This is a genomic window from Acidovorax sp. FG42 (assembly GCF_057809195.1).
Map to the genome: position 1 here is coordinate 334,291 of NZ_JBMDJM010000001.1, position 55,307 is coordinate 389,597.

The window sequence follows — 55,307 nt, forward strand, 5'->3', positions numbered from 1 at the left end:
TGCAGCTGCCCACCGTGCCGCAGGCCGCGCTCACCGTCGCCCTGGGCACCGACACCGCCAAGACCACGCCCGACAAGCTGCAGCGCCATGGCGTGGCGTTCTTTGAAGCACCGGGCCAGCCCGCTCAGACCACGCCCCCTCTGGTGCAAGGCTGCGCCGCCTGGCTGCTGTGCCGCGTGGTCCCCGAGCCGCACAACCAGAAGGCCTACGACCTTTTCATCGGCGAAGTGGTGGCCGCCTGGGCCGACGACCGTGTGTTCCGTAACGGGCACTGGGAGTTCGACACCGCGTCGGATGAGCTTCGCACGCTGCACTACGTGGCGGGTGGGCAGTTTTATGCGACGGGGGCGTCGGTGCGGGTGTGAGGTCCGGCGTCCTCTGCTTGTTCCAGGCCCGGCCGGGTGCCCGGCAACCCGTGGGGTCGGCGCAGAACGGTGCCCGTGTGCACAAGCTTGTGTCGTGCCAAGGCGGACACGGGTTCGGGTAAATTGCTTCGATGCCCCACCCCTCCTCAGCCATAACCGCCGCCGCTAGCGCAGCGGCACCTGCCTCCCTCATCGACTCCCGCCAGGCCGCCTGGCGCCTGCTGACCACGCTCGGCCTGGTGGTGCTGGGCAACAGCAGCATGTATGTGGTGTCGGTGGTGCTGCCCGCCGTGCAGGCCGAGTTTGGCGTGGGCCGTGCGGATGCGTCGCTGCCCTACACGCTGATGATGGTGTGCCTGGGGCTGGGCGGCATCTGGACCGGGCGCATGGCCGACCGGCATGGGCTGATGCCGGTGCTGTGCGTGGGCGCGGTGGCCGTGTGTGGCGGGTTTGTGTGGGCTGGGCTGTCGGGCAGCATCTGGGGGTTTGGGCTGGCGCACGGACTGATGGGGCTGATTGGTAGCTCGGCCACGTTTGCGCCGCTGATGGCCGACACCGCGCTGTGGTGGAACAAGCGGCGCGGCATTGCGGTGGCGATCTGCGCCAGCGGCAACTACATTGCGGGCGCGCTGTGGCCGCCCATCGTGCAGCACGGCATCGAGCTGATCGGCTGGCGCCACACCTATGTGCTGCTGGGCATCGTGTGTGGTGTGGGCATGCTGCTGCTGGCACTGCGCATGCGCCAGCACGCGCCCATGGTGCAGATGGATGCAGCCCCTGCACCGGCCGCATCGGCGCAAGGTGCGGCAGCCGGTGTGGCGCCTACAGCGCTGTCGCTTGACCGCAGCCGCCCGTTTGGCCTGCGCCCATTGCATGCGCAGCTGTTGCTGTGTGTGGCGGGTGTGGCCTGCTGCGTGGCCATGGCGATGCCACAGGTGCACATCGTGGCGTACTGCACCGACCTGGGCTTTGGCGCGGCGCGTGGGGCCGAGATGCTGTCCCTGATGCTGGCGTGCGGCATCGTCAGCCGCCTGGTGTCGGGCGTGATCTGCGACCGCATTGGCGGCGTGCGCACGCTGCTGCTGGGCTCGGCATTGCAGGGCGTGGGGCTGGCGCTGTTTCTGCCGTTTGACGGGCTGGTGCCGCTGTATGTCATCTCGGCCATGTTCGGGCTGTTCCAAGGCGGCATCGTGCCCGCCTACGCCATCATCATTCGCGAGTACTTTGCCCCGCAGGAGGCCGGTGCGCGCGTGGGCGCAGTGATCATGGCCACGCTGATCGGTATGGCGCTGGGGGGATGGATGTCGGGCTGGATCTTCGACCTGACGGGCAGCTACCGCGCAGCGTTTTTGAACGGCATGGCGTGGAACCTGCTGAACTTGTCGATCGTGGGCTGGCTGTTTTGGCGCGTGCGCCAACAGCGCGCTGTGACAGTGCGGCCGCAGCACAGCGCGGGGTAAGCCGGGCAGGCGCCGCCAGCGGGCACCATCAGCGATTTAGGCCGTCTGCAGGTACCGCCCTGCCAGTTCTTTCTGCGCGGCAGCGTCCACGCCCAGCACGTCCACCAGATACGCCTGCAGCCCGCCAAAGTCGTTGTCCACCATGTGCAGGGCGGCGTCCAGAAACTCTTCTTGCACGCGCCACAGCACGCGCAGCACTTCTTCCGGCGCGTGGCTGCCCATGCCGGGCGGGCGCTGGTACAGCGCGTTGGTGAGCAGGTAGTCGTGCATGACCACATCGCGCGGTACGCCCAGCGTCAGCAGGATGAGGGCAGCGGCAAAGCCGGTGCGGTCCTTGCCCGCCGTGCAGTGGAAAACGGTGGGCGTATCGCTGGCCAGCAGCAGGCGGAAAAGTTCGGCAAAACGCCGGGCGTTGTCGTGCACAAAGCCCCGGTAGGTGTCCTGCATCAGGCCCACGGCGTCTTGGGCGGTGAGCTGGCGGCCGGTGCGTTGCAGTTCCAGCGCGCGCTGTACCACCGTGGGCTCAATGTGCAGCGGGTGGTAGGCCACGCCGGGCAGCGAGTAGGCATACGCGGCACTTTCGGCCTGGCCCCGAAAGTCCACCGCGCGGGCCACACCCAGGTTGGCCAGCAGGGCCTGGTCTTCGGGCGTCAGGCCCGCCAGGTGGTCGGAGCGGAAGATGCGACGCCATTTCACGGCCTGCCCACCATGCCCCACATAGCCGCCGAGGTCACGGAAGTTGGTGGCGCCTGCGAGAGGGAGGGATCGGGTGGGAGTGTGCGCTTGCTGCATGGTGCGTGGTACGGAGATGCGATGGGTGGGTGGGGTGCTGAGCCACCAAGGATAGACCGGCGGTGCGTCAGGCACATGTCGCACGGGTGGCTGGTTCGGCCACTGGCTGTCGCAGTGTGCAGAATCTGGCCATGCAGCGTTTCGTGCCCGTTCCCCCTGATCTGCAACCGTGGCTGATGGCTGCGGTGGTGGTTGATACCCCTGCGACGCTGGCGCAGTCGCATTTCCCGGCGATGGTGTCGAGCATGCTGGTGGTGCGGTTGGCGGGGCAGGTGCATTGCCGGGGCGCGCTGGTGCCACCTTCGGCATGGATCAGCGCCAGCACCACGCCCACCGTGTACGAGCACGGCGGGCCTGTGCAAGCAGTGGGGCTGGTGCTGCAACCCGGGGCCGCGGCGGCGCTGTTTGCCGCCGCGCTCGGGCAGGTCAACACTATGCGCCCCATGGCGGAGTTGGCAGGCCCGAGGTGGGCCGAAGTCGAATGCGCTGTGAGGGGCGCGGCGGATGATGGCGCGCGGCTGGAGGTGCTGTGCCAGTTTGTCCGGCAAAACTTTGCACCGCCGTCGCCCTGTGAATCGCGACGGCTGCAGGGGCTGGCCTTGCTGGCTGCGATGGGCCATCGCATGGGCCTGGGCCAGCGGCAATTCGAACGGCGCTTTGTGGCGCACTGGGGCATGGCGCCCAAGCAATTTGAGGTGATTGCGCGCATGAACAGCGCGCTGGGGCATGCGCTTGACACGCCAGGCAGTGCTGTTTCAGTGGCAGAGCTAGCGGCCGACGAAGGCTATTACGACCAGTCGCACATGGGGCGCGATGTGCGCAGGCTGGCGGGCCATCCGTTGCAGGCTTTGGTGCAAGGAGCGCGCACCCCTGTCAGTGCGCAATGGCCCTTGAAGGTGGGTGTGCAGGCGCAGCAGGCGCTGGCACACCCCCAAAGCGATCAGGAATCTGCCCGCAGGCGCTGAGCCAAGTACAGCGGCATGGCGAACGCCAGGCCCAGGCCCCAGCAGGCGGCGATGCAGGCCCAGCGCCACGCGCCCAGGGCTCGGTCTGCGGCAACCCAGGCGGTGAAGGCCCCAGCCGCCAGGTACACATCCAGGGTGATGGCCGTGGTCAGCGGGTTGGCAAAGGCATCGCGCCAGAAAACGCCTGGCATCACGCTGCCCCCCGCCAGGAAATACACCGCATTGAAATACCAGGGGACGGCGAGGCCGACAAGAGCCAGCAGAAGAAAAAAGGTGCGAAGGTACCGGTGGTCGTGCATCGTTGCGGTCGACCTCTCACAGAGAAAGGCCTTGGAAGGTGATCAATGCACTGATTGAATCCCAGCGCCCTGTGGAGAGCTAGGAAAAAAGCGACATGCCCGCAGGCGCCCGCCGTGAAACTATTGCGCGCTGGGGAGCGAGGTCACCGCGCCATCCACCGGCAGCTCTTGCGTGCCCTTGGGGCAGGGCTGGTCGGTGTAGGTCGTGCGGCCGTCTTTCACACACTTGCGCGGTTGCGGCGCAGCGGGTGTGGAGGCGCCGTTGCGTGCGGTCTGCGCCTGGGCGGGCCGCTTGTCAGGCGGCAGGGTTTCGGGGCCCGGGCGGGTGATCTTTTTCCACACCTGTTCGGACCATGGCCCTGCCTGCGGCAGCCAGGCATCGCGCGTCCACCACGCAGCGGCGGCGGCCGCAATCACCACGACCGCGATGGCGGTGAGGACGGTGCGTTCAGTGCGGCTGCGCATACGGATGCGGTGAGAGCGCCTGCGAAGGCTTGTCAGCGTGTGCGCTCGCGCGTCACGTTCACGTCGATGTCGCCAAACACGGTCACGCCGCTCGCGCCCTGGGGCTGCTGCTGGCTGGCCGGGTCGCTGGAGCGTGCGGAGCCTGTGGTGGTGCACCCGCCCAGCGCAGCGGCAACCGCGAGGGCCACCAGCGCGCTGCGGCAGACGCTGCCCGCCATCGACGCGGTAGGTGCCCTGTTCAGCGCCTGCATCATTCGCCGCCCAGGTGGTTGCCCAGAATGCCGGCCAGCTCGAACATGCCTGCGCTGTCCTTGCCGAACACGGCGCGCAGCTTGTCGTCGGCAACGATGGTGCGCTTGTCCTTGGGGTCCTGCAGGTTGTGGGCCTTGATGTATTCCCACATCTTCTTGACGGCCTCGGGGCGGGCCACCGGCTCGTTGCCAATCACGGCGGCCAGGGCGGCGCTGGGGGCCTTGCCTGCGGCGGCCTTGCGCGGCGCTTTGGCGGCGGTGGTTTTGGCTGCGGCCTTCTTTGCAGGAGCTTTTTTGGCTGCAGTGCTTGCCCTGCCTGCGGTAGCAGCTCCTGTTTTGGTAGCGGCGCCGGCGGCAGGTTTACGGGGCGGGAACTTGCTGGGCGCAAATTCAAAGTTGACCTTGCCCGCCTCCTTGTCCCACGCCAGGTGGGCCTTGAAGTTGCGGCGCGTGCGCATGCTCACGAACTTGTCAAGCAGGTCGGTCTTGCCGGTCTCCAGCAGCTTGTGCATCTGCTCGCGTTCCACGGGCTGCTGCAGGATGATCTTGCCGCTCTTGAAGGTGCAGCTGGGCGTGGGCTGCGCGGCAGTGGGCACGGCCTTGCTGCACACATAGTTGCTGCCATGCTCGTGCACTTCCGATCCGCAGATGGGGCAGGCACCCAGCGAGGCGTCTTCAAACTCCACCAGCTCGCCGGATTCCTCGGCGTTCTTGTCATCGCCAAAGTCGAATTCGAGCTTGTAGTTGTGCGCCTCGTCGTCGTACTTGATGACGATTTCGGACGTGAACGGCCAGCCCGCCTTGGAGCGGAAGCCCTCCAGCGGGCCGATCTTCTTGTCGCGCAGTAGCTGCTCGGCCTCGGCCGTTTCAAAGGTGCGGCCGGCGGGCGACTTGCCAAAGCTGAACCCGCAGCCTTCACCGCCCGCCTTGCCCACGCAGGCGTACCTGCGGTAGTTCTCCTTCACCACGCCGCCGCAGTTGGGGCAGGGAGATTGCAGCGTGGCGTAGTCGCCGGGGATGGTGTCGCGGTCGTATTCCTTGGCCTTCTTCACCATGCGCTCGGTCATGGCGGCAATCTCTTGCATGAAGGCTTCGCGGCTGAGCTGGCCCTTTTCCATCTGCGAGAGCTTGTACTCCCACTCGCCCGTGAGTTCGGCGCGGCAGAGTTCTTCCACCTCCAGCCCGCGCAGCAGCGTCATCAACTGGAACGCCTTGGCCGTGGGGATGATCTCGCGGCCTTCGCGCAGCATGTACTTTTCAGTCAGCAAGCCTTCGATGATGGCCGCGCGGGTGGCCGGCGTGCCCAGGCCCTTTTCCTGCATGGCTTCGCGCAGCTCATCGTCGTCAATCTGCTTGCCCGCGCTTTCCATGGCACCGAGCAGCGTGGCTTCGGAGTAGCGGGCTGGGGGCTTGGTCTTGAGGCCCTTGGGGTCCACGGCCAGCGTGTTGACGCTTTCGCCGGGCTTCACCGGCACCAGGTTCTGGCCCTTGTCGCCGTCCTTGCCGCCTTCCACTTCGTCGGCCGCTTCCTTGCCATAGATGGCCAGCCAGCCCGGCTTGACCAGCACCTTGCCTTCGGTCTTGAAGCTGTGGGGGGGCACGGTGCTGATGCGGGTGGTGACGGTGTATTCAGCGCTGGGGAAGAACACGGCCATGAAGCGGCGCACGACCAGGTCGTACAGCTTTTGCTCGGCCTCGCTCAGGCCCGATGGGGCTTGCGTGGTGGGGATGATCGCAAAGTGATCGCTGACCTTGCTGTTGTCAAAGATGCGCTTAGACGGGCGGATGTAGTTGTTGTTCAGCGCAGTGAGCGCGTGGGGCGCGAGATGCCGCATGCCGCTGTCGGCCAGCATCTCGAAAGTCTGCTTGGCGACTGGCAAATAGTCTTCCGGCAGCGCCCGCGAGTCGGTACGTGGGTAGGTCAGGGCCTTGTGACGCTCGTACAGGCTTTGCGCCAGCGCCAGCGTGGTCTTGGCACTGAAGCCGAACTTGCCGTTGGCCTCGCGCTGCAGGCTGGTCAGGTCGAACAGCAGGGGCGATGCCTGGGTGGTGGGCTTGCTCTCTTCGGTGACGGTGGCCTGCTTGCCGCGCACGGCGTTGGCAATGGCTTGGGCTTCGGCGGCCGACCATACGCGGTCGGCGCGGGCTTCGACGTCCTCGCCTTTTTTCCACTTGGGGTCGAACCACTTGGCGGGGTATTCACCGGCCTGGGCGCCGAAGGTGGCGTGGATTTCCCAGTAGTCGCGGCTGATGAACTTGCGGATCTTTTCTTCGCGCTCCACCACCAGCGACAGCGTGGGCGTCTGCACCCGGCCCACGGTGGTCAAGAAAAAACCACCGTCGCGCGAGTTGAACGCCGTCATGGCGCGCGTGCCGTTGATGCCGACCAGCCAGTCGGCCTCGGAGCGGCTGCGGGCCGCACTGGCGAGGCCTGCCATCTGCTGCTCGCTGCGCAGCGCATCAAAGCCGTCGCGGATGGCCTGGGGCGTCATGGACTGCAACCACAGGCGCTTGACGGGTTTGCCCAGCGGTTTGCTGCCCCCGGCGTACTGCTCGATCAGGCGGAAGATCAGCTCCCCCTCACGGCCCGCGTCACAGGCGTTGATGAGTTCGGTCACGTCCTTGCGCTTGGCCTGCTTGACCACCGCGTTCAGGCGGCTCTTGGTCTTGTCCACGGGCTTGAGGTCAAAGTACGGCGGGATCACGGGCAGGTGCGCAAAGCTCCACTTGCCGCGTTTCACATCGAATTGCTCGGGGGCCTGGATCTCCACCAGGTGGCCCACGGCGCTGGTGACGACATAGCGGTCGTTCTCGAAGTGGTCTTCGTGCTTCTCGAACTTGCCCGCCACGGGGGTCAGTGCGCGCACGATGTCTTGCGCCACCGAGGGTTTTTCTGCAATTACCAGGGTCTTGGTCATTTTTTGGTTTCTCGCCAGTCTGGCTGTCCGGCATCCGGCCGGTCGCTTCTACAATCCGTTGCCTCACGCGTACACGCGCACGCGCATGTGTGCATATTCAAGTTAACAGAGTTTTTGCCATGCCCCGCACCGCACCGCCTGCAACCCCGACCCCTGCGCAGGGGCGTCGCATCCAGACCCGGCGTTCGGGCGTGCACGGCAAGGGCGTTTTTGCCGTGCAGGATATTGCAGAGGGCGAAGTCCTTGTCGAATACACGGGTGAAGTGATCGGCTGGCAGGAAGCGCAGGACCGGCACCCGCACGACCCCTTGCAGCCCAACCACACGTTCTACTTCCATGTGGATGAAGACCATGTGATCGATGCAAAGTTCGGCGGCAATTCGTCGCGCTGGATCAACCACAGCTGCAACCCCAACTGCTATGCCGACGAGCGGGACGGCCGCATTTTCATCACCGCGCTGCGCAACATCAAGGCGGGCGAAGAGCTGAACTACGACTACGGCCTGATCATCGAAGAGCGCTACACCCCCAAGCTCAAGGCCGAATACCCCTGCTGGTGCGGCAGCCCCAACTGCCGGGGCACGCTGCTCGCGCCCAAGCGCGGCTGGGCACCACCGGTGCCGCTGCCACCGTCCAAGCCGTCTTCTGCCAAGCCCAAGAAGGCCGCCAAGGCTCCCCGGACAGCCAAGCCGCGAGGCCGCAGCCAGTGAGCGCCACATCCCCGATCCGCTGGCCCGCCGAGGCCATCTGGGAGGCGGTGTCCCCGCTGCTGCCGGGCTTTACGGTGGAGGTGCTGCCCACCATCGACTCCACCAACACCGAGCTGATGCGCCGTGCGCGCAACGGCCAGTGCGAGCCCACCCTGTTGGTGGCTGAGCAGCAGACCGCAGGGCGTGGGCGACTGGGGCGGGTATGGCAAAGCGATGTGGGGGCTTCTCTGATGATGTCCTTGGGCTTGCCGCTGGCACCCAAGGATTGGTCTGGCCTGTCGCTCGCCGTGGGGGTGAGTGTGGCCGAGAGCCTGCAGCCCGTGCTGCCGCCGCTGGGTGCGAACCAGCCCGCTCGCGTGGGACTCAAGTGGCCCAACGACCTCTGGCTGGGCGGTGCGGCGGGCGACCGCAAGCTGGGCGGCATTCTGGTGGAGACCGCGAGTTTTGTGGCGCCCCAGGTGGCGGCGACGCAAGCCCCGGCCAGCACCGCGCGCTATGTGGTGGTGGGCATCGGCATCAACGTGCTGCCCCGCAGCCCCGAGGGCATGAGCATGCCCCCCGGCAGCCTGCAGGAGGTGGAGCCGGGCCTGGACGCGCCCACCGCGCTGCAACGCATCGTGCCGCCGCTGGTGGCCATGCTGCAGTCGTTTGCGGGCTATGGCTTTGCGCCCATGCAGCCCCGCTTTGCGGCGCGCGATGTGCTGCAGGGCCGCGCCGTGACGCTGAGCGACGGCCACACGGGCACCGCGCATGGCGTGGGTGATGACGGGGCGCTGCTGGTGCACACGGCGGGTGGAATGCAGGCCATCACCAGCTCCGAAATCAGCGTGCGGCCGACAGCGGTGCCACCGGTGTGAGCCCGCTTTTCCTTCCGATGCGAGTGTTCTTGAAAGGCCGTGCCCCATGCTCCGTCTTGCCGTGATCGTGCTGCTCCTGGCCAACGCGGGCTATTACGCGTGGTCACAGGGCCTGCTGCGCCCGTTGGGCTACGCGCCGCAGGAGCAGTCGGAACCCCAGCGCATGAACCAGCAGATCCGGCCCGAAACGCTGCAGATCCTGAAGGTCAACCCCAGCAAGACCTCCTCCGCTGCCCCTCCTGGTTCCACGTCCACCCCCACTTCCCCCTCCCAGGCCACCGCCGCCAACGACTCCCCCACCACACCGGCCGCCTCGGCCCCCGCAGACTCTGCGGAGTGCCTGCAGGCCGGCGTGTTTGACGACCGCCAGGCCGAGGCGCTGCGCACAGCGGCTGCCGGGTTGCCCGCCGGCAGCTGGACGCTGGAGCCCACGCCCATCCCAGGCCGCTGGATGGTCTACATGGGGCGGTTTGACGACATCGAAACCCTGGACCGCAAACGCGCCGAGCTGCGCGCCCGCAAGGTGGACCATGACCGCGCCGGGGGCACGCTCGAGCTGGGCCTGTCGCTGGGCCGCTTTGCCTCCAAGGAGGCGGCCGAGCGCGAGCTGACCAACCTGGGCACCAAGGGCGTGCGCACCGCCCGCGTGATCCAGGAGCGTGCCGAAGCCCCCGGCTTCACGCTGCGCCTGCCTGCCGTGAACGACGCCTTGCGTGCCCAGCTGGATGTGCTGCGCACGGCCATGGCGGGCAAGACGCTGCGTGCCTGCGGCTGACGTCCCCTTTTGCACATTGCCACCATGGATGAAGAGCCAACGTCCATCCAGTGCGGCGAGCACGGCGACGCCGCACCCACCTTCGTGTGCGGCCACCTGTGCCGCCACCCGGTGCAGCGCTGGTTTTGCGATGCACCCTCGCCAGACACCCCCTACCCGGACGCATGGTGCGCCAGCTGCAACGCCGAGCTGATGCGGCATGGGGGTGAGTGGACCGAGCACAACACGCAATGCCTGGACCTTCAGATCCTGTGCCACCACTGCTACCAGGACGCCATGGCGCGCAGTGTGGAGGCGCTGGACGGCGACACCCAAGCCGCCTGGATCGAGGCGGTGACGCAGGGCCACCACGCGCTGCGGGACAAGCAGCGCGCGCTGGAGCAGGACTACGGCATCGCCAGCTTTGAGCGCTGGGATTACGACCAGTCCGCCGGCACTTTGACCTTTTCGGCCGGTGGCGTGCCCCGGGTGGTGGCCGACATCGAGTTCATCGGATCGGTGTCGGAGGTCAGTGGCACCTGGTTGTGGGCCTGGGCCAATTTCCACAACGAAGCCCCGGTGGTGTCGCGCATCGCGGCCGTGCGGGAGTTTGGCGAGGCCCAGGGCTTTCTGCACCTCACGGTGCCGCTGTGGAAGGGCGATGCCATCGATGGCTGGGAGCTGTCGGGCGTGGCCGCGCAGGTGCTGGGCGCCCAGGGGGTGTACCGCGTGCCGATGGAGCGGGGCTTTTTGTACATGGCCCTGATGTCGGTGCAGCGCGTGGCGTGAGCACGGTTGCTGTGCCCACCCGGGTGCAGCGTTATGGCAACGGGATGGCGCGCGTCTCGCCCTGCCGCAGGAGCCAGACGCGGTCCAGCGGCAGGCCCCGCTGCGCCAGTGCGGTGGCCAGGTCGCGCGGCGGGTGGTCGAAGGCCTCCTGCGTCAGCATGAACGTGCCCCAGTGCACGCCCATGGCTTGCCTGGCCTCCACATCCAGCATCAGCTGCACGGCGTCTTCCGGGTTCACGTGCATGGGCTTCATGAAGTCGCGGGGCAGGTAGGCACCGATGGGCAGGGCCAGAAAATCCACCGGCCCCAGGCGCTGGCGGATGGCCTTGAAGTTGTCGCTGTAGCCCGTGTCGCCCGGGAACAGAAAACGCCAGGGCGCCGCCGCCTGCGGGCGCGCCCATTCCAGCAGGTACCCACCCCACAGCGAGGCATTCGTATCCCACGGGGTGCGGCGGCTCCAGTGCTGCGACGGCGTGAACACCACGCGCACGCCGGGGGCGATGTCGGCGTGCTCCCACCAGTTCAGCGCGGTGACGGGGCCCATGCCCCGCTGCGTGAACCAGTCGGCAAGCCCCAGCGGCACCACAAAGCGGGGCGACTGGCCCGCGTCGCGCAGGCGGCGCAAGGTGCCGTAGCACAGGTGGTCGTAGTGGTTGTGCGAGATCAGGACCACGTCGATGTGCGGCAGGTCCTCGGGCGCCAGGGGCGCGGGCACACGGCGCGGGGCGCCAAAGCGGCCCAGGGGGCCCGCAAAATCGCACAGCGTGGGGTCAATCAGCACGTTGAGCCCCGCCACCTGCAGCAGCATGGAGACATGGCCCAGCCAGGTGATCACGGGTGCCTGCTGGCGCTGCGCCAGGCGCGCAGGGTCCACCGGCTGCGTCCATTGCCGGGCAAAGGCCTCGTAGCCACCCGCCGGTTCGTTGCGCGGCTTGAAATCGCCGCGCAGCGAGCGCCAGACCATTTCGTACCAGGGGAAGTTGCCGATCACCACGGCAGGGTGCGTGTTGGCAAAGCGGCGGGGCGGTGAGGTCATGGTGGGGGGGCTGCGTCCGTGCAAAAAGATCGGGCCAAGCGACGAGGCCGCATGATGCCGGATGCCCGGTGCTGTGGCGGGCTGCCGGCGCATCAACCCTGCGGCGTGGTGGCCTTGTCTTCTGCCACAGGGTCAGCTGCCCGCCACCACGTCCCGCGCCGCAAACCGCACGCTGAAGCGTGCACCGGGCGGGGTCTGGCCAGGACGCGCGTCTTCGAGCGTGACCTCGGCATCGTGCTTGCTGGCGATCTCCAGCACGATGGGCAGGCCCAGGCCGGAGCCGTCGGCCTCGCTGCCCAGGGCGCGGTAGAACGGCTGGAACACCAGCTCGCGCTCGGCCTCGGGCACGCCGGGGCCGGAGTCCTCGACCTGCAGCAGCAGCACATGGCCGAAGGTGTCGGCCAGCACGCGGGCGGTGACCACGCCGGGCTTGTCGGGCGTGGAGGGGGTGTAGTTGATGGCGTTGTCCACCAGGTTGCGCACCAGCTCCTTGAGCAGCGTGGGGTTGCCGTCGATCAGCACGCCCGGCGATCCCGGCTCGGCGCCGTCGTAGCCCAGGTCGATGTGCTTGTCGAGCGCGCGGGGCACCGAGTCGCGCACCACCTCGATCACCAGGCGTGCCAGGTCGCAGGGCTGGCGGGCAATGCCCACACCGCTGCCTTCGGCCCGCGCCAGGGCCAGCAGCTGGTTGACGGTGTGCGTGGCGCGGATGCTGGAGCGCCCGATCTGCTGCAGCGAGCGCTTGAGTTCTTCGGTGCTGGTGCCTTCGCGCTGGGCCAGGTCGGCCTGCATGCGCAGGCCCGCCAGCGGGGTCTTGAGCTGGTGCGCGGCATCGGCCAGAAAGCGCTTTTGCGTGGCCAGCGAATCGTTCAGGCGGGTGAGCAGGTCGTTGACGGACGACACCAGTGGCGCCACTTCGAGCGGCACGGTGCGGTCGTCCAGCGGCGAGAGGTCGTCGGGGTTGCGCGCGCGGATGCGCTGCTCCAGCTGGTTGAGCGGCTGGATGCCCCGCGCCAGCGCCAGCCAGACCAGCAGCACCGCCAGCGGCAGGATGACGAACTGCGGCAGCATCACGCCCTTGATGATTTCGGTGGCCAGCACGCTGCGTTTTTCGCGCGTCTCGGCCACCTGGACCAGCGCCACCGGTGTGTCTTTGAGCGGCAGGCGCACCCAGATGTAGGCCACGCGGATGTCGATGCCGCGCATCTCGGCATCGCGCAGCCGCACCTCGCCGGACAGGGGCACTTCGTCGCTCGGGGGCTCGGGCAGCTCGCGCTCGCCCGAGAGGAACTCGCCGCCCGGGCCGATGACCTGGTAGTACACGATGTCGGAGTCGTCGGCCCGCAGGATCTCGCTGGCGGGCTGGGGCAGGTTGAACTGGGCCTTGTCGCCCACCACGCTCACCAGTTGGGCGAGTGCGTGGGCGTTGTACTCCAGCGCGCGGTCAAACGGCTTGTTGGCCAGGCCCTGCGCCACCAGCCACGTCAGCGCCAGGCTCACGGGCCACAGCAGCAGCAGCGGCGTGAGCATCCAGTCGAGGATTTCGCCGAACAGGGAGCGCTGCTCGCGCTGGAAGATCTTCACAGCGCCCGCCGAGGCAGTTTAGAAGCCAAAACACCCGATAGCGCTGGATTCATATGCACGAGCAGCTATCGTTTTGATAGTTAACTGGGGATCTTCTCAAGGCAGTAGCCCAGGCCGCGCACGGTGGCGATGCGGATGGGCCCGCCCTCGATCTTCTTGCGCAGGCGGTGGATGTAGACCTCGATGGCGTTGTTGCTCACTTCTTCGCCCCACTCGCACAGGCGCTCCACCAGCTGCTCCTTGCTCACCAGGCGGCCGGCGCGTTGCAGCAGCACCTCCAGCAGGCCCAGCTCGCGGGCGGAAAGTTCGATCATCTTGCCGTCGATGGTGGCCACGCGGCCGGCCTGGTCGTACACCAGCGGGCCGTGCTTGATGGCGCTGCTGGTGCCGCCCATGCCCCGGCGCGTGAGGGCGCGCACGCGGGCTTCCAGCTCTTGCAGGCTGAAGGGCTTGGCCATGTAGTCGTCGGCGCCAAAGTCCAGGCCCTTCACGCGCTCTTCCACGCTGTCGGCAGCGGTGAGGATGAGCACCGGCAGGGCGGAGCCCCGGCCGCGCAGCTTTTTCAGAACCTCCAGCCCATGCATCTTGGGCAGGCCCAGGTCCAGGATGAGCAGGTCGAACTCGTTGTTGGTCATGAGCGCCGCGTCGGCCTCGCTGCCGCTGGCGACATGGTCCACCACGGCGCCCGAGGCTCGCAGCGTGCGCAGCAGGCCATCGGCCAGCACCTGGTCGTCTTCGGCAATGAGGATGCGCATGCGGTGTCTCCTGGTGGGTGGCAGCGGTCTGGCGCCGCGCCTGTGCGTCGATTTTAGGCGGCGCCGCGCCCCGCTGCGCCGAGAAAAAGGCGTCCGTGGCGCGCGCAGCGCTCGGGCCTGGGGCTGTCAGCGCGGGTCGTGCGCCAGCAGCTTGTGTACCAGGGCTTTCAGGTCGGCCTGCAGGCGGGCCATGCCCTCGGGCTCCTGCGCGAGCGTCTGCTCGTCCATGTAGAGCTTGCGGTTGATCTCGACCTGGATGCTGTGGCGGTGCTGCGCGGGGTTGCCGTAGCGGCGCACCAGTTCCACGCCCTTGTAGGGGTGGTTGTATTCCACGCTGTAGCCGCACGCGCGAAGGTGCTCGCAGATCAGCGCGGACAGCGCCGGGCTGGCGGTGGTGCCGTCCCGGTCGCCCACTACGAAGTCGGCATGCTCCAGCCCCGGAAACTCGGTGGCAAAGCGCCCGGCCACGGCGGGCATGGAGTGGCAGTTGAGGTGGATGCTGTAGCCGTGGCGTGCATGGGCCGCGTCAATGGCCTGGGCCACGGCAGCGTGGTACGGGCGCCAGCAGCGGTCGATGCGCGCACGCACCTCGGCCACGGTGAGCTGGCGCTGGTAGATGGGCTCGCCCTGGTCGGTGAACTTCCAGATCAGCCCCTTGCCCAGGCGCACCTTGCTGAGCACCTTGGAGTCGGTGGAAATGGGGTCGGGCCAGTCCCCGTCGAGCAGGCTGGTGTCCAGCTCGGTGGTGTCGCGGTTGGCGTCCAGGTAGATGCGGGGGAAATGGGCCTCGACCCAGGCCACGCCGAGCGCGGGGGCAAAGGCGTAGATCTTCTCGACGTGCGTGTCTTCGGCCCGGCGCAGCGTGGCCAGGTCGAGGGCGGAGCCAAAGTCGTCGGGGTATTGGGTGCCGCTGTGGGGCGAGTCGAGCACCAGCGGGGTGCTGCCGGGCAGATAGGTGACTTCTGAGGACATGGTTTCGAGGGTAACGCAGTCGGCAGGGGCCAGTGTGCGCAATCCGCTGGTGTCCGTCCATGGAGCATTCCCTTGTGCGGTGTCCGCAGCTGGATCAGGGCTAGGGACCCTCTGCACGAATCAGCGCACCGTGTGCATCTGCGGGCTCGGGCGGTCGGCAGCGTTGCAAAACCTCGCAATAGCGACGGCCATGGCTGCGTTTTGCGTCTTGCAGCCCATCGCGATCCGCAGTGCCCAGTTGCTGCTCGATCCTTGCAAAGGCTCCTAGGCCCCTCCTGCATAAGCCTCCAGCCCGATCGCCACTACGGTGGCCACGTCTTGGCCCACCTCGGCGCGGAACTCCGCCTCGGCCTGTGCCACCGCGTCCCGGAACGCTTGCAGCCACGCCAGGCCGGTGGGCGTGAAGCACACGCGGCGCGCCCGCGCATCCAGCGGGTCTGCCTGCCGTGTGACCAGCCCCCAGGCCTCGCACTGGTCCACCAGGTTGGCCATGGCCTGCTTGGTCATGCCCGCGCGCTTGGCCAGGTCGGTCAGCCGGTCGCCCTGCAAGGGTAGGTGGCGCGTGATGTGCACATGGGCGGCCGTCACCTGGTCGCGCGCTGCCAGGTTGGACAAGGCTAGCGGCACCTCCACGTTGCGCGCCATCAGCTGCAGCACCCGGGCGTCAAAGCGGCGCAGGGCGCTGCCCATCAGGCGGCCCAGGTGGGTTTGGCGCCAGCGGTCATCAGCTCCCGGGGCTGATGGGGCGGAGACGGCGGCAGGAGAAAAATCGGCCATGCGATATTGTCAGGTAAACTGACTAAAAATCGCTTTATCTGGATTTCATTGCTCGCATAAACTACTGTTCAAGCATCCAGCCTGTGATTAACCGCAGAGCGATGCAAGCATCCAACCTGTTGTTTTTCAAGGAGTTTCTCATGGACGTCGCAGTCAAAGGCACCAACCCCGCATTGCCCGTGAACACCGAAAAGGCCAAGGCCCTGGCCGCCGCGCTCGCCCAGATCGAGAAGCAATTTGGCAAGGGCACGATCATGCGCCTGGGTGAAGGCGAGGTGATCGAGGACATCCAGGTGGTCTCCACCGGCTCCTTGGGCCTGGACATTGCCCTGGGCGTGGGCGGCCTGCCCCGCGGCCGCGTGGTCGAGATCTACGGACCGGAATCGTCGGGCAAGACCACGCTCACGCTGCAGGTGGTGGCCGAGATGCAAAAGCAAGGCGGCACCTGCGCGTTTGTCGATGCCGAGCACGCCCTCGACGTGCAATACGCCCAGAAGCTGGGCGTGCAGCTGTCCGACCTGCTGATCAGCCAGCCCGACACCGGAGAACAAGCCCTGGAAATCGTGGACAGCCTGGTGCGCTCGGGCGCCGTGGACCTGATCATCGTGGACTCGGTGGCAGCCCTCACACCCAAGGCCGAAATCGAAGGCGAGATGGGCGATGCCCTGCCCGGCCTGCAGGCCCGCCTGATGAGCCAGGCGCTGCGCAAGCTGACCGCCACGATCAAGAAGACCAACTGCATGGTCATCTTCATCAACCAGATCCGCATGAAGATTGGCGTGATGTTCGGCTCGCCCGAAACGACGACCGGCGGTAACGCGCTCAAGTTCTATGCCTCCGTGCGCCTCGATATCCGTCGCACCGGCACCATCAAGAAGGGCGACGAAGCCATCGGCAACGAGACCAAGGTCAAGGTGGTCAAGAACAAGGTAAGCCCGCCCTTCAAGACGGCCGAGTTCGACATCCTGTTTGGCGAAGGCATCAGCCGCGAAGGCGAGATCATCGACATGGGCGTGAACGCCAAGGTCATCGAAAAGAGCGGCGCCTGGTACGCCTACAACGGCGAGAAGATCGGCCAAGGCCGCGACAACGCCCGCGAGTTTTTGCGTGAAAACCCCGACTTGGCCCGTGAAATTGAAAACAAGGTGCGCGAAGGGCTGGGCATTGCGCTGTTGCCTGGCGCACTGCAGGCCCCGGCAGCGGCTGCCGACGAGTGATTGACGGTTTTTGAAGCCAAATGGCCTGCAGGCGCACATTCCATATGCGCCTGCAGCTATTGAAAATATAGCGTTTGGTCAGCCATGGGATTCACTGCGCTCTCGCTCAAAGGCCGTGCACTGCGGCTGCTGAGCCAGCGCGAACATTCGCGGGCCGAGCTGCAGCGCAAGCTCAGCCCCCATGTGCAAGAGGGCGAAGACCTGGAGGCCGTGCTGGACGACCTGCAGGCCCGGGACTTCATCAGCGAGGCGCGGGTGGTGGAGTCGGTGCTGAACCGGCGCGCAAGGCGCATGGGTGCATCGCGCATCCGGCAAGAGCTGCAATCCAAAGGGCTGGGCGCCGAGGCCGTGCAGCAGGCAGTGGCCCAGTTGCAGGGCAGCGAACTGGAGCGTGCCCGCGAGGTGTGGCGCCGCAAGTTTGGCGAGCCCGCCACCGACCCGCAAACCCGCGCCAAACAGATGCGCTTCTTGCTGACGCGGGGGTTCTCAGGCGATGTGGTGCGGCGCGCCGTGCAGGGCGCCGACGATTCCGACGAGGGGTGAGCGCGCTGCTCACAAGCAGGGCTTTCGCCCCCTTCTGAAGCGCTGGGGTGTGGTTACACGCCCAGCATCAGCTGCAGGTTCTGCACTGCGGCGCCGCTGGCGCCCTTGCCCAGGTTGTCCAGGCGCGCAATGACCACCGCCTGCCGGTATTGCTCGTTGGCAAACACGCGCAACTCCAGCTTGTTGGTGTCGGTCAGCGTGTCGGCCGCCAGCTTCAAATCGTCGGTGGGCGGCAGCACGCTCACCCATTGCTCGGGCGTGTTGGTGCGGCTGTAGTGGGCAGCCAGCGCGTCGTGCAGGTCGCTGGCCTTGGGGGCGCCGGGCAGCAAGTCCAGGTGCAGCGGCAACTGCACCAACATGCCCTGGCGGAAGTTGCCCACTGCAGGGATGAACACCGGGCGGCGCGTGAGCCCGGTGTAGCGCAAGATTTCGGGGATGTGCTTGTGCGACAGGCCCAGTGCATACGCCTCATACGGCGCTGCGGTGCCCGCTTCGTAGGCTTCGATCATGGTGCGGCCGCCGCCGGAGTAGCCCGAGACCGAAGGCAGGCTCAAAGGGTAGTCCGCCGGGATCAGGCCTGCATCGACCAGCGGGCGCAGCATGGCAATCGCGCCCGTGGCGTAGCAGCCGGGATTGGAGACGCGGGTGGCGTCGCGCACCGCTTGTGTCTGCGCTGCCGCGAGTTCCGGAAACCCGTACACCCAACCATCGGCCGTGCGGTGCGCCGTGCTGGCATCGATCACCTTGACCTTGCGGCCCGAGCTGCGCTCGATCTCGTCCACCATGGCCACGGTGTCGCGCGCGGCGTCGTCGTGCAGGCACAGCACCACCAGATCCACCCCCGCGATCAGGTCGCGCTTGGCGGCAGGATCTTTGCGCAGCTCGGGCGCAATGCTGACCAGATCGATCTGCGGCATGGCCTGCAGGCGCTCGCGGATCTGCAGGCCTGTGGTGCCGGCTTCGCCATCAATAAAGACTTTGGACATGGAGGTGCTCCTGCAAAAAAGGACGGCAGCGTCTGCCGGCAAAAGGGATGGGAAAGGCTGCGACGCCAACCCTGGATGTAAGCCAGGCACAAGGATGGTGCGTTGCAGCATGATACAGTCGCGGGTTGCCATGTCCCAAGCCCGCGGCCAGACAACTGTTCATGGTAAACGGGTAACTACCACCCTTCCCTGAGAGAGACCTCATGAAGATTCACGAATACCAAGGCAAGGAAATCTTGCGCAATTTTGGTGTGCCCGTTCCGCGTGGCATTCCCGCATTCACGGTGCAAGAAGCCGTGGAAGCAGCCCAGAAGCTCGGCGGCCCCGTGTGGGTGGTCAAGGCCCAGATCCACGCCGGTGGCCGTGGCAAGGGCGGCGGCGTGAAGGTCGCCAAGACCATTGATGACGTGAAGGCTCGCGCCAGCGAAATCCTGGGCATGCAACTGGTCACGCACCAGACCGGCCCCGAAGGCCAGAAGGTCCGCCGCCTGTACATCGAAGATGGCGCCGACATCAAGAACGAGCTGTATGTGTCGCTGGTCACCGACCGCGCCACGCAGAAGGTCGCCCTGATCGCTTCGAGCGAAGGCGGCATGGACATCGAAGAAGTGGCCCACTCCACGCCCGAGAAGATCGTCACCGAGATGATCGACCCGCTGGTCGGCATCACCGAAGCGCAAAGCCGCAAGGTCGCTGCTGCCATCGGCCTGACCGGCGCTTCCATCGACCAGGCTGTGGACATCTTCGCCAAGATCTACAAGTGCTACATGGACACCGATGCGTCGCTGGTGGAAATCAACCCGCTGAACTGCGACTCCAAGGGCAACCTGATGGCCCTGGACGCGAAGTTCAACTTTGACGCCAACGCCCTGTTCCGCCACCCCGAAATCGTCGCCTTCCGCGATCTGGACGAAGAAGATCCCGCCGAAGTGGAAGCTTCCAAGTTCGACCTGGCCTACATCAGCCTGGACGGCAACATCGGCTGCCTGGTGAACGGCGCTGGCCTGGCCATGGCCACCATGGACACCATCAAGCTGTTCGGCGGCGAGCCTGCCAACTTCCTGGACGTGGGCGGCGGTGCTACCCCCGAGAAGGTCACCGAAGCCTTCAAGATCATGCTCAAGAACCCCAAGGTCAAGGGCATTCTGGTCAACATCTTCGGCGGCATTATGAAGTGCGACACCATCGCCACCGGCGTGATCACCGCTTGCAAGGCTGTGAACCTGAACGTGCCGCTGGTCGTGCGCATGAAGGGCACGAACGAAGAGCTGGGCAAGAAGATGCTGGCCGAGTCCGGCCTGCCCATCATCGCTGCAGACACCATGGCCGAAGCTGCGACCAAGATCGTTGCTGCCGTCAAGTAAGCCCGGAGAACACACATGTCGATCTACATCAACAAAGACACCAAGGTCATCACCCAGGGCATCACGGGCAAGACTGGCCAGTTCCACACCGAAAAGTGCCAGGAATACGCGAACGGCAAGAACTGCTTCGTGGCGGGCGTAAACCCCAAGAAGGCGGGCGAGTCGATCTTCAACATCCCGATCTACGCCTCCGTCAAGGAAGCTGCCCAGCAGACCGGTGCCACCGTGTCGGTGATCTATGTGCCGCCCGCAGGCGCCGCTGACGCGATCTGGGAAGCTGTCGAAGCCGACCTGGACATGGCCATCTGCATCACCGAAGGCATTCCGGTCAAGGACATGCTGATGGTGCGCAACAAGATGAAGGCCAAGGAAGCCGCTGGCGGCAAGAAGACGCTGCTGCTGGGCCCCAACTGCCCTGGCCTGATCACGCCTGACGAAATCAAGATCGGCATCATGCCCGGTCACATCCACCGCAAGGGTCGTATCGGCGTGGTGTCCCGCTCGGGCACGCTGACGTACGAAGCCGTGGCCATGCTGACCGAAGTCGGTCTGGGTCAATCGAGCGCCGTGGGCATTGGTGGCGACCCCATCAACGGCCTCAAGCACATCGATGTGATGAAGGCATTCAACGACGATCCAGACACCGATGCCGTGATCATGATCGGCGAAATCGGCGGTCCTGACGAAGCCGAAGCCGCCCAGTGGTGCAAGGCCAACATGAAGAAGCCAATCGTCGGTTTCATCGCTGGCGTGACCGCCCCTCCCGGCAAGCGCATGGGCCACGCTGGCGCGCTGATCTCCGGCGGCGCCGACACGGCCGATGCCAAGCTCGCCATCATGGAAGAGTCGGGTTTCATCATCACCCGCAACCCTTCGGAACTGGGCAAGCTGCTCAAGGCCCAGCTGAAGTAAGTTGCCTGGCCCTGTTGCGACCGTAAGCACAATTACGGACGCGGCGCTCGGCACAGACCGCTAGACTGGCGGCTCCAACAAAAAGAGAAGCGCTCGGAACCCCGGTTCCGGGCGCTTCTTGCATTCATAACAGTGGAGTCAGTCATGGAGTTTCTGCAAAGCGCCGATTTCTGGATCGGCCTGGTGAAGATCGTCTGGATAAACATCATTCTTTCGGGCGATAACGCGGTGGTCATCGCGCTGGCCGCCCGGTCCCTTCCCCCCCATCAGCAAAAGAAAGCCGTGTTCTGGGGCTCCGGCGCTGCCGTGGTCCTGCGGATCTTGCTGACGGTGGTGGCGGCCAAGCTGCTGGAGCTCTCGTTCCTGCAGATCGTGGGCGGTTGCCTGTTGCTGTGGATTGGTTTTCAGCTGCTCAGCGACGACGACGAGGAAGAGGGCGAGTCCAAGACTTATGGCAGCCTGATGGCCGCCGTTCGCACCATCCTCATTGCCGACCTGGTGATGAGCCTCGACAACGTGATCGCCGTGGCGGCTGCGGCGCAGGGCAACGTGGTGCTGCTGGTGCTGGGCTTGGCCATCAGCATTCCGCTGGTCATCTTTGGCAGCACCCTCATGATCAAGCTCATGGAGCGTTTCCCCATCATCGTGGTGCTGGGGGCTGCCCTGATTGGTTGGGTGGGTGGTGAAACCATCGCCAGCGATGCCATCTTGCACGACTATGCGGTGGCGCATCCCGCACTGCACTATGTGGCGGCCGCACTCGGCGCAGCGCTGGTCGTGGGCGTCGGCAAGTTCTGGCGCAAGGGGTCGAACAGCGCCTCCGCCACTTGACGGCTGGAGCTGCGGCCGGGGCTTGCGCGCAGGCCTCGGCCGTTGCGTCAGATACAAAGTGTGACAAAAATGGCACGGCAGTCACTTCCTATGGAAAGGCTGCGTGACAAGAACGGCACCTGGCGCTGCCCCGGGGAGCGATTCGCCGCCCATCCCCTTGTCTCTGCTGTCCCGACTGCCTGTGTTTGCCTGGGCGCGGTTATTGCTTGAAATCCACCCAATACTGAGTGGAAAAACAGCAAGTGGGACGAAAAACCTCGGCGCGGCGGATGGGTGGATGGCGTACCGATGGCTTGTGGGGCGGATTGGTGGCATTGGCTGTTGCAGGCCTGTGCGCAATGACGGGCGCATCGCTCACGCTTGAACTCAAGCTCTACGACGCGGCCATCCGCACCTCGTCACCCGCCCCGCTGGCCGACGTGGTGATTGTGGGCATGGACGATGCCAGCTTGGCAGCACTGGGTCCGTGGCCCTGGTCGCGCGACATCCATGCCCGCTTGATTGATCGCCTCTCAGCAGCGGGCGCCCAAACCGTTGTTTACACCCCCGCGTTCACGCAGCCCCAGAGTGACAGGGGGTTGGTTTATCTGCGAAAGATCCGCGACACCCTGTCTGCTTCGACAGAAGCAACCCCATTGACAGCCGAGCTGGGCCGCGTTGTGGGAGAGGCAGAAGCCGCACTCGACGGGGATGCGCGTCTGGCGGCATCCATCCAGCGGGCGGGCAATGTGTTCCTGGCCTCGCGGTATGAAAATGCGGGTGCTGCAGCCCCTCTGCCCGCGTACGTACGCCGCAGTACGGCACCCGACCCGGGTACGACTGCAACCACGCTGCAATCCGCGCAGCACCCCATCCCGTCGCTGGGAACGGTGGCGGCGGGAGTGGGGCATGTGTACGCAGAGCCTGACAACGACGGCCGTGTGCGCCAGATTCCCCTGCTGCTTCGCTACGACAGCGTCGGGGTGCCGTCCTTGGCGTTGCTGGCGGTACAACACAGCCTGCACCTGGGCCTGGGTGACCTTCGTGCGCTGGATGCGTCGGAGGGCTTGCGCCTGGGCGGGTTGAATATTCCCACCAATGCAGGAGTCATGCTGCGCCCCCGCTGGCAGGTGTCCGGTGACGGTGCAGGCACATTCCCAACGCTCTCGGCTGCAAGTGTGCTCGAGGGAACGGCTCCCGCCGGCAGCCTCAAGGGCAAGATCGTGCTGGTGGGCGAAATGACAGATGCGCCGGGTGCTGCCGCAGTCCGGGTGGGAGAGCGTCTCGTCCATCCCGTGGAGGTGCTTGCGCAAGCCGTGTCATCCATGCGTTTCGGATTGGGGGTGGTCGAACCGAGCTGGGCCATGCCGGTCACCTGGCTGGTGTTAGCGCTGGCGTTGCTCTATGTGGTGCTGGTGGCGCCCCGTTTGGCGCGCCCCTTGGTGGTGGCGGTGGGTGCCGGGCTCGTGCTTGCGGGTGTTGCCACGGAGTGGACCCTTTTGCGTTACGGAGGCTTGTGGCTTTCGTTGCTGTTGCCTGTTCTGGTCGTGCTGACCGGTTCCACCGTCGTGGCACTTTTGCACCGGGGGCAGCGCGGCGAAACTTCCGCGCGCTCTGCCGAAGCCGCCGAAGCCGACCGCATGATGGGCTTGGCACTGCAGGGCCAAGGGCAGCTGGACATGGCCTTTGAGCGCTTGCGCAAAGTGCCTGCCAGCAGTGCGCTTCTGGACAATCTCTACCATTTGGCGGAGGACTTCGAACGCAAGCGCCACTTCGGCAAGGCGCAGGCGGTATACGAACATATCCTGCGCCACGACCGGCACTACAAGGACGCTCGCAGCCGCTACAAGCGTGCCAAGGCACAGGCCCAAGGGGGTGCGCAAGCTTCGTTAGGCGCTGCAGACTCTTTGCCGAGCGCCTCCGCCGGAACACCCCGCCTGCCCGGTGACGCGAGCGTGGGCGTGTCCATGCTGGGGCGCTACCAGATTGACCGCGAAATTGGCAAAGGTGCCATGGGGGTGGTGTATCTGGGGCGCGATCCCAAGATCGGCCGCGTCGTGGCCATCAAGACGCTGGCCTTGGGACAGGAGTTTGAAGGCGATGCCTTGATTGATGCGCGCGCGCGGTTTTTCCGCGAAGCCGAAACTGCGGGGCGATTGCAGCATCCGAACATCGTCACCATTTTTGATGCCGGCGAGGAGCATGACTTGGCCTACATCGCCATGGAGTTCCTCAAAGGCCAGGACCTGACTCATGCTTGCGGCCAGGACCGGCTGCTGCCAGTCCCCACCGTGCTCTCCATTGCGGCCAGGGTGGCCGATGCGCTGGACTATGCCCATGCCCATAACGTGGTGCACCGCGATATCAAGCCGGCCAACATCATGTTTGACAGCGGTACCGACGCAGTGAAGGTGACAGACTTCGGCATTGCGCGCATCACGGATTCGAGCAAGACCCGTACGGGGCTCGTTCTGGGGACGCCCAGCTTCATGTCCCCGGAGCAATTGGCCGGAAAGAAGGTCGACGGGCGTTCGGATCTTTATTCGCTGGGCATCACCCTCTTCCAGTTGCTGACGGGTACGCTCCCGCTGCGGGGTGCGTCCATGACCGAGCTGATGCACAAGATTGCGAGCGTGGAGGCTCCCGATGTGCGGCAGCTGCGCCCTGAACTTTCAGCGGCTGTGGCCAAGGTGGTGGCGCTGTCGTTGCAAAAGCGCCCTGAGGCACGCTATCAGACCGGGCGGCAGTTTGCGGCGGACCTGCGGCAGACCCTGGCGGGCGACGCGCAATCCAGCCCTGAGGCAGTCGTCTATGATGCGGACCGCGATGCAACAGGGCAAGAAATGGCGGATTTTCAGGAAACCGTGATGGAGCCCCCCGCCGTGCGGGGTGCGGCAGCCCCGCCGATTTCGGGCGCCCCATGACGCACGCCTCCACATCCATGACCTACGAATTCACTGCGCGGACCGACAAGGGCCGCGTGCGTTCCAACAACGAAGACGCGGTCGCCGTTGACCGCGATGCGCAGGTCGCGATACTGGCCGATGGCATGGGCGGCTACAACGCGGGTGAGGTGGCCAGCGGTATGGCCACCACCTTCATTCGTACCGAGATGGCCCGCTGGCTGGCCCAAGCGGGCGCAAGTCCCCAGTCCACGGACGTGCGCCGGGCGCTGGAAATCTGTGTCGAGAATGCCAACCACGCCATTTTGGGGGCGTCGCTCTCCAATCCGCAGTACGCGGGCATGGGTACGACGCTGGTGGTGGCGGTGTTCCATGGCAGCCGCCTGATCCTGGGGCATATCGGCGATTCGCGCTGCTATCGCCTGCGCGATGGTGCTTTGCAGCAGATCACGCGCGACCATTCCTGGTTGCAGGAGCAGGTCGATGCAGGTCTGCTAACGGCGCAGCAGGCGGCCCTGTCTTCCAATCGGAATCTGGTGACCCGGGCCCTGGGTGTGGAGCCCAATGTGCTGATGGAAGTCAACGAGTTCCAGGTGGCGCCGAATGACCTGTTCTTGCTGTGCTCCGACGGGCTCACCGACATGGTGTCCGACTCGGATCTGGCGGAGCTGGTACGGGCGCCCATGCCTTTGGAAGAAAAAGCGACACTGCTCATTGACACCGCCAATGCCAACGGTGGTCGTGATAACGTGAGCGTGCTGCTGGTGCAGGCTGCCGCAGGAGGCAAGAAGCGTGGCCTCATGTCCCGACTGCTAGGGGCCTCTTGAGTGGCCCGAACTACAACAATTCATCACATCAGGAGTGGATCATGCCGAGAATGATCGTTTCAATCGACGGCGTTGTTATCAAGGAAGTGCAGCTGACCAAGGAGCGGACTACGCTGGGTCGGCGTCCATACAACGACATCGTGATCGACAACCTTGCGGTGAGCGGTGAACATGCGGTGCTCCACATGGTGGGAAACGATGTGGAGATTGAGGATCTGGGCAGCACGAACGGCACCTACGTGAATGCCAAGGCCGTCAAGCGCCAAGAGCTGCGCAATGGCGACACGGTCGAGGTGGGCAAGTACAAGATTCGCTTTTTGCAGGATGCTGAAGGTCAGAATTTCGAAAAGACCATGATCTTCAAGCCTGGCATGGTGCCGCCTGCGGTGGCCGCCGCCAGGCCCGCTCCCGCTGCCCCTGCGCCTGCTCCGATTTCAGCGGTGATCCGTGTCATGTCGGGCGCTGCAGCGGGGCGCGAGGTGTCCCTGCAAAAGGTCGTGACTACTATTGGCAAGCCTGGCGTGGCCGTGGCATCCATTACTAAGCGGCACCAGGGTTTTGTCTTGGCCCACGTGGAGGGGCCCGAAATGCCCCTGCTCAACGGTGTGGCCATTGGTGCTTCGCCCGTGCCTCTCAAGCACGGCGATCGCCTGGAACTGGCTGGCACCGAAATGCAGTTCGAACAGACCTGACGCCTGGCATGGGCCCGCCCCATGGTCGCGGGCCTCTGCTGACCTGAACCTTCTCTCCTTGCGCGCGGACCCATGCTGCAGTCCCTGTCGCACCTGTTCCGCCGACGCTGGCGACGCATTGCAGTCACGCTGATACCGCTGGTTTTTGCATTGCTGCATGTGGCCGATGTGCTCCACCTTCAGGTGTTGGAGAGACTGGACAACATCATCTACGACACCCGCCTGCGGGTTACCATGCCTCGCACGCTCGACGAGCGCATCGTCATCGTCGATATCGATGAGAAAAGCTTGGGGCGTGTGGGCCAATGGCCCTGGCGCAGGGACAAAATGGCCGCGCTGGTGCGCGAACTGTTTGAGCGCCAGCAAGTGTCGGTCATCGGGTTTGACGTTCTGTTTGCCGAGGCCGACGAGAGTTCAGGTCTTGGAACGTTGCAAGAGCTGGCCCAAGGCCCTCTGCGCAGCCAGCCGGCCTTCCAGGAGCAATTGAAGCGCCTGGCACCATCGCTAGACTATGACGCGCTTTTTGCGCAGTCCCTGCGTGGGCAGCCGGTGGTGCTGGGCTATTACTTGTCGGGCGAAGACCGCGACGGCATCACGAAAGGCATGCTGCCGGACCCTGCTCTCCCGTTGGAGCGCTTACGGGGCCTGCCGCTGGGCGCAACCACATGGCGCGGCTACAGCAGCAACATCGAGGCGCTGACCCGCGCAGCCCCTGCTGCGGGGTTCTTCAACTCCATCACGGACGAGGACGGGGTCGTTCGCTCCTTGCCGTTGTTGGCCGAGTACCAGGGGCAGTATTACGAGTCACTGGCCTTGGCCATGTTCCGCACAGCCATCGGGTTGCCAGAAATCCATCCGGGCTTTGTGAACCCCATACCCGTTGGGACGCATGATTTGCTGCAAAGCATCGTGTTGCGCCAGGACGGTCGCACGCTCGCCCTCCCTGTAGACCAGCAACTGGCCACCCTCATTCCATATCGGGGGCCGGGCGATGCCAAAGGTGGTTCCTTCCGGTACATCTCAGCGTCTGACGTTCTGGATGGCGTGCTCCCGCCCAGCCAACTCAAAGATCAATTGGTGCTGGTCGGGTCCACCGCGCCTGGCTTGCTCGATTTGCGTGTAACGCCGGTGGGCAGAACTTATCCCGGCGTAGAAACCCACGCCAACGTGTTGTCGGCATTCCTGGATGGCAAAAGCATCGTCCGGCCCGACTATGCCGCCGGGTTCGATGTGCTGCAACTCCTTTGCGCAGGGTTGCTGCTGGCGGTGGCGTTGCCGCTCTTGTCTGCATCGTCTGCGGTCTTGCTGAGCGCTGGCGTGGTTTCTGCGCTCGTGGGGCTCAACCTGTGGATGTACATCGCGCAGGGTTTGGCGTTGCCGCTGGCTACGGCGGTGGTGATGTCCATGCTGGCCTTTGCGCTCAACATGGCCTACGGTTATTTTGTGGAAAGCCGCTCCAAGCGCGAACTCGCAGCGCTGTTCAGCGCCTATGTGCCTCCAGAGCTGGTGGCCGAAATGGTCAAGCAGCCGGAGCACTACAGCATGCAGGCCACCAACCGGGAGCTGACGGTGATGTTCTGCGACATGCGCGGCTTCACCGCCATGTCCGAGCGGATGGAGCCTTTGCAACTGCAAGGGTTGTTGAATGAAGTGTTTAGCAAGCTCACTCATATCATCCGCAGCCACCGAGGCACCATCGACAAATACATGGGCGACTGCGTCATGGCGTTTTGGGGGGCTCCTGTGGCTACACCAGACCACGCGCAGTTGGCAGTGACTGCGGCCTTGGAAATGTCGCAGGCCATTGGGCAAATCAACGCCGATCATCGCCAGCGCGGCCTGCCCGAGATCGGAGTGGGCATTGGGCTCAATACGGGCGTCATGTGCGTGGGCGATATGGGCTCGGACATCCGGCGCAGTTACACAGTCATCGGGGATGCGGTCAACCTTGGCTCGCGTCTGGAAGGGCTGTCCAAACACTACGGCACGTCGATCGTGGTGAGTGAATCTGCCGTGCAGCTCGCCCCTCAGTTTGTTTGGCAGGCAATGGATCGCGTTCGCGTCAAGGGCAAGGCGCAGGCCGTACCCATTTATCAGCCGCTGGCGCCCCGGGATCAGCTACCCGCCGAACTCGCCGAAGAACTGGTGGTATGGGAGGGTTTTCTGCGAGCCTATGCGGCACAGGAATGGGCACAATGCGACAAGCTGATGGCGCAGTTGCGAGGCCTCAGACCTCGTTGCACTCTCTACGAGTTGTATGCTGCACGGGTCGAAGGCCTGCGTGGGTTGCCTTTCAATCCTGACTGGGACAGCGCCACCAATTTCGACACCAAGTAGAAGGCTCTACATGAAGGTTCGCGTGCTGGGATGTTCCGGCGCTATCGCCAAGGACTGTCGCACGACATCGTTCTTGATCGGTGACAGCATCTTGCTCGATGCCGGCACCGGCGTGGGCGACCTGACGCTGGAAGAGATGGGCAAGATTGACCATGTACTCCTGACCCATTCCCACCTTGACCACATCGCCGCGCTGCCCCTGATGCTCGACGCGGTGTCGTCACAGCGCCGTCACCCGGTGCAAGTGCACGCCCTTGCTGCCACCATCTCTGCGCTTCAGACTCATGTCTTCAACAACGTCATCTGGCCGGATTTCAGCGCGATACCGTCTGCTGCATCCCCATTTCTGCAGTACCAGGCTTTTGTATGCGGTGACGTACTGAGCATCGCAGGGGTTGAGATCGAAGTGCTGCCGGCCCACCATACGGTCCCCGCCGTGGGGTTTGCTGTGCTTGGTGATGCCGGCTGGTGGGTATTCAGCGGGGATACCGGGCGTAATCCAACGTTTTGGGCTCGAATCAACACATTGAAGGTGGCTTGTTTGGTGATCGAAACAGCCTTCAGCAATCGTGAAAGCGATCTGGCCCGACGGAGCCTGCACCTCTCCCCCGAGACCTTGGCGCATGAACTGGCTCATATCGCTCCAACTGTCCGTTACCCCGTCTACATCACGCACACCAAGCCGTCGGAGACCTCGCTCATCATTGATGAAATCAAGCGGTTTGACTCCAGTACAAGCACCAGTCAAAGCCAGCATGACATTCGTTGGTTGACTGCAGGCCAGACGATGCAGTTGTGAGCGAGGCATGTTTGAGGGTGACAATACTGGGCGACAAAAATGTAAATATCTCAACGTCCTGAGGCCATTTGTCAGTCAAACTTGAAGTAGGACGGCCGATGCCGTTGAATAGGTGTGCCAACTTTGCTGGGTGCAAGGGGCTCATTTAGAAATGCCGTGAGGGAATTGCTTGACTTTTTATGTTGCAGTCGGGGTCAGAAGGGCAACGATATGCATCACCAGATGCTGGATGTGACAGATAGTTCATCTGCTACTAGCAGGCACGGCGTTTGCATGGTGACTTTGCATTTGCAACTTTTCCTAGGAGTTCTTCATGAAGCGTTCTATCCAAAAGGGTTTTACCCTGATCGAACTGATGATCGTCGTTGCGATCATCGGTATTTTGGCCGCCGTGGCTTTGCCCGCGTACCAGGATTACACTATCCGCGCCAAGGTATCGGAAGTCATCCTGGCTGCGTCTCAGTGCCGCACTAGCATCACCGAAACTATCCAGACGACTTCCTCTGACAAATTGCCCGCGGCAAACAAGTGGGGCTGTGAAGCTGGTGACACTGCTGGCGCAACTGACGCGAGCGCACCCACCAAATATGTTTTGACGGTGACCACCAGTGATATTGGAGAAATTACTGTATTGACCCGTGCTGCCGCCAACGCGAAAGATTTGGGCGCTGCTGCTGACAAGCAGATTCTATTGACCCCTTACAAGACCAATACGGCGAAATTTGCCAATACTGATGTTAATCTTCAAGTTTTCAAGTGGGTCTGCGGTCCACATGGTACCAAGGCGATGCCTGAAAAGTATTTGCCCGGCTCTTGCCGTGGATAATCGGCTCGTCTAGTGGGAACGATTAAATAATCTTCCCAAATGATGATCAAGATGAGCGATGTGGCCTAGTGCCACATCGCTTTTTTTGTTAGTACCGGATTGCTGAGTTTTTTCGTGAATTCAAAGTTGCTCTCCTGGGCCATGGGCTGGTTTGGTAGTCTGTTGTGCCTCGCCATGCTATTGCCGAATCATTATCAGCCTTGGCTCAGCTTTCATCAAGAATGGTTGGCAGTGGTCGCCTTGCTGCCTCTGGCCACGTTCACGCTGTGGCAGCAGTATCGCAACCCACCGCCAGCTGTATCCTGGTCAACGCTCGCAGCCTTGTTGGGGGTAACAGTCGCATTGCTTCAATTGGTTACCAGTCGCTTGTATTTTTTCAGTGATGCTTTGATGGCGGCGTTGTATTGGTTGCTGTTGGGGGTATCTGCCATGGCGGGCCAGTACGTGGCTCAAGAGAACGTCCCGCAATCACGAGAAGCACGCCTGCAGCCTTTCTGGTGGGCATGGGTGGTTGCTGGTCTTGTTTCATGGGGCATGGCGTTACATCAATGGTTAGATTCTCCCTACTTTGGTCTATTTATTATTGATTTGCCGCCTGGAGGACGGCCATTCGCTAATCTGGCGCAGCCCAACCACTTGGCAACCGTGTTGTTGCTTTCTGTGACTGGCACTTTGTTTTTACGCGAAACCAAGCAGCTGGGACGTATAACTACTTGGGCATTGATTCTGGTTTTTTGCTTTGCGTTGGCAATGACGCAATCACGGCATGCTATTTTGGGTTTGGGGCTGTGGTGTATTGCTTTCCACGTCATGCGTACCCGCCATCGTTTGAATTTATCCAAGTGGACGCATATCGTTGTGATTGGTCTTTATGTGGGGTGCACGCTTGCTTGGCCTAAGATCAATCATTTGCTGTTGCTGATGGATAACGCGCAGTCTGTCCTGCAAAGGAGTGAGCGTGGTTTACGCCCAATTTATTGGGCTTCAGCTTTGGAGGCTATCTTCATGCGGCCCTGGGCTGGCTGGGGTTTCGGACAAATTGGTCTAGCCCAGCAAGCTATTGCGTTGAACCATCCGGCTACATATACTTTTTTCTCTAGTGCGCACAATATTGCGTTAGATCTTTTGTTATGGATGGGGGTGCCGGCAACAGTCCTTTTGTTTTTTCTGCTTTACAAGCATGCTGCGGATAGTGTGAAGTCACCAGCCTCCGCAGCACAGTGGGCTGCTTGGAGTGGGCTTGCGTGCATCATGGGTCACGCTCTGGTAGAGCTGCCGCTGTCTTTCTTGTATTTCCTTATCCCAACCGGTTTTATGTTGGGCTCGATGGTTGGAGCCGATTCTGGGCTTGCTATTGGTGGGTGGTGGAAGAATGTTCAGAAAATTTTGATAATTCTGATTAGTTTCCCAGCTGTTATTTTATTCTTAAAATTGACTGAAGAGTATTTATTTTGGGAGGAAGATTGGCGCAATGCTCGATTTCAAATGATGAAATATGAAAATGCAACGCAAGAGGCTAAACCTGAGTTGATTCTTTTGGATCAAATTGCAACCATGCATCTTGTAGCACGCCATAAACCCGAAAGAAATATGCCAGAGTCAGAGCTGAAAATATACAAACAAAATGCTGAGCGCTTTCCTAGTTCTCTCGCCCTCCTGCGATATGCCTACGCAGCAGGGTTGAATGGACAGCCGCAGGCGGCTGCTCATACGCTGCAACTTTTGTGCAGTTTGCATAAGCCTGTTATTTGCAATGCAGCCAGAAAAGAATGGGATGCTGCTTCAAAAAATGAATGGCCAGAGTTGAGTAAAATTCCTTTTCCAGATTTGAATCGTGCCGAAAGATGATTTTTAACATAAGGAGACTAGAGGCCATTTTTCGTGGGGAAAATTTGAAAACACGTGTGTTTGCTGCGGGTGTTCATCTGCTTGCTAGCCTTGTGGTGGCATTTATTGCTGCTTACGTGGTTTTCGGTCTATGGTATCCAGCTCCCTATGATGTGTTGTCGGGGGGCAAAGAGTTGTTCTGGTTGGTTGTGGGTATCGATGTAATTTTGGGTCCATTCATTACATTTCTTGTATTCAATCAAAAAAAGAGGCGCCGCGAATTATTTTTGGACTTGGCTGTAGTTGCTTTAATACAGCTTGGTGCCTTGGGCTATGGGTTGTGGACCATTTTTGTTGCTCGACCTGCATATTTGGTTTTTGAATATTCACGTTTTAGTATCGTTCACGCTGTTGACATTGATCCGAAGCGACTTGGTAACGCTCCAGAAAATTTGCGCGTAATACCTCTCGGAGGGCCACAGCTCATTGCGCTGCGCCCATTCAAAGACGCGAATGAGCAGTTCGATGCGACCGTGGAGGCGCTGGACGGAGCCCCGCTGCCGACGCGCTGTGAGCTTTGGCAGCCCTATGCGCTCGCTGTGACGCGGGTGCTTGACGCCGCCAAGCCAGCTGGGGAGCTGATGGGACGTTTCCCGCAACATGCGAATGCTATCGCCCGCGCCGTAGAGGAAGCGGGTCGACCATTCGAGGAGCTGCGCTATCTGCCAGTCCTTGGGCGCGGCAGTGCTGTATGGACTGTGTTGCTGGACTCTAAAAGTGCCGCGCCATTGGCATACCTGTCACTAGACTCTTTTTGACCAGTTGGGGCAAAGCCCTGTTGATCCTCCTGGAGCGAGTCCATTTTCAGTGCGGGCAGGTTGACGCTATATCGCAGCGTAAGTTGATCTGGCCATGGTCAAGCGCGAGTATGGTCCGAATCGGGGGCAATTTGCACCTCGCATAACGGCGACGGTGCTTAATCAATTCATTGTCGATTTGAGCGTTATTGTGAAGCTGCTGCTCTGGCGTTACCGCAGGGTGTGCAAGCTTTCGCTCTTCACGCACCGCAGCCCTTGGGGCTGCGGCCGGGCAATGCCAATGGCGATCGCTGCTCCGATATTCTGCCGAGGTAAGCCAGTTTTGGAGTCGCTCTGTATGGAGCGCGTTCCCCAAGCCCTCTCCGGATCAAGAGGGTATGGCTGACCTTGATACCGAATTCGTATGGCGTCTCGGCTTTGCCCTTGCTGTTGCATTCCACGTTGGGCGCGCTGGATGAGAAGGCCACCGGCGAGTGGTACCAATCCTTGGTGTTGGACATTTCGGGCGGGATAGACCTTTGGCGAGTTATCTCTCTGCGCGCTTCGCATTGATCAGTACGTCTTGCACGCCCTTCCGATCCACTGCTCCCAATTGATGCTTCATTCGTGTCGAGGAACCCCGAGTGCATGCTGACACCAGGGCGGGTAGCGCACGTTCCTTTTTCTCAGTGCACCCGATCTGTACGAATGAATGTCTTGCGGATAGGGGATGGCTTTTGGTGTAACGGTCATCGCCACGAAGTTTGATGTTCGCACGACTCTGTATCGCGTCAAGTCGCATCAATGCTCGGTACTGAGGCGCTACGCTGGCTTATTGAAGGGGATGTCATTTCACGCAATAAAACTCCCCGATTTGCCCCCGTGCTTTTCCACCACACGCACATCGTGGATGGACATGCCCCGATCTACGGCCTTGCACATGTCGTAGATGGTAAGCAGGGCCACTTGCACGGCAGTGAGGGCTTCCATCTCTACACCGGTCTGGCCAACGGTCTCTACCGTTGCTGAGCAAAATATGCCGACGGCGCCCAATTGCTGGGCGCTAGAAGCCTCGAATTCAATAGCGACGCGAGTCAATGCCAGCGGGTGGCACAGGGGAATCAAGTCGCTGGTTTTTTTTGCCGCCATGATGCCAGCGATGCGAGCAATGCCCAACACATCGCCTTTCTTCGCGGTGCCCGCTTCGATGACAGCCAAGGTGGCGGGCAGCATTTCTATGCGTCCACTGGCGACGGCAATACGGTGTGTGGCGGCCTTGGCGGCCACATCAACCATGTGGGCCCGGCCTTGGGCATCGAAGTGAGTAAGTGCTGACATCGCGTGATAACCGGGTGAATCGATGGGAAACAATTGAGCGAGTGGGCATCATACGGGCATGTGGAACGCTAAACACCCCCCCGAAGAACCAGGAACTAAGGTCTCCTTGGTTATTCAAAAAAAACAGCAAAAAGTGCCTATAACGCTTTTTAGTATTGCACTGAACGCTTCTTTATTAATAGCAATTGGTGTTGGTGTGGCACTTCCTGCCGTCGCACAATCTCCTCTCCCCACCCTTGGCGACTCCAGCGACCTCACCACCAGCGCCGAGCGCCGTCTGGGCGACCGCATCATCCGCGAGCTGTACAGGGACCCCGACTACGTCGATGACCCCGTTGTGGCCGACTATGTACAGGGAATCTGGCAGCCTCTCCTCTCCGCAGCCAAGTCACGTGGTGAACTCAGCGCCGAGCTTGATGAGCGCTTTGCCTGGGAAATCCTGCTGGGTCGCGACCGCACGGTGAATGCGTTTGCCCTGCCCGGCGGGTACCTAGGGGTGCATCTGGGATTGATTGGTGTGGTGGCGACACGTGATGAACTGGCCTCCGTGCTGGCGCACGAACTGAGCCATGTGACCCAGCGCCACATCTCGCGGCTGATCACGCAGCAGAGCAAGCAGACGCCGCTACTGCTCGGGGCGATGGTACTAGGCGCTCTGGCGGCCAGCAAAAACCCCGGTGCCACGCAGGCGTTGGTTGTGGGTGGTCAGGCCTTGGCCATTCAGAACCAGCTCAATTTCTCGCGGGACATGGAGCGCGAGGCGGACCGTATTGGCTACGGGCTGATGGCCCCTGCAGGCTTCGCGCCCCAGGGGTTTGTGAGCATGTTTGAAAAATTGCAGCAGGCCAACCGGCTCAATGACAATGGATCGTGGCCCTATTTGCGCAGCCATCCGCTGACCACTGAGCGCATGGCAGACATGCAGTCGCGCATCCCTCCGGGGGCAGCGTCGGCGCCTGGGGCCCCCATGCAGGCCTCCAGCGAACATGTCATGGTGGCAGCTCGGGCGCGTGTGCTGTCCAACCCTGGGGTGGATACCTTGCGCCAATGGATTGCTGAGCCCAAGGGCTCGGGTTTTCAGTCGCAGCCGCTGCCGCGACGTGCTGCCGCGCTGTATGCGGCGGCGCTGGCAAGCAGCCAGCTGCGTGATGCCGCAAGTGCGCGTCTGGTCGCTCGCCAGTTGGATGACTTGGTGCGACAGGATGCCGCCGCTCACCGCCTAGCACGCCTCCTGATGGCGGAGATCGAGTTGGCAGCGGGCGATGCTTCTGCAGCCCTGGCGTCCATGCCAGAGGCCAGCAACGCACGCAGGCCGGAGCTGGTGCTGCGTACCCAAGCACTGTTGCGCGCCAACCGAGCAGCGGACGCCACGCAGGCGTTGCAAACCTGGGTAGCAACCCACCCTAAGGATGCGACCGTATGGCAACTGCTGGCGTCAACCTGGCAAGCGCAAGGCCAGGCGTTGAGGGCGATTCGTGCAGAGGCCGAAGCGCAGGCCGCGCGGTATGACTATGCCGCTGCGGTAGACCGGTTCAAGGCCGGTCAGGAGATGGCCCGCCGAGGTGGACCTGCGGTGGACCACATTGAGGCTTCCATCATTGACACCCGCTTGCGCGCGATGGAGTCACTTCTTCGCGAACAGTCCACCGAGCGCTGATTCGATGATCAAGCCGAGCACCGAATAGATCAGCGAACCCAGCAGCGCAGCGCCAAACCCTGCGACATGGAAGCCATCCAGCACGCTGGCCGCTGCCCAGAACATGAGCGCGTTGATGACGAAAAGAAAGAGTCCGACCGTGACGATGGTGACGGGCAAGGTAAGCACGACCAGCACTGGCCGCAACACCACATTGAACAGTCCGATCACGAAGGCCGCGATCAGCGCCGAGGTGAAGCTCTTCACCTCCACACCGCTGTAGATGTAAGCCACAAACAGCAGCGATGCAGCGCTGAGCAGCCATTTCAGAAGAAGTCGCATGGCCGGAGAATAGCACTGGCCTGCACCTTTGCCATCGCTGGATGTGGCGAGCTTGCCCTCCTCAGCGGATTATTCGAGCGCCAGCACCCACAATACACCAAAGCCGGTGAGCACACTGCCGAGGGTGCCCGACAGTGACGACCAGCGCCCGTCCAGACGGCCGGCGGGCTGCACGGGCTCGGACTTGGGGCGACGTGCATCCACCACGGGTGCGGCCACTGCGCCACCGGCCTCTGCCTGAATTTGGGCCGTGAGTTCGGCCAGCGGGCCCTTGGCCACTACCGTGGTCACAGCGCCCGAAGGTGCATGCAACGTCGGGACAATTTGTGCGAACAGCTTGTCCGCCCATTTGGTGCGCCAGTTCTCACGGGTGCTGTGGCTCACCCATTTACTGACGCGGTGGGTCATGCGGGGTGCACACGCCACCAGCACCCAATGGGTGTTCGCGCTGGCGGGGCGCCCGCACAGGGGGGCCAGCACTTGCTGCGCGTACGCTGCGTCGTCCACATACACGATGACTTTGTCCATACCCACCTCCAGATGTACGGCATGCCACAGGGCGCGGTATGGCCCCCTGTGCTGCCTCAGATGCAATGCAATCCTCGCGAAACGGTCAGGTCAGTGCCCGGCCGGTGCAGAGCCGGCACTGGCGCGGCGAGCCAGAATGATCTTGCCCGCCAGCAAAACCAGCAGCGCGCCAGCCACACTCGCCCCGTACTTCACGACATCGGTCACTTCGCCGGTCACGCTATCGACGGGCATCTTGAGCATCCACTGCCACTTGTCGGGGTTGGCGAGCGCCGGGTCGGTGACCAGCATGCCGCCCGCAATCCAGCCCAGCAGCATGCCGCCCAGCGTGATGATGAGGGGAAACCGCTCCATGAGCTTGATGACCAGCTGACTCCCCCAGACGATGATCGGGATAGAGATCAGCAGGCCCAGCACCACCAGCAGGAACGAATGGTCGCCCGCATTCTGGGCCGCACCGGCAATGGCGATCACGTTGTCCACACTCATGACCAGGTCGGCCACGATGATGGTCTTGATGGCGGCCAGCAGCTTGTCGCTGCCTTGCACGTCGCCATGGCCTTCTTCATCGGGGGCCAGCAGCTTCACGCCAATCCACACCAGCAGCAGTGCGCCCACGAACTTGAGGAAGGGCAGTGCCAGCAAGGTCATTGCGAAGGCGATCAGGATCACACGCAGCACGATCGCACCGGCCGTGCCCCAGATGATGCCTTTGGTACGTTGCGCGGGAGGGAGCTTGCGGCAGGCCAGGGCAATGACCACCGCGTTGTCGCCCCCCAGCAGGATGTCGATGATGATGATCTGGCCGAGTGCGAGCCAGAATTCGGGCGAAGCCAAAAAGTCCATAAATTCCTCAATGTCAGTGGCGCGAAACGAGGATCCTGGCGCCACTGTAGCGCCGAGTCCCCCGCAGGGATAGGGGGCTTTGGGTGACCTGGTCAAGGAAGGCTTGCCCCAGACAGGGGTGCGTTGGCAAGCGAAGGGACGGCCTTGATCAGCCCACGGTGGGCCCATCAAAGGTCTTGCTCAGTTCCACACAGGCTGGTTGTGTGTGAACCCGGATTGCCGGAAGCATGGCTTCGTATTGACGACAAATCCGATGCCTTGCGCTGGCTCGGCCCGAGTGATGGCGGGTCGGCTGGCAAGGCGGGAGCTACTCCCCTTCGAGACAGCGATTGGAACATCCTCGGCGTGGCAGCGCAAGGGCTGGGGCGTTGTGGTTACTGCGTACTTCTGTGGGGCTGGTGAGGTGGCTGAGGCGGGCAGACGATGGATACCACCACTGCCAGCGTCCCTTGTGGCGGACCGCTATGATCCAGCCCCCTTCTCCTGCTGCACCGCTGCGCTTCTGCTCTCTCGCCCCGTTCCCATGGCTGCCATCCACATCACCGACATCGAAGCCGCCATCAATTACTGGCGCCACCGGGCGCCTGCATCGGCCGAGGGGCTGGGCCTGGCGCCTGAGGTCCAGGCCCTGGGGGAGGTTTACGCGCTCATGGTCTATGGCCACACCACGGAGATCGACGAGGACAGCCTGCCTCCCGCCGCCATGGCCGCATGGCAGAGCTGGTACGACACGACACCCGACACGCCCTGCATCGCCATTTGTTCCACCAGCCAGGGCGACGATCTGTGCAAAGGCTGCGGACGCACGTTCGACGAGGTGCAATTCTGGCTCTCGTTCACGCCAGCAGAAAAGCGGGGGGTGTGGCGTCGCATCACCCTGGAGCACTCGGCCTGGCGGTTCAACCGGTATGCCGAGCGGGCGGCCGAGGGGGTGACGACCCCGGGCGCCGCCAGCAGCAAGGGGGTTTAGCGCGTGGCGGGCTATGCGTCGGCCCGGCAAACCGCTAAGGTGGTGCCATGCAGCGTCTGACCCAAGCCCCGAATATCGCCATCGCGACCCTGTGGGCGGACCTGCTGTGCGAGGCAGGTATGACCGCCTCCGTTCAGCGCCAGTACCTGAGTGCCGCTGCGGGCCACCTGCCGCCCGACCAGTGCCTGCCCGAGATCTGGCTGGACCATGAAGAGCATGTTGCCCGCGCCCGGGCCTTGCTGCAGGAGCTGCAAGACCTGCCACAGCGCCACTGGGCCTGCCGCTGCGGCGAGATGGTGGAAGGCGGTTTTGAGCAGTGCTGGAATTGCGGCGCGTTCATGCCCCGCGACTGACGACACAGGACTCGTTTGCTATATATTCAATAGCTACTGAGGCATGTTGCACTAGCGCTAGTGGGCACTTTGGCTCAAAACCCCCTTACTTCCAGCGCACCGGCTCCACATGCACGCTGCCCTGCGTGCTGCTCAGGGTGATGGCCCCTTCCTGCACGGTGGCCTGCAGCTGCATGCTGCGTTCGGCCAGTTGCGCCAGCGCCTGGGAGGCTTCGGTCGGAATGCGCCACACCTGCAGCTTGTCCAGGCGCGAAAGCTTGCTCTCAATGCCTTTCCACCAGATTTCTGCGGCGTGGTTGAAGCAGTAGACGATCACGGAGTCCGCCTTGCTGCAGGCCTTGGTGAGCGGCTTGTCCTCGGGCTGGCCCACTTCGATCCACAGGCGTTTGCGGCCCGTGAAGTCGGTGAGGGACGCATCCGGGTCGTCCGGGTCCGACAGGCCCGCGCCAAACGCCAATGTGGCGTCGCCATTGCAAAGGTCGTTGAGCTGGTGCGCCTGCATGGCCAGGGCCGCCAGCCGCACCATCATGCGCTCGTCCGTCTCGCTGGGGTGGCGGGCCAGGGTGAGGGCATGGTCGGCGTAGTAGCCGTGGTCGATGTCGGCGATCTGGAGGTTCGCCTTGAAGATGGTGGATTTAATGGCCATGGATGTATCAAAAACAAGAGCTGCCAGTGCAAGTGGGTGCTTGCTTTGGCAGCTCCAGAGGTTTTAAGTGCCCACGCGATAAGCGCGGGCAGCTATCATTTTTATACGCGGCGTGCCAGCTCAGCCGCCTTGCCCACATAGCTACCGGGCGTCATAGCCAGCAAGCGGTCTTTTTCAGCCTGGGGAATTTCCAGCGACTGGATCAGCCCGTGCAGCGCCTCAGCCGTCACGGTCTTGCCGCGGGTCACTTCCTTGAGCTTTTCGTAGGCGCCCTGCACGCCAAAACGGCGCATCACGGTCTGGATGGGCTCGGCCAGCACTTCCCAGGCAGCGTCCAGGTCTTCGGCCAGGGCTTCTTCGTTGATTTCGAGTTTGTTCAGACCCGTGAGCAGCGAGGCGTAGGCCAGCGTGGCGTAGCCCAGGGCCACGCCCATGTTGCGCAGCACGGTGCTGTCGGTCAGGTCGCGCTGCCAGCGGCTGATGGGCAGCTTTTCGGACAGGTGCTTGAGCAGTGCGTTGGCCAGGCCCAGGTTGCCTTCGGCGTTCTCGAAGTCGATGGGGTTGACCTTGTGCGGCATGGTGGACGAGCCAATTTCGCCTGCCTTCAGGCGCTGCTTGAAGTAGCCCAGGCTCACATAGCCCCAGATGTCGCGCGAGAGGTCGATCAGGATGGTGTTGGCACGGGCCACGGCGTCGAACAGCTCGGCCATGTAGTCGTGCGGCTCGATCTGGATGCTGTAAGGCTGGAAGGTCAGGCCCAGGCCCAGCGGTTCGGGGGTCTCAATCACCTTCTTGCTGAAGGCTTCCCAGTCGAACTCGGGCCAGGCGGACAGGTGGGCGTTGTAATTGCCCACGGCGCCGTTCATCTTGCCCATGATCTTGACGGCGGCGATCTTCTCGCAGGCCGTTTGCAGACGCATCAGCACGTTGGCCATTTCCTTGCCCACGGTGGTGGGGCTGGCGGTCTGGCCGTGGGTGCGGCTGAGCATGGGCACATCGGCAAATGCGTGAGCCATTTCGCGCAGCTTGAGCATGATGCGGTCCAGGCCCGGCAGGATGACCTGGTCGCGGCCCGAGCGCAGCTGCAGTGCGTGGCTGGTGTTGTTGATGTCTTCGCTGGTGCAGGCAAAGTGCACGAATTCGGAGGCCTTTTCCAGCTCAGGACGGGCTTCGAACTTGCTCTTGATCCAGTATTCGACCGCCTTCACGTCGTGGTTCGTGGTCTTCTCGATCTCCTTGATGGCGGCAGCGTCGGCCTCGGAGAAGTTCTTGACCAGGCCTAGCAAGTAAGCACGTGCTCCGGTGGTGAGGGGCTTGAATTCAGCAAAACCCGCATCCGACAGCGCAATGAACCAGGCCACTTCCACCTGCACGCGGCGGTGCATGTAGCCGTGTTCGCTCATGATCGGGCGCAGGGCGGCAAGTTTGGGGGCGTAACGGCCGTCAAGCGGCGACAGGGCGGTGATGGTGGACAGGCTCATGGCGCGCCATTGTAGGCGGGGCGGGTTGGCGGGGTTTGTGGGGGCGGCGCATCAGTCAGCCTCACGCCGGGTCGCTGTCGATAGAATCAAACCCGAATTGTTCAGCATCCCCGCGCACTGGAAGACACACCATGAAATTGATCGGAGCCACCACCAGCCCCTACGTGCGCAAAGTACGTATCGTGATGGCTGAGAAAAAGCTCGACTACCAGTTCGTGCAAGAAAACGTCTGGGCAGACGACACCCACATCTCCGCCTCCAACCCCCTGGGCAAGGTGCCCTGCCTGGTAATGGAAGGCGGCGAGGCCGTGTTTGATTCGCGTGTCATCGTGGAATACCTCGACACCCTGTCGCCCGTGGGCAAGCTCATCCCCACCCAGGGCCGCGAACGTGCCGAGGTCAAGACCTGGGAGGCCCTGGCCGACGGCGTGATGGACGCCGGCATCCTGGCCCGCCTGGAAGCCACTTGGGTCCATCGCAAGGACAGCGAACGCAGCCAGGCCTGGATCGACCGCCAGTTGCTCAAGGTGAACGATGGTCTCAAGTCCATGAGCCAGGGCCTGGGCGACAAGCCCTATTGCAGCGGCATCCACCTGAGCCTGTCCGACATTGCGGTGGGCTGTGCGTTGGGCTGGCTGGAGTTCCGTTTTCCCGAGATCGCCTGGCGCAACGAATACCCCAACTTGGGCAAGCTGCTCGACAAACTGATGCAGCGCCCCAGCTTCGCTGACACCAAGCCTGCCTGACCCTGTCCTGCCGCAGCGTGCGGCGGGGCTTTGTGCCGTTCGACCCTCCGCTTGCCGTATGCTCCCGGGCGTATGAACGAGATGGTTCAAAACCCACCCCCAGGCGCTGGTACCAGGGCGACCCGCCAGCGCGCCGCACGCGAGGCCGCAGCCACCCCGGGCGCCGACCGGGTGCGCGTGAACGACCCGGACCGCACCATGGCCAACATCCTGCAGGTGGCCACGGCAGAGTTTGCGGACAAGGGCCTGGCAGGGGCGCGCATCGACGAGATTGCGGCACTGACCAGCACCAGCAAGCGCATGATCTATTACTACTTCGGTAGCAAGGAAGGTCTGTATGTGGCGGTGCTGGAGGATGCCTACCGGCGCATCCGCCGCATCGAGTCCGAACTGCACCTCGAAGACCTGGCGCCCGAGCAGGCGCTGCGCACCCTGGTCGGCTTCACGGTGGACTACCAGCTCGCCAACCCCGACTTCATCCGCCTGGTGATGAACGAGAACATGCACCGGGGCGAGTACATCACCCAATCGGCCACGATCCAGGAACTGAACATCCCGGTCATCCATGCCGTGCGCGATGTGTACCAGCGCGGCGTGGCGGCGGGGGTTTTTCGTCCGGATGTGGACCCGGTCGATCTGCACATGTCGATCTCCGCCCTGTGCTTTTTCAACGTGGCCAACCGCCACACCTTTGGCGCGATCTTCAAGCGCTCGCTGGACACGCCTGCCGCCACGGCGCAACGCCGTGAATCGATCATTGAAATGATCGTGCGCTTTCTGCGGCCCTGATTCGCATTTCTCCGACGCATTGCGCGCCTTGACCGTGCGGTGCTCCCGGACATCGGAGCCGGGGGCGCTCTGCGTCTGGCGCCGTGCGTCCCTACATTGCAGCCTTTCCCGCATGGCCTGACCGCCGCCAACGAGCAGGGTTTGCACCTAGATCAAATACTAACCAGTTCGTACAAAATTTAAAAACAGCAACCGATAACGACTGGAGACACCATGCTTGCATTGGCCGACCGCTGGCTCGGGCGATACACCCGCGCACTCGACATGCTTTCCGGCCTGTGCCTGGCCATCATGGTGGTGCTGGTGTTCGGCAACGTGGTGCTGCGCTACACCATGAACTCGGGCATCACGGTGTCCGAAGAGCTGTCGCGATGGCTGTTTGTGTGGCTGACCTTCATGGGAGCCGTGGTGGCTTTGCGGGAGCACGGACACCTGGGTACCGACGTGCTGGTGTCCCGCCTGCCTGCGGTGGGCAAAAAGGTCTGTCTGGTTCTGGCGCAGGTCGCCATGCTGTATGTCTCCTGGCTGCTGCTCAAGGGCAGTTGGGCGCAGATGGTGATCAATGCAGACACCGAAGCACCGGTCACGGGGGCATCGGTGGGCATCTTCTACGCGAGCGGTGTGCTCATGGGCGGGTCCGCCATTGCCATCTTGCTGCGTGATCTGCTGCGCACGCTGTTTGTGCCGCTGAGCGACAACGAACTGGTCATGGTGCAGGAAAGCGAAGAACTCGCAGCGCTGCAACACCGCACGGAAGACGCCAGTGCAACCCCTCCCTCGGCAGGCCCGCGCCCCTGATCCCCCTTTTGCACTGGAACGCGCACCATGACCGTCACCATCTTCCTGGGCTCCCTGCTGCTTGCCATGGCGATCGGCGTCCCCATCGCCTACGCGCTGCTGATCTGCGGCGTGGCGCTGATGTGGCATCTGGACCTGTTCGACGCGCAGATCCTGGCGCAGAACGTGATCAACGGCGCGGACAGCTTTCCGCTGCTGGCGGTGCCCTTTTTCATGCTGGCGGGCGAGATCATGAATGTGGGCGGGCTGTCCAAGCGCATCGTGAAGCTGGCGCTCACCGTGGTGGGCCATGTCCCCGGCGGCCTGGGCTATGTGGCCATCATGGCGGCCGTGATCCTGGCGGCCGTGTCGGGCTCGGCCGTGGCGGATGCGGCGGCCTTGGCGTCGCTGCTGCTGCCGATGATGGTGGCGGCTGGGCACAACAAGGAGCGCTCGGCGGGCCTGATTGCCTCTGCCGGGATCATCGCGCCAGTGATCCCTCCCTCCATCGGTTTTGTGATCTTTGGCGTGGCCGCCAACGTGTCCATCAGCAAGCTGTTCCTGGCGGGCATTGTTCCTGGCGTGCTGCTGGGGCTCTCGCTGGCCGTGACGTGGTGGTGGCTGGTGCGGCGCGAGAACGTGGCGCCGCCCAAGCGGGCCACGCGCGCCGAGCTGCTGCTGGCACTGCGCGAGGCCGTGTGGGCCCTGGGCCTGCCCATCATCATCCTGGTGGGCCTGCGCATGGGCGTATTCACGCCGACAGAAGCCGCTGTGGTGGCCGCCGTCTACTCACTGTTTGTCGCGATGGTGGTGTACCGCGAGTTGACCCTGCGCCAGTTGGTGGAGATCTTCCAGACCTCTGCACGCACCAGCGCCGTGGTGATGTTCCTGGTCGCTGCCGCCATGGTGTCTGCCTGGCTCATTACCGTGGCCGATCTTCCGTCTGCCGTCATCGGCATGCTGGAGCCCTTCATGGGCAACCAGACGCTGTTGCTGATCGCGATCATGGTGCTGGTCATGGTGGTGGGCACCGCGATGGACATGACGCCCACCATCCTCATCCTCACGCCCGTGCTGATGCCGGTGGTCAAGGCAGCCGGCATTGACCCGGTGTACTTCGGCGTGCTGTTCATTATCAACAACGCCATTGGCCTCATCACACCGCCCGTGGGCACCGTGCTCAACGTGGTGGCCGGGGTGGGCCGCATTTCCATGTCGCAGGTCACCCGGGGCGTCATGCCCTTCATGGTGGCGCAGTTCATCGTCATGTTCCTGCTGGTGCTGTTCCCGTCGATCGTCCTCGTGCCCCTGCGCCTGCTGGGGGGCTGACCCCACCCTTCCGCGCCTACCGTTTCTGCCTGCCCAAAAACCCAAGGAGACCATTCCATGAAGCTGCTCAAGACCCTGCTCGCCACGGCCCTCATCGCTGCATCGCTGCTGCCCGCCGCGCAGGCGCAGGAACGCACCATCAAGTTCGCCTTCCAGAACCAGAAGGACCACCCCCAGGCCCAGGGCGCGCAAAAGTTCGCCGACCTGGTGGCGGCCAAGACCAACGGCCGCATTGCCGTGAAGCTCTTCCCCGGCGGCACGCTCGGCGGCGACCTGCAGACGGTGTCGGCGCTCCAAGGTGGCACGGTGGAGATGACGGTGCTCAACGCCGGCATCCTGTCCGCCCAGGCCAAGGAATTCGGCATCTACGACTTCCCCTTCCTGTTCGCTACGCCCCAAGAGGCTGATGCCGTGACCGACGGCCCCTTCGGCAAGAAACTGCTCGACAAGCTGCAGGCCAAGAACCTGATCGGCCTGGGCTACTGGGAGCTGGGCTTTCGCAACCTCACCAACAGCAAGCGCCCCATCACCAAGGCCGAAGACATTGCGGGCCTCAAGATCCGCGTGATCCAGTCGCCCATCTACATCGACATGTTCAACGCGCTGGGCGCCAACGCCGTTCCCATGCCGTTCCCCGAGCTGTACACCGCCATGGAGCAGAAGGCCGTCGACGGCCAGGAGAACCCGTTCTCCACCATCCTGTCGTCCAAGTTTGCGGAGGTGCAGAAATACCTGACCGTCACGCGCCACATGTACAACCCCCAGGCCGTGATCGTGAGCAAGAAGTTCTGGGACAGCCTGAACCCTGCTGACCAGAAGGCGCTCACCGACGCCATGGCCGAGGCCACCACCTTCCAGCGCGGTGTGTCGCGCGTGCAGGCCAACGTGGCGCTGGAAGACCTCAAGAAGGCGGGCATGCAGGTGTCCGAGTTCTCGCCCGCCGAGCTGGACAAGCTGCGCGCCAAGGTCAAGCCCGTGGTCGAAAAGCACAGCGAAAAAGTGGGCGCCGAGACGGTGAAAGAGGTCTACGCCACGCTGGCCAAGCTGCGCGGCGGCAAGTAAGCCCCACGCTGCCCTCCTCGCACGGCCGCCCATGGCCTGGCCACGCCCGGCCGTGCATTCACCCCGTATTCCGCCCGCCCCATGAGCACCCAGCTGCTTGATCCCCCGGTCACCACACCCACGTCCGCCATGCCATCCACAAGCCCCCGCAAGGTGCTGATCGGACTGATCGGTGCCGGCATCCAGAAGTCGCTGTCGCCCGCGCTGCACGAAGAAGAAGCACGCCACCACGGCATGCGCCTGCACTACCAGCTCATTGACCTGGACCGCTCGGCGTCCTCGGTGGAGCATCTGCCCACGCTGTTGTCGGCGGCGCGCATCATGGGTTACGCCGGCTGCAACGTGACCTACCCCTGCAAGCAGGCAGTGATCCCGCACCTCGACAGCCTGTCCGAAGAAGCGCGCGCTATGGGCGCCGTGAACACCGTGGTTATCCGTGATGGACAACTGGTGGGGCACAACACCGATGGATCGGGCTGGGCCTGGGGCTTTACCCGCGCGCTGCCCGGCGCCGACCTGCGCCGCGTGGTGCTGCTGGGCGCAGGCGGTGCGGGCGCTGCAATTGCACACGCCGTGTTGCGCCTGGGCGCCGAGCACCTGAGCATCGTCGATGCACAGCCCGAGCGCGCAGCGCAACTGGCGGCCGACGTGAATGCGCTCTACGGCGCCCGGGCCGAAGCGGCTGACATCCAAGCGGCCATGGCACAAGCCACCGGCCTGATCCACGCCACGCCCACGGGCATGGACAAACTGCCCGGCCTGCCGCTGGACGTGGCGCTGCTGCGGCCCGCGATGTGGGTGTCTGAGGTGGTGTATTTCCCGCTCGACACCGCGCTGGTGCAGGCCGCGCGCGCACTGGGCTGCCGCGTGTCGGACGGCGGCGGCATGGCCGTGGGCCAGGCTGTGGGCGCGTTCGAGCTGTTCACTGGCGAGGCGCCCGATGCCGCACGCATGGACGCGCATTTCCGCCGCCTGGTCAGTACCCGCTGATGCCAACGCCCGCAGCAAACCACAAGGAGCCAACCCCATGAGCACCCCGATGATGGCCGCCCGCGAAGCGCTGGGCGAACTGCCCAACCCCCTGGGCTTGCAGGGCGTGGAGTTCATCGAATACGCCACCAGCCGCCCGCAAGCGCTGGGCCAGGCGCTGGAGCGCATGGGCTTCCAGCCCGTGGCGCGCCACCGCTCGCGCGAGGTGCTGCTGTACCGCCAGGGCGACATGAACATCATCGTCAACGCACACCAGGATTCCGAGCGCACGGGCCTGCATGCACCGCCTACGCTCACCGAAGCCCCCGTGCTGGCCGCCGTCGCATTCCGTGTCGGCAACGCCGCCGCAGCGTTTCGCCGCGTGCTGGAGCTGGGCGCATGGGCTGTGCACACCGAGGTCGAGGTGATGGAGCTGAACATCCCCGCCATCCACGGTGTGGGCGCGAGCCGCATCTACTTCGTGGACCGCTGGAAAGAGTTCTCCATCTACGACGTGGACTTTGTGCCCATTCCCACCGTCCACCCGCGCCCGCCCGCACTGCAAGGCCTGCACCTGTTTGGCGTGGTGCAGTACATCGGCCTGGGTCGCGCGGCGGACTGGATCCACTTCTACAGCGAGCTGTTCGGCTTTGCCGAGCTGGCGCCCAACCAGTCGTTTGGCGTGCTCACCCATGGCCGCATCCTGTCCAGCCCGTGCGGCACATTGCACTGGCAACTGATTGAGCCGCAGGTCGATGCACTGGACGCTGATCCCGAGGAGCTGCTGCAGCGCGTGGCCTTTGGCACGCCCGACGTGCTGGCCACAGTGAATGCACTGCGTGCGCGCGGCGTGGAGTTTGTGGAGTCGCCCACGGGCGTGCACACCGGCACGCGCGGCGCCCTCACGCGCGCCGATGCAGCCTCGCCCAGCTTCGAGCTGGTGCTCGACGCGCGCTGAGCCTGGAGACCGCCCATGCGCCGATCCACCATGCAACGCAACGTCGCCGATTTCGGCATGGACACCATCAGCCTGGCCGGCCCGCTGGAGGCCAAGCTCGCTGCCGTCAAGGCCGCAGGCTTTGGCCAGATCATGCTGGCCGCGCGCGACATCGTGGGCCACCCTGCGGGCATCGAGGCCGCCGTGCACGCCGTGCGCAACAGCGGTCTGCGCGTGACGGGCTTTCAGGTGCTGCGCGATTTTGAAGGCCTCTCAGGCCACCTGCACAGCTACAAGGTGGACATTGCCAAGCAGATGATCCTGATGGCACGGGACCTGGGCGCTCCCGTGCTGCTGGCCTGCAGCTCCACATCGTCACACGCCACGGCCGATGCCGACGCCATTGCGCGGGACCTGCGCAAGCTGGCCCTGCTGGCGTTGCCGCACGGCATTCGCGTGGCCTTTGAAGGCCTCTCGTGGGGCCGCCACATCAACGAGGTGCACCAGGCCTGGGCGGCTGTGGAGCAGGCCGACTGCCCCAACCTGGGCCTGGCCATCGACTCGTACCACCAGTTCGCCACCAGCACGCCGCTCTCGGCGCTGGAGGATGTGGACCCGGCCAAGATCTACTTGGTGCAGCTCTCGGACTTCATGTGGCAGGAGACGCGCACGGTGCAGGAGCGCATTGAGACTGCGCGGCACTTTCGCGTGTTCCCCGGCGAGGGCGTGCACAGCCAGGCGCTGGCCGAGCTGGTGCGCACACTGGACGGCATGGGCTACCAGGGCGACTACAGCTTTGAAGTCTTCAACGACGACTACCAGCAGCTGCCGCTGCCCTATGTGGCGCAACGCGCATGGAACAGCGCGCTGTGGCTGGCCGAAGGCGTGTTGCAGCGTGCCGTGCCGCTGCCGGGGCACCCGCGCATCCGTGCAGCCGCATGAACGCTTGCACTGTTAGCTATTGGCGCGCTTCTTGAGCCAGCGCATCAGCGCGCCCACTACGGGCAGCTTCTCGTACAGCTCTTCGGCGGCATCCCAGTAGTCGCGGTGCAAGGTCACCTGGCCCTGGGCGTCCAGCACCAGGTGCGAGGCGCCGCGCACCGTCTGCGTCACGCCCCTGTGGAAGTCCTTGAAGGCGAACAGAAAGTCCCAGGTCAAAAAGCACTGCTGCCCCTGCACCACGCGGCCCGTGACCACAAAACGCGGCTGCTCCAGTGCCTCGAACATGTGGGCAAAGATGCCCTGGATGGCAGGCACGCCCACCACCTCGTTGAACGGGTCCTTGAAGCGCGCCTGGGGCGCGTAGAACTGGCCGATGCTCGCCACATCGGCGGGCGACAGGTTTTCAAAAAACGCAATGACGCGCGTGACGGCTTCTTCGGTAGCGGGGGCGGTGTAAGGGGGTTGCATGGAAACTCAGAGTCCCGTGAACTTGCGGACGGCTGGAAAGTACCACCGGTAGGGCAGCAGCCGCAGCAGCTTCATCACGCGCGTAAAGCGCTTGGGGAAGTGAATATCGAACTGCCCGCGCGCCCAGCCCTGCAGGATGGCGTCGGCTGCCGCTTCGGGGGAGATGAGCGCAGGCATGGTGAAGTCGTTGCCCGCCGTGAGCGGCGTGGCCACAAAGCCGGGGTTGATCACGCTCACGCCCAGGCCCAGGTCGTGCAGGTCCAGGTACAGCGCCTCGGCCAGGTTGATGAGCGCGGCCTTGGTGGGCCCGTAGGCCAGGCTCTTGGGCAGGCCCCGGAACCCCGCCACGCTGCTGATCAGGCTCACATGCCCAGGGTGCCCCGTCTGCGCCGCAGTGAGCATGGCGGGCAGCACGGCGGCCAGCACATGCAGTGCGCCGTTGTAGTTGATCTGCTCGTGGCGCAGCATCACGGTCAGGTCGAAGTCGGTGGCGCGCATGTCGCGGTAGTAGCCCGCGCAGTAGCACACCAGGTCGGGCGCGCCGTCCGCCAGCACCTGTGCGGCGGCGGCTTGCACCTGCGCCGGCTCGGCAGTGTCAAAGGCCAGCGCTGTGCTGCCGGGGTGCTGAACCACAAAGGCGTTCAGCGCATCGCTGCTCCGGGCCGAGACGATGACTTGCGCGCCGCGCGCATGCAGCGCTGCCGCCGTGGCCCGGCCAATGCCGCTGCTGGCTCCGATGAGCCAGGCCCGGCGACCCTTCCAGTCGCGCAAGGGAGGGTTGAGTTTCATGGTGCGCGCTTGGTAAAGGACAAGGTGATCTCGCCAAGCCGCACGCCGAACTTGCTCATGGTGGCGCGGTTGAGCATCACGCGGTCATCGATGAGGTACATCCAGTCGTCCAGGTCCACGTTGTAGACCTTGCCGTCCACGGGCAGGGCCAGCGTGTAGTTCCAGCGGAAGGCGTTGCCGCGCGTCTGCCCGTTGGCCGTGCCCACCACATCGTCGGCGGTGCCGGTGTAGCGGCCGTCGGCATGTTTGGTCAGGCGCCAGATGCGGCGCTGCGTGGTGCCGTCGGAATAGGTGAAGGCTTCGTCCAGCACGCCCTCGTTGCCCTTCCAGCTGCAGTCCATCACCACGGTGAAGCGTTTGACGATCTGCCCGCTGCGGTCCTGGAAGATTCCGTAGGCGTCGATCTTGCCGTTGAAGTACTGGGCCAGGTCCAGCACCGGTTTTTCGCTGGCGTAGCCATCGAGGTTCTGGCTGGCGCAGCCGGACAAGACCACAGGTGCGGCCACGGCGGCGGAGAGGAGAAGGCGTCTTTGCATGTTGGGCATCCCTTGAAAAATCAGGCACTGGCCGCGCCGCGCGCAGGCCGAAGCACCAGCCAATACAGCGCCGCCGCTGCCAGCAGCTTGAGCGCGCTGGGCAGCACGGCGTAGGCCAGCCCCAGGGTGTGCAGGCCGTCGTCGCTGCGTGTGCCTGGCGTGTAGCCCCACCAGCCCAGCAGCGGCAGCGCCAGGCCTGCGGCCAGCGCCAGGTTGAGCTTGGTGGCAAAGTTCCACCAGCCGAAGTAAGCGCCCTCGTGCCGGCCGCTGTCGCCCTCGGCGGCAATCACGCCAGCCAGCAAGGCGCTGGGCAGGGCCAGGTCGGTGCCAAGGGCCACGCCCGACAGCGCACAGACGATGAGGAATGGCACCACATCGCCCGCACCCAGGAACGCCGTCCACACAAACACCGCAATCGCCAGCAGCATGCCAGCCAGCCAGGTGCGTGCCAGACCCCAGCGGGCGACGGCGCGCAGCCACAGCGGGATGGACAGCGCCGCGCAGACGAAATAAGCGGCCAGGAACATCGGCTCCTGCGCGGGCGGGGCCTGCAGGCGGTCCTGGATGAAGAAGAGCACCAGCGTGGCCGGGATGGCGCTGGCAATGCCGTTGAGCATGAACACCGCCAGCAAGCGGCGGAAGGCGGGCCGCCCCCAGGGCCGCCACAGGCTGGCACGTTGGGGCGGGCGGTACACGCCGGCCACGGCGCCTGCGTGGTCTGTGGGGCGCGGCGCGCGCGTCCACGCCCACCAGCCCAGCAGCAAGGTGAGTGCAAACACGCTGAGCATGACTGGCAGGCCCAGCAGTGCGGGCAGCACCGAGGCGGTGACTACACCCACCAGCGCTGCGCCCTCGCGCCAGGCCACGATGCGGCCGCGCTGCAGCTCGTCGCCGCCCAGCCGCGCGCCCCAGGACTGGTGCGCAATGCCCAGCTGGCTGTAGGCGGTGTAGGTGATGAGCAGCGCTACCAGCGCCCAGGCGATGAGCGCATCGGCCCCTGCTACCTGCGGGAAGAACAGGCTGGTCAACCCCAGTGCCAGCACCACCGCCGACACCGCGCCCACTGCCAGCACGGCGCGCACCGAGCGGCCAAACAGGTAGTCCGACAGGCGGCCCAGCAGCGGGTCGGACACCGCATCAAACAGCCGCGCCGCCAGCAGCACCGACCCCAGCGTGGCCAGTGGCATGCCGAACTCGCGCGCGTAGTGGTTGGGCAGCAGCACATACAGCGGCAGCGCCACAAACGCCAGCGGCAGGCCCAGCAGCCCATAGGCCAGGCCTTGGCCGGCGCGAATGGGCGGGGTGGTGGTCATTGCTGCCCTTGGCCCGCCGTGCGGGTGGCGGCGATCAGCTCTTGCCGCAGCCCGGGCTCGGAGGTCTGTGGCGACAGCCAGATGCCGAAGAACAGGCGCGAGAACTCGGCGTCGGGCACCTCGCCCACCACACGCCCGCCCATCTTGAACACGGCGCCCTCGCCGGGCTGGTACAAGCCCAACAGCCGGTCGCCCGCCTTCACATTCGGCAAGGCGGCGGCCAGCGCCTGCTGCCACCGCGTGGCCTGCTGGGGCGTGAAGCTGCCCACGCGGCGCATCTCCTCGATGGAGCGCTTGGCGATGGCGTCGGCCGAAAAGTCACGGTGGTAGGTCAGCTCCAGCGCCAAGGGGTGGGCCGCATAGTTGTCGGCATCAAAGCCGGGCTGCACCCACAGCCGCGCGCGGTAGATCTCAAACCCCAGAAAGCGCAGCACGCCCTGCCCCACCAACCGCGCGCCCGACATCGGGGCTGCAGTGGCCGCACTGGCCTCTGCCACCTGCGCCAGCGCGGTTTGAGGGCCAAAAGCCATCAATGCGCTAGTGAATATTGCGGTAATAGCTATGTTTTTCATAGCAATTCTCAGCCCTTGATCAGTCCTTGACCAGCGTGTACTGCACCAGGTCGATGTTGCTCATCGCAAACGCCGCTTCGCAGTAGGCGAGGTAGAACTCCCAGATGTGCATGAAGCGCTGGTCAAAGCCCAGCTGCAGAATCTGGGTGCGCTGCGCCAGAAAACGCTCGCGCCAGCGCTTGAGGGTTTCGGCGTAGTCCTGGCCGAACGCGAACTCGTCCACCACACGCAGGCCTGCCGCCTCGGCCTCGCGGCGGAACTCGCGCGGGCAGGGCAGGCAGCCGCCGGGGAAAATGTATTGCTGGATGAAGTCGGTGGAACTGATGTAGCGGTCGAACAGGCTGTCGTCGATGACGATGCTCTGAATGCAGGCCTTGCCGCCGGGCTTGAGCAGGCGGTTCACCGACTGGAAGTAGGTGGGCCAGTATTCGCGGCCCACGGCCTCGACCATCTCGATGGAGCAGATGGCGTCGTACGGGCCGTCCTGGATGTCGCGGTAGTCCTGCAGGCGCAGGTCGGCACGCTCGGCCACCCCCTGCTGCGCCATGCGCTTTTGCGCAAACGCGAGCTGTTCGGTGGAGAGCGTCACCCCCGTCAGGCGGGCGCCGAATTCGACGGTCGCCATCTCGGCCAGCGCGCCCCAGCCGCAGCCGATCTCCAGCACGCGGTCGCCCGCCTGCACGCCGGCCATGCGCAACGCGCGGCGCACTTTGGCGTGCTGGGCCTTGCGCATGTCGCCGCCCGCATCGCCCTCAAACCAGGCGGACGAATAGTTCATCGTGTCGTCCAGCCAGAGTTCGTAGAACGCGTTGCCCAGGTCGTAGTGGGCGTGGATGTTCTTCTGGCTGTTGGCGCGGGTGTTGCGGTTGAGCAAATGCTTGATGCGGTACAGCAGCCGGCCGGCCCAGGTGCCGTAGATCACGCCTTCCACCTGCTGGCGGTTGGCGATGAAGAGCTTGAGCAGGTCGGTGAGGTGCGGGGTGGTCCAGTCGCCCGCGATGTAGCTCTCGGCAAAGCCGATGTCGCCCGACTTGAGTGCGGCGCTGCACACATTCCAGTTCTTGAGCGTGATCGCGGCCGAGGGACCGTTCCCGTGGCCGAAGTGCTGCAGGGTGCCGTCGGGCAGCTGCACCGTAAGGTGGCCGTGCTGCAGCTTATGCAGCAGCTTGAGCGCCGTGCGGGCGGCTGCAGGGGTGCCGGCGGGCAGGGCTTGGGCAGAGCGGGGGGCGGTGGTGGAGTTCATGGCGGTCTCGTTCGTCATGGAAATCAACGGGTCACAGCGGCGGCGGGCGCCTCGGGCTTGCGGTGGAAACGCACGCGCTTGAGCCACAGCTGCAGCGCGTGCCAGTGAATGCGGGCAATGATGGCCAGCGTCATGGCGGGGTAGCCCCACAGTGCCTGGCGCAGGGTCTCTGGGGTGATGGTCTGCAGGGTGCCGCTCACACTGGTCTGGATGAGGGGGCCGGTGTCGTCGTCGTGGTCGATGCGCACCACGGAGCGGCCCGCATCCTGTGCACCGGCCTTGGTACTGGCCTCGGTGCGCATGAAGCGGAAGCGATAGCCGCCGCTCACCTCGCAAAAGGGAGACACATGGAACACCTTGCGCGCCCGCTGTTCCACGCCGTACTGCGGCGCGTCCAGCAGGTAGCAGTGGCGCTCGCCAAAGGTGTTGTTCACCTCGACCACGATGGCGCGCAGGTGGCCGTCTGCACGGTGGCAATACCAGAAGCTCACGGGCTTGAAGGTGTAGCCCAGCACGCGGGGGTAGCAGTGCAGCCAGACCTCGCCCGTGGCGTCGGAGATGCCTTCGGTGCGCAGCAGCTCGTCCAGCCACGCCAGCGCCCCGCCCTGTGCGGCGCTGCGGCCGTCACCGTGGTCCACATCATGGAAGCTGATGGCACCGCCGCGGTTCACCGCCAGCGGCGTGTGTGTGCCGCTCAGGCTGCGCATCGGCAGCATCAGAAAAAACGTGGGGTAGGCAAACGCATGCCGCCGGGGCCGCAGACGCGTGTGGCGCACCTGGCCGAAGCCAATGAGGGGCGCTGCGGATGGGGCCGGGGCGTGGCTCACGCGGCCTCCGCCAAGGGGGCTGGCAGGGCAGCCCGCAATTGTTCGGCCACGGCCAGGCCGGATTTGAGGCCGTCCTCGTGGAAGCCGTAGCCCGTCCAGGCGCCGCAGAACCAGGTGTGCTGCTGCCCTTGCAGTTTGCCCACCTGCTGCTGCGCGCGGATGGCGGCCATGTCGAACACCGGGTGGGCGTATTCGTAGCTGCCGATCACGTGCTCGGCTGCAATGTCACGTACCGGGTTGAGCGACACCACCACGGGCTGCGCGAACGGCACGGGCTGCAGCTGGTTGATGAGGTAGTGCAGGCACACGCGGGCCGACTCGCGGCTGCGCTGCTGGGCGCGCTCGTAGTTCCACGCGGCCCAGGCGGCGCGGCGCTCGGGCAGCACAGACGTATCGGTGTGCAGCACGGCGCGGTTGGCCTGGTAGCGGATGGCGCCGAGCACGGCGCGCTCCTGCGTCGTGGGCTGGGCCAGCAGCGCGAGGGACTGGTCGGAGTGTGTGGCCAGCACCACCTTGTCGAAGTGTTCTGTGTGGCCTGCGGTCACCACGCGCACACCGGCGGCGTCGCGTTCGATGCGGCGCACGGGGGTGTTCAGGCGCTTGTCGGCAATGCCCGCCACGATCTTGTCCACATAGTGGCGCGCGCCGCCGGACACCGTCCACCACTGCGGCCGGTTGCTCACCTGGATCAGGCCGTGGTTGTGGCAGAACCGGATCATGGTGGCCACGGGGAACTTCAGCATCTGGTCCGTGGGGCAGCTCCAGATGCAGCCCAGCATGGGCAAGAAGTACCAGTCGCGGAACGCGTCGCCAAAGCGGTGCTCGCGCAGGAAGTCTCCCAGGGGCTGCATCAGCGCGGCCTCGGCCTGCTTTTCGGCAATGCGCGTGCACAGCTTGTTGAAGCGCAGCAGGTCGCGCAGCATGCCCAGAAAGCGCGGGTTGACCAGGTTGGAGCGCTGGGCAAAAACGGTGCTCAGGTTGGTACCGCTCCATTCCAGGGCTCTGCCGCCGCCCAGGGCGGCGGGCACCTGCACCGAAAACGACATGTCGGATTTGGCCGTCTCCACGCCCAGCTCGGCCAGCAGGCGGATCAGGTTGGGGTAGGTGCGCTCGTTGAACACCAGAAACCCGGTGTCCACGCCGTGGGTGACGGGGGTGCCCGACGCATCGGGCAAGGTGACATCGACGGTGTGGGTGTGCCCACCGAAGTAGTCGCCCGCCTCAAACAGCGTGATGTTCGCCTGGCCGCGCAGCTGGTGCGCGACGGAGAGCCCGGAGA

General features: G+C 64.1%; 56 protein-coding genes (2 of these 56 only partly in view). 31 read left to right on the plus strand and 25 right to left on the minus strand.

The features are described from left to right. Both ACODSM_RS01570 and ACODSM_RS01575 read left to right on the plus strand, forming a co-directional pair. A protein-coding gene (locus tag ACODSM_RS01570; RefSeq protein WP_488804116.1) for a flavin reductase family protein crosses the window boundary here: on the plus strand, positions 1-365 show its 3' portion. The gene continues 232 nt to the left of window position 1, outside the view; only the last 365 of its 597 coding nucleotides appear in the window; the start codon falls outside the window, past its left edge; it ends in the stop codon at positions 363-365. Between the two features lie 131 nt (positions 366-496). Then, positions 497-1,825, plus strand: a complete 1,329-nt coding sequence (locus ACODSM_RS01575; RefSeq protein ID WP_488804117.1) for an MFS transporter — start codon at positions 497-499, stop codon at positions 1,823-1,825. A gap of 36 nt (positions 1,826-1,861) precedes the next feature. Here ACODSM_RS01575 and ACODSM_RS01580 read toward each other — a convergent pair whose 3' ends face one another. After that, positions 1,862-2,617: a tyrosine-protein phosphatase gene (locus ACODSM_RS01580; RefSeq protein WP_488804118.1), complete on the minus strand. Its 756-nt coding sequence runs from the start codon at positions 2,615-2,617 to the stop codon at positions 1,862-1,864. A gap of 131 nt (positions 2,618-2,748) precedes the next feature. Between ACODSM_RS01580 and ACODSM_RS01585 the strand changes: the two genes are divergently transcribed. Further along, complete coding sequence (locus tag ACODSM_RS01585) at positions 2,749-3,582, plus strand: helix-turn-helix domain-containing protein (RefSeq protein WP_488804119.1); 834 nt, start codon at positions 2,749-2,751, stop codon at positions 3,580-3,582. Here the strand turns inward: ACODSM_RS01585 and ACODSM_RS01590 are convergent. From ACODSM_RS01590 to ACODSM_RS01605, 4 genes are all read right to left on the minus strand, one after another. Continuing rightward, on the minus strand, positions 3,558-3,881 hold the full coding sequence (locus ACODSM_RS01590) for a DUF2834 domain-containing protein (RefSeq protein WP_015016313.1): 324 nt from the start codon (positions 3,879-3,881) through the stop codon (positions 3,558-3,560). The genes ACODSM_RS01585 and ACODSM_RS01590 overlap by 25 nt on opposite strands. 120 nt (positions 3,882-4,001) lie before the next feature. Further along, positions 4,002-4,346 carry a DUF4124 domain-containing protein gene (locus ACODSM_RS01595; protein ID WP_488804120.1) on the minus strand — a complete coding sequence of 115 codons (345 nt, stop codon included), beginning with the start codon at positions 4,344-4,346 and terminating at the stop codon, positions 4,002-4,004. 32 nt (positions 4,347-4,378) lie between these two features. Further along, entirely contained in the window at positions 4,379-4,597 is a 219-nt protein-coding gene (locus tag ACODSM_RS01600; protein WP_488804121.1) for a hypothetical protein, read from the minus strand. Continuing rightward, on the minus strand, positions 4,597-7,515 hold the full coding sequence (locus ACODSM_RS01605; RefSeq protein WP_488804122.1) for a DNA topoisomerase III: 2,919 nt from the start codon (positions 7,513-7,515) through the stop codon (positions 4,597-4,599). Before ACODSM_RS01605 ends, ACODSM_RS01600 begins: the two co-directional genes overlap by 1 nt. A gap of 119 nt (positions 7,516-7,634) precedes the next feature. Here ACODSM_RS01605 and ACODSM_RS01610 point away from each other — a divergent pair, with 119 nt between their 5' ends. The 4 genes from ACODSM_RS01610 to ACODSM_RS01625 are packed head-to-tail and all read left to right on the plus strand — an operon-like array spanning position 7,635 to position 10,625. Next, on the plus strand, positions 7,635-8,225 hold the full coding sequence (locus tag ACODSM_RS01610) for an SET domain-containing protein (protein WP_488804123.1): 591 nt from the start codon (positions 7,635-7,637) through the stop codon (positions 8,223-8,225). After that, the gene (locus tag ACODSM_RS01615) at positions 8,222-9,082 is read left to right on the plus strand and encodes a biotin--[acetyl-CoA-carboxylase] ligase (RefSeq protein ID WP_488804124.1); all 861 of its coding nucleotides are present in this window, start codon (positions 8,222-8,224) and stop codon (positions 9,080-9,082) included. Before ACODSM_RS01610 ends, ACODSM_RS01615 begins: the two co-directional genes overlap by 4 nt. A 46-nt stretch (positions 9,083-9,128) precedes the next feature. Then, a complete protein-coding gene (locus tag ACODSM_RS01620; RefSeq protein WP_488804125.1) occupies positions 9,129-9,857 on the plus strand; it encodes an SPOR domain-containing protein in 729 nt (242 codons plus the stop codon). Between the two features lie 24 nt (positions 9,858-9,881). After that, positions 9,882-10,625, plus strand: a complete 744-nt coding sequence (locus tag ACODSM_RS01625; RefSeq protein ID WP_488804126.1) for a DUF6882 domain-containing protein — start codon at positions 9,882-9,884, stop codon at positions 10,623-10,625. A gap of 31 nt (positions 10,626-10,656) precedes the next feature. On the opposite strand, the gene ACODSM_RS01630 is transcribed toward ACODSM_RS01625, so the two are convergent. The 5 genes from ACODSM_RS01630 to ACODSM_RS01650 all read right to left on the minus strand — a co-directional run bounded on the left by ACODSM_RS01630 (position 10,657) and on the right by ACODSM_RS01650 (position 15,749). Continuing rightward, positions 10,657-11,661 (minus strand): MBL fold metallo-hydrolase, encoded by a 1,005-nt coding sequence (locus tag ACODSM_RS01630; RefSeq protein ID WP_488804127.1) that lies wholly within the window; start codon positions 11,659-11,661, stop codon positions 10,657-10,659. A gap of 132 nt (positions 11,662-11,793) precedes the next feature. Next, positions 11,794-13,245 (minus strand): sensor histidine kinase, encoded by a 1,452-nt coding sequence (locus tag ACODSM_RS01635; protein WP_015016304.1) that lies wholly within the window; start codon positions 13,243-13,245, stop codon positions 11,794-11,796. 80 nt (positions 13,246-13,325) lie between these two features. Beyond that, positions 13,326-14,000 (minus strand): response regulator, encoded by a 675-nt coding sequence (locus ACODSM_RS01640; protein WP_015016303.1) that lies wholly within the window; start codon positions 13,998-14,000, stop codon positions 13,326-13,328. A gap of 126 nt (positions 14,001-14,126) precedes the next feature. Further along, positions 14,127-14,972 carry an N-formylglutamate amidohydrolase gene (locus ACODSM_RS01645; RefSeq protein WP_488804128.1) on the minus strand — a complete coding sequence of 282 codons (846 nt, stop codon included), beginning with the start codon at positions 14,970-14,972 and terminating at the stop codon, positions 14,127-14,129. A 264-nt stretch (positions 14,973-15,236) separates the two neighbouring features. Next, the gene (locus ACODSM_RS01650) at positions 15,237-15,749 is read right to left on the minus strand and encodes a MarR family winged helix-turn-helix transcriptional regulator (RefSeq protein WP_488804129.1); all 513 of its coding nucleotides are present in this window, start codon (positions 15,747-15,749) and stop codon (positions 15,237-15,239) included. Between the two features lie 140 nt (positions 15,750-15,889). Between ACODSM_RS01650 and recA the strand changes: the two genes are divergently transcribed. Further along, the gene (recA, locus tag ACODSM_RS01655) at positions 15,890-16,966 is read left to right on the plus strand and encodes a recombinase RecA (protein WP_015016298.1); all 1,077 of its coding nucleotides are present in this window, start codon (positions 15,890-15,892) and stop codon (positions 16,964-16,966) included. Positions 16,967-17,050: 84 nt separating this feature from the next. Continuing rightward, positions 17,051-17,509: a recombination regulator RecX gene (gene recX, locus ACODSM_RS01660; RefSeq protein ID WP_488804130.1), complete on the plus strand. Its 459-nt coding sequence runs from the start codon at positions 17,051-17,053 to the stop codon at positions 17,507-17,509. A 53-nt stretch (positions 17,510-17,562) separates the two neighbouring features. On the opposite strand, the gene argC is transcribed toward recX, so the two are convergent. Beyond that, positions 17,563-18,495: an N-acetyl-gamma-glutamyl-phosphate reductase gene (gene argC, locus ACODSM_RS01665; protein ID WP_488804131.1), complete on the minus strand. Its 933-nt coding sequence runs from the start codon at positions 18,493-18,495 to the stop codon at positions 17,563-17,565. Between the two features lie 203 nt (positions 18,496-18,698). Here argC and sucC point away from each other — a divergent pair, with 203 nt between their 5' ends. From sucC to tfpZ, 11 genes are all read left to right on the plus strand, one after another. Beyond that, the gene (sucC, locus tag ACODSM_RS01670; protein ID WP_209816811.1) at positions 18,699-19,859 is read left to right on the plus strand and encodes an ADP-forming succinate--CoA ligase subunit beta; all 1,161 of its coding nucleotides are present in this window, start codon (positions 18,699-18,701) and stop codon (positions 19,857-19,859) included. A 15-nt stretch (positions 19,860-19,874) separates the two neighbouring features. After that, positions 19,875-20,771: a succinate--CoA ligase subunit alpha gene (sucD, locus tag ACODSM_RS01675; protein ID WP_056056609.1), complete on the plus strand. Its 897-nt coding sequence runs from the start codon at positions 19,875-19,877 to the stop codon at positions 20,769-20,771. A gap of 144 nt (positions 20,772-20,915) precedes the next feature. Continuing rightward, the gene (locus tag ACODSM_RS01680; RefSeq protein WP_476017952.1) at positions 20,916-21,602 is read left to right on the plus strand and encodes a TerC family protein; all 687 of its coding nucleotides are present in this window, start codon (positions 20,916-20,918) and stop codon (positions 21,600-21,602) included. Between the two features lie 269 nt (positions 21,603-21,871). After that, positions 21,872-24,505 carry a CHASE2 domain-containing serine/threonine-protein kinase gene (locus ACODSM_RS01685; protein WP_488804132.1) on the plus strand — a complete coding sequence of 878 codons (2,634 nt, stop codon included), beginning with the start codon at positions 21,872-21,874 and terminating at the stop codon, positions 24,503-24,505. Positions 24,506-24,522: 17 nt separating this feature from the next. After that, the gene (locus ACODSM_RS01690) at positions 24,523-25,311 is read left to right on the plus strand and encodes a Stp1/IreP family PP2C-type Ser/Thr phosphatase (RefSeq protein WP_015016291.1); all 789 of its coding nucleotides are present in this window, start codon (positions 24,523-24,525) and stop codon (positions 25,309-25,311) included. A gap of 41 nt (positions 25,312-25,352) precedes the next feature. Next, positions 25,353-26,003 (plus strand): FHA domain-containing protein, encoded by a 651-nt coding sequence (locus ACODSM_RS01695; protein ID WP_488804133.1) that lies wholly within the window; start codon positions 25,353-25,355, stop codon positions 26,001-26,003. A 72-nt stretch (positions 26,004-26,075) separates the two neighbouring features. After that, positions 26,076-28,340 carry a CHASE2 domain-containing protein gene (locus ACODSM_RS01700; RefSeq protein ID WP_488804134.1) on the plus strand — a complete coding sequence of 755 codons (2,265 nt, stop codon included), beginning with the start codon at positions 26,076-26,078 and terminating at the stop codon, positions 28,338-28,340. 10 nt (positions 28,341-28,350) lie between these two features. Further along, positions 28,351-29,139, plus strand: a complete 789-nt coding sequence (locus ACODSM_RS01705; RefSeq protein WP_488804135.1) for a 3',5'-cyclic-nucleotide phosphodiesterase — start codon at positions 28,351-28,353, stop codon at positions 29,137-29,139. 313 nt (positions 29,140-29,452) lie between these two features. Continuing rightward, complete coding sequence (locus ACODSM_RS01710; RefSeq protein WP_488804136.1) at positions 29,453-29,965, plus strand: pilin; 513 nt, start codon at positions 29,453-29,455, stop codon at positions 29,963-29,965. A 114-nt stretch (positions 29,966-30,079) separates the two neighbouring features. Next, positions 30,080-31,813, plus strand: a complete 1,734-nt coding sequence (locus ACODSM_RS01715) for a PglL family O-oligosaccharyltransferase (protein WP_488804137.1) — start codon at positions 30,080-30,082, stop codon at positions 31,811-31,813. Next, positions 31,810-32,610, plus strand: a complete 801-nt coding sequence (gene tfpZ, locus ACODSM_RS01720) for a TfpX/TfpZ family type IV pilin accessory protein (protein ID WP_488804138.1) — start codon at positions 31,810-31,812, stop codon at positions 32,608-32,610. The genes ACODSM_RS01715 and tfpZ overlap by 4 nt, the downstream gene beginning before the upstream one ends. An 831-nt stretch (positions 32,611-33,441) precedes the next feature. Here tfpZ and moaC read toward each other — a convergent pair. Beyond that, positions 33,442-33,927, minus strand: a complete 486-nt coding sequence (gene moaC, locus ACODSM_RS01725; RefSeq protein ID WP_488804139.1) for a cyclic pyranopterin monophosphate synthase MoaC — start codon at positions 33,925-33,927, stop codon at positions 33,442-33,444. Between the two features lie 58 nt (positions 33,928-33,985). On the opposite strand from moaC, the gene ACODSM_RS01730 reads away from it, so the two are divergent. After that, positions 33,986-35,584: a M48 family metalloprotease gene (locus ACODSM_RS01730; protein WP_488804140.1), complete on the plus strand. Its 1,599-nt coding sequence runs from the start codon at positions 33,986-33,988 to the stop codon at positions 35,582-35,584. Here ACODSM_RS01730 and ACODSM_RS01735 read toward each other — a convergent pair. The 3 genes from ACODSM_RS01735 to ACODSM_RS01745 all read right to left on the minus strand — a co-directional run bounded on the left by ACODSM_RS01735 (position 35,552) and on the right by ACODSM_RS01745 (position 37,279). After that, positions 35,552-35,905, minus strand: coding sequence for a phage holin family protein (locus ACODSM_RS01735; protein WP_295936727.1), 354 nt, complete (start codon positions 35,903-35,905; stop codon positions 35,552-35,554). The genes ACODSM_RS01730 and ACODSM_RS01735 overlap by 33 nt on opposite strands. Positions 35,906-35,974: 69 nt before the next feature. Next, on the minus strand, positions 35,975-36,433 hold the full coding sequence (locus ACODSM_RS01740; protein WP_295936730.1) for a hypothetical protein: 459 nt from the start codon (positions 36,431-36,433) through the stop codon (positions 35,975-35,977). A gap of 90 nt (positions 36,434-36,523) precedes the next feature. Next, positions 36,524-37,279 (minus strand): TerC family protein, encoded by a 756-nt coding sequence (locus ACODSM_RS01745; protein ID WP_015016280.1) that lies wholly within the window; start codon positions 37,277-37,279, stop codon positions 36,524-36,526. Positions 37,280-37,802: 523 nt separating this feature from the next. On the opposite strand from ACODSM_RS01745, the gene ACODSM_RS01750 reads away from it, so the two are divergent. Together ACODSM_RS01750 and ACODSM_RS01755 are read left to right on the plus strand one after the other, a co-directional pair. Continuing rightward, positions 37,803-38,249: a DUF3717 domain-containing protein gene (locus tag ACODSM_RS01750; RefSeq protein ID WP_015016279.1), complete on the plus strand. Its 447-nt coding sequence runs from the start codon at positions 37,803-37,805 to the stop codon at positions 38,247-38,249. 47 nt (positions 38,250-38,296) lie between these two features. After that, complete coding sequence (locus ACODSM_RS01755; protein WP_488804141.1) at positions 38,297-38,602, plus strand: putative signal transducing protein; 306 nt, start codon at positions 38,297-38,299, stop codon at positions 38,600-38,602. A gap of 85 nt (positions 38,603-38,687) precedes the next feature. Here the strand turns inward: ACODSM_RS01755 and ACODSM_RS01760 are convergent, their stop codons facing one another. Together ACODSM_RS01760 and purB are read right to left on the minus strand one after the other, a co-directional pair. Then, entirely contained in the window at positions 38,688-39,248 is a 561-nt protein-coding gene (locus ACODSM_RS01760; RefSeq protein ID WP_015016277.1) for a YaeQ family protein, read from the minus strand. A 101-nt stretch (positions 39,249-39,349) separates the two neighbouring features. Beyond that, positions 39,350-40,729: an adenylosuccinate lyase gene (purB, locus tag ACODSM_RS01765; protein WP_209816827.1), complete on the minus strand. Its 1,380-nt coding sequence runs from the start codon at positions 40,727-40,729 to the stop codon at positions 39,350-39,352. Positions 40,730-40,860: 131 nt separating this feature from the next. On the opposite strand from purB, the gene ACODSM_RS01770 reads away from it, so the two are divergent. From ACODSM_RS01770 to ACODSM_RS01805, 8 genes are all read left to right on the plus strand, one after another. Next, complete coding sequence (locus ACODSM_RS01770; RefSeq protein ID WP_056643959.1) at positions 40,861-41,475, plus strand: glutathione S-transferase N-terminal domain-containing protein; 615 nt, start codon at positions 40,861-40,863, stop codon at positions 41,473-41,475. Between the two features lie 72 nt (positions 41,476-41,547). Then, positions 41,548-42,264, plus strand: a complete 717-nt coding sequence (locus ACODSM_RS01775) for a TetR/AcrR family transcriptional regulator (RefSeq protein WP_060985481.1) — start codon at positions 41,548-41,550, stop codon at positions 42,262-42,264. A gap of 213 nt (positions 42,265-42,477) precedes the next feature. Next, a complete protein-coding gene (locus ACODSM_RS01780; protein ID WP_488804142.1) occupies positions 42,478-43,062 on the plus strand; it encodes a TRAP transporter small permease in 585 nt (194 codons plus the stop codon). Between the two features lie 27 nt (positions 43,063-43,089). Further along, positions 43,090-44,370, plus strand: a complete 1,281-nt coding sequence (locus ACODSM_RS01785) for a TRAP transporter large permease (RefSeq protein ID WP_260668909.1) — start codon at positions 43,090-43,092, stop codon at positions 44,368-44,370. Positions 44,371-44,427: 57 nt separating this feature from the next. Further along, complete coding sequence (locus ACODSM_RS01790; protein WP_488804143.1) at positions 44,428-45,432, plus strand: TRAP transporter substrate-binding protein; 1,005 nt, start codon at positions 44,428-44,430, stop codon at positions 45,430-45,432. 129 nt (positions 45,433-45,561) lie between these two features. Next, positions 45,562-46,422: a shikimate dehydrogenase gene (locus tag ACODSM_RS01795; RefSeq protein ID WP_209817006.1), complete on the plus strand. Its 861-nt coding sequence runs from the start codon at positions 45,562-45,564 to the stop codon at positions 46,420-46,422. A 37-nt stretch (positions 46,423-46,459) separates the two neighbouring features. After that, entirely contained in the window at positions 46,460-47,359 is a 900-nt protein-coding gene (locus tag ACODSM_RS01800) for a VOC family protein (RefSeq protein WP_291441824.1), read from the plus strand. A gap of 15 nt (positions 47,360-47,374) precedes the next feature. Beyond that, entirely contained in the window at positions 47,375-48,280 is a 906-nt protein-coding gene (locus ACODSM_RS01805; protein ID WP_488804144.1) for a sugar phosphate isomerase/epimerase family protein, read from the plus strand. A 12-nt stretch (positions 48,281-48,292) separates the two neighbouring features. Here ACODSM_RS01805 and ACODSM_RS01810 read toward each other — a convergent pair whose 3' ends face one another. The 8 genes from ACODSM_RS01810 to ACODSM_RS01845 all read right to left on the minus strand — a co-directional run. Next, positions 48,293-48,748, minus strand: a complete 456-nt coding sequence (locus ACODSM_RS01810; RefSeq protein WP_488804145.1) for a nuclear transport factor 2 family protein — start codon at positions 48,746-48,748, stop codon at positions 48,293-48,295. A 6-nt stretch (positions 48,749-48,754) separates the two neighbouring features. Then, a complete protein-coding gene (locus tag ACODSM_RS01815; protein ID WP_209816833.1) occupies positions 48,755-49,537 on the minus strand; it encodes an SDR family NAD(P)-dependent oxidoreductase in 783 nt (260 codons plus the stop codon). Then, complete coding sequence (locus ACODSM_RS01820; RefSeq protein WP_210436207.1) at positions 49,534-50,073, minus strand: DUF3833 domain-containing protein; 540 nt, start codon at positions 50,071-50,073, stop codon at positions 49,534-49,536. The genes ACODSM_RS01815 and ACODSM_RS01820 overlap by 4 nt, the downstream gene beginning before the upstream one ends. Positions 50,074-50,093: 20 nt before the next feature. Next, entirely contained in the window at positions 50,094-51,386 is a 1,293-nt protein-coding gene (locus ACODSM_RS01825; RefSeq protein ID WP_488804146.1) for an MFS transporter, read from the minus strand. Next, positions 51,383-51,916, minus strand: coding sequence for a chalcone isomerase family protein (locus tag ACODSM_RS01830; RefSeq protein ID WP_488804147.1), 534 nt, complete (start codon positions 51,914-51,916; stop codon positions 51,383-51,385). The genes ACODSM_RS01825 and ACODSM_RS01830 overlap by 4 nt, the downstream gene beginning before the upstream one ends. Before the next feature lie 61 nt (positions 51,917-51,977). Then, complete coding sequence (locus ACODSM_RS01835) at positions 51,978-53,201, minus strand: class I SAM-dependent methyltransferase (RefSeq protein ID WP_488804238.1); 1,224 nt, start codon at positions 53,199-53,201, stop codon at positions 51,978-51,980. Between the two features lie 23 nt (positions 53,202-53,224). Further along, on the minus strand, positions 53,225-54,028 hold the full coding sequence (locus ACODSM_RS01840; RefSeq protein WP_488804148.1) for a DUF1365 domain-containing protein: 804 nt from the start codon (positions 54,026-54,028) through the stop codon (positions 53,225-53,227). Then, positions 54,025-55,307: the 3' portion of an NAD(P)/FAD-dependent oxidoreductase gene (locus tag ACODSM_RS01845; protein WP_488804149.1), read on the minus strand. The gene runs 28 nt beyond the window's last position; 1,283 of the gene's 1,311 nt are visible here — the last part of the coding sequence; its start codon lies off the right edge, out of view; the stop codon is at positions 54,025-54,027. Before ACODSM_RS01845 ends, ACODSM_RS01840 begins: the two co-directional genes overlap by 4 nt.

Coding starts and splice junctions, on each gene's coding strand:
- ACODSM_RS01575 (WP_488804117.1), top strand. CDS start 497: ATGCCCCACCCCTCCTCAGCCATAACCGCCGCCGCTAGCGCAGCGGCA.
- ACODSM_RS01580 (WP_488804118.1), bottom strand. CDS start 2,617: ATGCAGCAAGCGCACACTCCCACCCGATCCCTCCCTCTCGCAGGCGCC.
- ACODSM_RS01585 (WP_488804119.1), top strand. CDS start 2,749: ATGCAGCGTTTCGTGCCCGTTCCCCCTGATCTGCAACCGTGGCTGATG.
- ACODSM_RS01590 (WP_015016313.1), bottom strand. CDS start 3,881: ATGCACGACCACCGGTACCTTCGCACCTTTTTTCTTCTGCTGGCTCTT.
- ACODSM_RS01595 (WP_488804120.1), bottom strand. CDS start 4,346: ATGCGCAGCCGCACTGAACGCACCGTCCTCACCGCCATCGCGGTCGTG.
- ACODSM_RS01600 (WP_488804121.1), bottom strand. CDS start 4,597: ATGCAGGCGCTGAACAGGGCACCTACCGCGTCGATGGCGGGCAGCGTC.
- ACODSM_RS01605 (WP_488804122.1), bottom strand. CDS start 7,515: ATGACCAAGACCCTGGTAATTGCAGAAAAACCCTCGGTGGCGCAAGAC.
- ACODSM_RS01610 (WP_488804123.1), top strand. CDS start 7,635: ATGCCCCGCACCGCACCGCCTGCAACCCCGACCCCTGCGCAGGGGCGT.
- ACODSM_RS01620 (WP_488804125.1), top strand. CDS start 9,129: ATGCTCCGTCTTGCCGTGATCGTGCTGCTCCTGGCCAACGCGGGCTAT.
- ACODSM_RS01625 (WP_488804126.1), top strand. CDS start 9,882: ATGGATGAAGAGCCAACGTCCATCCAGTGCGGCGAGCACGGCGACGCC.
- ACODSM_RS01630 (WP_488804127.1), bottom strand. CDS start 11,661: ATGACCTCACCGCCCCGCCGCTTTGCCAACACGCACCCTGCCGTGGTG.
- ACODSM_RS01640 (WP_015016303.1), bottom strand. CDS start 14,000: ATGCGCATCCTCATTGCCGAAGACGACCAGGTGCTGGCCGATGGCCTG.
- ACODSM_RS01645 (WP_488804128.1), bottom strand. CDS start 14,972: ATGTCCTCAGAAGTCACCTATCTGCCCGGCAGCACCCCGCTGGTGCTC.
- ACODSM_RS01650 (WP_488804129.1), bottom strand. CDS start 15,749: ATGGCCGATTTTTCTCCTGCCGCCGTCTCCGCCCCATCAGCCCCGGGA.
- recA (WP_015016298.1), top strand. CDS start 15,890: ATGGACGTCGCAGTCAAAGGCACCAACCCCGCATTGCCCGTGAACACC.
- recX (WP_488804130.1), top strand. CDS start 17,051: ATGGGATTCACTGCGCTCTCGCTCAAAGGCCGTGCACTGCGGCTGCTG.
- argC (WP_488804131.1), bottom strand. CDS start 18,495: ATGTCCAAAGTCTTTATTGATGGCGAAGCCGGCACCACAGGCCTGCAG.
- sucC (WP_209816811.1), top strand. CDS start 18,699: ATGAAGATTCACGAATACCAAGGCAAGGAAATCTTGCGCAATTTTGGT.
- sucD (WP_056056609.1), top strand. CDS start 19,875: ATGTCGATCTACATCAACAAAGACACCAAGGTCATCACCCAGGGCATC.
- ACODSM_RS01680 (WP_476017952.1), top strand. CDS start 20,916: ATGGAGTTTCTGCAAAGCGCCGATTTCTGGATCGGCCTGGTGAAGATC.
- ACODSM_RS01685 (WP_488804132.1), top strand. CDS start 21,872: ATGGGTGGATGGCGTACCGATGGCTTGTGGGGCGGATTGGTGGCATTG.
- ACODSM_RS01690 (WP_015016291.1), top strand. CDS start 24,523: ATGACCTACGAATTCACTGCGCGGACCGACAAGGGCCGCGTGCGTTCC.
- ACODSM_RS01695 (WP_488804133.1), top strand. CDS start 25,353: ATGCCGAGAATGATCGTTTCAATCGACGGCGTTGTTATCAAGGAAGTG.
- ACODSM_RS01700 (WP_488804134.1), top strand. CDS start 26,076: ATGCTGCAGTCCCTGTCGCACCTGTTCCGCCGACGCTGGCGACGCATT.
- ACODSM_RS01705 (WP_488804135.1), top strand. CDS start 28,351: ATGAAGGTTCGCGTGCTGGGATGTTCCGGCGCTATCGCCAAGGACTGT.
- ACODSM_RS01710 (WP_488804136.1), top strand. CDS start 29,453: ATGAAGCGTTCTATCCAAAAGGGTTTTACCCTGATCGAACTGATGATC.
- tfpZ (WP_488804138.1), top strand. CDS start 31,810: ATGATTTTTAACATAAGGAGACTAGAGGCCATTTTTCGTGGGGAAAAT.
- moaC (WP_488804139.1), bottom strand. CDS start 33,927: ATGTCAGCACTTACTCACTTCGATGCCCAAGGCCGGGCCCACATGGTT.
- ACODSM_RS01730 (WP_488804140.1), top strand. CDS start 33,986: ATGTGGAACGCTAAACACCCCCCCGAAGAACCAGGAACTAAGGTCTCC.
- ACODSM_RS01735 (WP_295936727.1), bottom strand. CDS start 35,905: ATGCGACTTCTTCTGAAATGGCTGCTCAGCGCTGCATCGCTGCTGTTT.
- ACODSM_RS01740 (WP_295936730.1), bottom strand. CDS start 36,433: ATGGACAAAGTCATCGTGTATGTGGACGACGCAGCGTACGCGCAGCAA.
- ACODSM_RS01745 (WP_015016280.1), bottom strand. CDS start 37,279: ATGGACTTTTTGGCTTCGCCCGAATTCTGGCTCGCACTCGGCCAGATC.
- ACODSM_RS01750 (WP_015016279.1), top strand. CDS start 37,803: ATGGCTGCCATCCACATCACCGACATCGAAGCCGCCATCAATTACTGG.
- ACODSM_RS01755 (WP_488804141.1), top strand. CDS start 38,297: ATGCAGCGTCTGACCCAAGCCCCGAATATCGCCATCGCGACCCTGTGG.
- ACODSM_RS01760 (WP_015016277.1), bottom strand. CDS start 39,248: ATGGCCATTAAATCCACCATCTTCAAGGCGAACCTCCAGATCGCCGAC.
- purB (WP_209816827.1), bottom strand. CDS start 40,729: ATGAGCCTGTCCACCATCACCGCCCTGTCGCCGCTTGACGGCCGTTAC.
- ACODSM_RS01770 (WP_056643959.1), top strand. CDS start 40,861: ATGAAATTGATCGGAGCCACCACCAGCCCCTACGTGCGCAAAGTACGT.
- ACODSM_RS01775 (WP_060985481.1), top strand. CDS start 41,548: ATGAACGAGATGGTTCAAAACCCACCCCCAGGCGCTGGTACCAGGGCG.
- ACODSM_RS01780 (WP_488804142.1), top strand. CDS start 42,478: ATGCTTGCATTGGCCGACCGCTGGCTCGGGCGATACACCCGCGCACTC.
- ACODSM_RS01785 (WP_260668909.1), top strand. CDS start 43,090: ATGACCGTCACCATCTTCCTGGGCTCCCTGCTGCTTGCCATGGCGATC.
- ACODSM_RS01790 (WP_488804143.1), top strand. CDS start 44,428: ATGAAGCTGCTCAAGACCCTGCTCGCCACGGCCCTCATCGCTGCATCG.
- ACODSM_RS01795 (WP_209817006.1), top strand. CDS start 45,562: ATGCCATCCACAAGCCCCCGCAAGGTGCTGATCGGACTGATCGGTGCC.
- ACODSM_RS01800 (WP_291441824.1), top strand. CDS start 46,460: ATGAGCACCCCGATGATGGCCGCCCGCGAAGCGCTGGGCGAACTGCCC.
- ACODSM_RS01805 (WP_488804144.1), top strand. CDS start 47,375: ATGCGCCGATCCACCATGCAACGCAACGTCGCCGATTTCGGCATGGAC.
- ACODSM_RS01810 (WP_488804145.1), bottom strand. CDS start 48,748: ATGCAACCCCCTTACACCGCCCCCGCTACCGAAGAAGCCGTCACGCGC.
- ACODSM_RS01815 (WP_209816833.1), bottom strand. CDS start 49,537: ATGAAACTCAACCCTCCCTTGCGCGACTGGAAGGGTCGCCGGGCCTGG.
- ACODSM_RS01820 (WP_210436207.1), bottom strand. CDS start 50,073: ATGCAAAGACGCCTTCTCCTCTCCGCCGCCGTGGCCGCACCTGTGGTC.
- ACODSM_RS01825 (WP_488804146.1), bottom strand. CDS start 51,386: ATGACCACCACCCCGCCCATTCGCGCCGGCCAAGGCCTGGCCTATGGG.
- ACODSM_RS01830 (WP_488804147.1), bottom strand. CDS start 51,916: ATGGCTTTTGGCCCTCAAACCGCGCTGGCGCAGGTGGCAGAGGCCAGT.
- ACODSM_RS01835 (WP_488804238.1), bottom strand. CDS start 53,201: ATGAACTCCACCACCGCCCCCCGCTCTGCCCAAGCCCTGCCCGCCGGC.